At 75.2% G+C, this 54,992-nt stretch carries 44 protein-coding genes and 1 tRNA gene (1 of these 45 only partly in view); 20 read left to right on the top strand and 25 right to left on the bottom strand.

Translation table 11 applies throughout. From position 1 onward, the window contains the following. On the top strand, positions 1-671 hold the 3' portion of the coding sequence (locus ABT160_RS15895; RefSeq protein WP_351647845.1) for an ABC transporter substrate-binding protein. It extends 331 nt beyond the left edge of the window; only the last 671 of its 1,002 coding nucleotides appear in the window; the start codon falls outside the window, past its left edge; its stop codon occupies positions 669-671. A gap of 136 nt (positions 672-807) precedes the next feature. Here ABT160_RS15895 and ABT160_RS15900 read toward each other — a convergent pair whose 3' ends face one another. After that, positions 808-2,043, bottom strand: a complete 1,236-nt coding sequence (locus ABT160_RS15900; protein WP_351647932.1) for a M20 family metallopeptidase — start codon at positions 2,041-2,043, stop codon at positions 808-810. Positions 2,044-2,251: 208 nt separating this feature from the next. Between ABT160_RS15900 and ABT160_RS15905 the strand changes: the two genes are divergently transcribed. From ABT160_RS15905 to ABT160_RS15915, 3 genes are read left to right on the top strand one after another with little or no spacing between them, the layout of a single operon-like run. Beyond that, a complete protein-coding gene (locus tag ABT160_RS15905; protein WP_351647846.1) occupies positions 2,252-9,673 on the top strand; it encodes a non-ribosomal peptide synthetase in 7,422 nt (2,473 codons plus the stop codon). Positions 9,674-9,678: 5 nt separating this feature from the next. After that, complete coding sequence (locus tag ABT160_RS15910; protein ID WP_351647848.1) at positions 9,679-9,882, top strand: MbtH family NRPS accessory protein; 204 nt, start codon at positions 9,679-9,681, stop codon at positions 9,880-9,882. Continuing rightward, the gene (locus ABT160_RS15915) at positions 9,879-11,339 is read left to right on the top strand and encodes a DHA2 family efflux MFS transporter permease subunit (protein WP_351647850.1); all 1,461 of its coding nucleotides are present in this window, start codon (positions 9,879-9,881) and stop codon (positions 11,337-11,339) included. The genes ABT160_RS15910 and ABT160_RS15915 overlap by 4 nt, the downstream gene beginning before the upstream one ends. A gap of 92 nt (positions 11,340-11,431) precedes the next feature. Here the strand turns inward: ABT160_RS15915 and ABT160_RS15920 are convergent, their stop codons facing one another. The 4 genes from ABT160_RS15920 to fhuB form a co-directional block, all read right to left on the bottom strand. After that, on the bottom strand, positions 11,432-11,917 hold the full coding sequence (locus tag ABT160_RS15920; RefSeq protein WP_351647852.1) for a DUF3291 domain-containing protein: 486 nt from the start codon (positions 11,915-11,917) through the stop codon (positions 11,432-11,434). A 41-nt stretch (positions 11,918-11,958) separates the two neighbouring features. Further along, the gene (locus ABT160_RS15925) at positions 11,959-12,630 is read right to left on the bottom strand and encodes a helix-turn-helix transcriptional regulator (RefSeq protein WP_351647854.1); all 672 of its coding nucleotides are present in this window, start codon (positions 12,628-12,630) and stop codon (positions 11,959-11,961) included. Positions 12,631-12,702: 72 nt separating this feature from the next. Next, positions 12,703-13,920: an enterochelin esterase gene (gene fes / locus ABT160_RS15930; protein ID WP_351647856.1), complete on the bottom strand. Its 1,218-nt coding sequence runs from the start codon at positions 13,918-13,920 to the stop codon at positions 12,703-12,705. A gap of 158 nt (positions 13,921-14,078) precedes the next feature. Beyond that, positions 14,079-16,355 carry a Fe(3+)-hydroxamate ABC transporter permease FhuB gene (fhuB, locus tag ABT160_RS15935; RefSeq protein WP_502984235.1) on the bottom strand — a complete coding sequence of 759 codons (2,277 nt, stop codon included), beginning with the start codon at positions 16,353-16,355 and terminating at the stop codon, positions 14,079-14,081. Positions 16,356-16,576: 221 nt separating this feature from the next. On the opposite strand from fhuB, the gene ABT160_RS15940 reads away from it, so the two are divergent. The 7 genes from ABT160_RS15940 to ABT160_RS15970 all read left to right on the top strand — a co-directional run bounded on the left by ABT160_RS15940 (position 16,577) and on the right by ABT160_RS15970 (position 22,942). Next, positions 16,577-17,401, top strand: coding sequence for a 2,3-dihydro-2,3-dihydroxybenzoate dehydrogenase (locus ABT160_RS15940; RefSeq protein ID WP_351647859.1), 825 nt, complete (start codon positions 16,577-16,579; stop codon positions 17,399-17,401). 103 nt (positions 17,402-17,504) lie between these two features. Beyond that, positions 17,505-18,707 carry an isochorismate synthase DhbC gene (gene dhbC, locus ABT160_RS15945; RefSeq protein WP_351647861.1) on the top strand — a complete coding sequence of 401 codons (1,203 nt, stop codon included), beginning with the start codon at positions 17,505-17,507 and terminating at the stop codon, positions 18,705-18,707. A 26-nt stretch (positions 18,708-18,733) separates the two neighbouring features. Next, the gene (locus ABT160_RS15950) at positions 18,734-20,476 is read left to right on the top strand and encodes a (2,3-dihydroxybenzoyl)adenylate synthase (protein ID WP_351647863.1); all 1,743 of its coding nucleotides are present in this window, start codon (positions 18,734-18,736) and stop codon (positions 20,474-20,476) included. A gap of 83 nt (positions 20,477-20,559) precedes the next feature. Further along, positions 20,560-21,210, top strand: a complete 651-nt coding sequence (locus tag ABT160_RS15955) for an isochorismatase family protein (RefSeq protein WP_351647865.1) — start codon at positions 20,560-20,562, stop codon at positions 21,208-21,210. A 5-nt stretch (positions 21,211-21,215) separates the two neighbouring features. Then, positions 21,216-21,446, top strand: coding sequence for a phosphopantetheine-binding protein (locus ABT160_RS15960; protein ID WP_351647867.1), 231 nt, complete (start codon positions 21,216-21,218; stop codon positions 21,444-21,446). 219 nt (positions 21,447-21,665) lie between these two features. Beyond that, on the top strand, positions 21,666-22,295 hold the full coding sequence (locus ABT160_RS15965; protein WP_351647869.1) for an HAD family hydrolase: 630 nt from the start codon (positions 21,666-21,668) through the stop codon (positions 22,293-22,295). Continuing rightward, complete coding sequence (locus ABT160_RS15970; RefSeq protein WP_351647871.1) at positions 22,277-22,942, top strand: hypothetical protein; 666 nt, start codon at positions 22,277-22,279, stop codon at positions 22,940-22,942. The genes ABT160_RS15965 and ABT160_RS15970 overlap by 19 nt, the downstream gene beginning before the upstream one ends. 21 nt (positions 22,943-22,963) lie before the next feature. Here the strand turns inward: ABT160_RS15970 and ABT160_RS15975 are convergent, their stop codons facing one another. Beyond that, positions 22,964-23,572, bottom strand: a complete 609-nt coding sequence (locus ABT160_RS15975) for a dihydrofolate reductase family protein (RefSeq protein ID WP_351647874.1) — start codon at positions 23,570-23,572, stop codon at positions 22,964-22,966. A gap of 202 nt (positions 23,573-23,774) precedes the next feature. On the opposite strand from ABT160_RS15975, the gene ABT160_RS15980 reads away from it, so the two are divergent. Together ABT160_RS15980 and ABT160_RS15985 are read left to right on the top strand one after the other, a co-directional pair. Beyond that, complete coding sequence (locus ABT160_RS15980) at positions 23,775-25,094, top strand: aspartate aminotransferase family protein (protein ID WP_351647876.1); 1,320 nt, start codon at positions 23,775-23,777, stop codon at positions 25,092-25,094. Positions 25,095-25,345: 251 nt separating this feature from the next. Continuing rightward, positions 25,346-26,518, top strand: coding sequence for a winged helix DNA-binding domain-containing protein (locus ABT160_RS15985; RefSeq protein ID WP_351647878.1), 1,173 nt, complete (start codon positions 25,346-25,348; stop codon positions 26,516-26,518). 58 nt (positions 26,519-26,576) lie between these two features. On the opposite strand, the gene ABT160_RS15990 is transcribed toward ABT160_RS15985, so the two are convergent. From ABT160_RS15990 to ABT160_RS16000, 3 genes are all read right to left on the bottom strand, one after another. Further along, the gene (locus tag ABT160_RS15990) at positions 26,577-27,653 is read right to left on the bottom strand and encodes a glycosyl hydrolase family 18 protein (RefSeq protein ID WP_351647880.1); all 1,077 of its coding nucleotides are present in this window, start codon (positions 27,651-27,653) and stop codon (positions 26,577-26,579) included. 156 nt (positions 27,654-27,809) lie between these two features. Continuing rightward, positions 27,810-30,116, bottom strand: coding sequence for a hypothetical protein (locus ABT160_RS15995; protein ID WP_351647882.1), 2,307 nt, complete (start codon positions 30,114-30,116; stop codon positions 27,810-27,812). A 3-nt stretch (positions 30,117-30,119) separates the two neighbouring features. After that, positions 30,120-30,191, bottom strand: a tRNA-Leu gene (locus ABT160_RS16000). A gap of 193 nt (positions 30,192-30,384) precedes the next feature. Here ABT160_RS16000 and ABT160_RS16005 point away from each other — a divergent pair. After that, positions 30,385-30,879, top strand: a complete 495-nt coding sequence (locus tag ABT160_RS16005) for a GyrI-like domain-containing protein (RefSeq protein ID WP_351647883.1) — start codon at positions 30,385-30,387, stop codon at positions 30,877-30,879. A 91-nt stretch (positions 30,880-30,970) separates the two neighbouring features. Here the strand turns inward: ABT160_RS16005 and ABT160_RS16010 are convergent, their stop codons facing one another. The 13 genes from ABT160_RS16010 to ABT160_RS16070 form a co-directional block, all read right to left on the bottom strand. After that, positions 30,971-31,135 (bottom strand): thiocillin family RiPP, encoded by a 165-nt coding sequence (locus ABT160_RS16010; protein WP_351647885.1) that lies wholly within the window; start codon positions 31,133-31,135, stop codon positions 30,971-30,973. Between the two features lie 101 nt (positions 31,136-31,236). Next, the gene (locus ABT160_RS16015; protein ID WP_351647887.1) at positions 31,237-31,413 is read right to left on the bottom strand and encodes a thiocillin family RiPP; all 177 of its coding nucleotides are present in this window, start codon (positions 31,411-31,413) and stop codon (positions 31,237-31,239) included. Positions 31,414-31,526: 113 nt separating this feature from the next. After that, positions 31,527-31,697 (bottom strand): thiocillin family RiPP, encoded by a 171-nt coding sequence (locus tag ABT160_RS16020; protein ID WP_351647889.1) that lies wholly within the window; start codon positions 31,695-31,697, stop codon positions 31,527-31,529. A 52-nt stretch (positions 31,698-31,749) separates the two neighbouring features. Then, on the bottom strand, positions 31,750-31,947 hold the full coding sequence (locus ABT160_RS16025) for a thiocillin family RiPP (protein ID WP_351647891.1): 198 nt from the start codon (positions 31,945-31,947) through the stop codon (positions 31,750-31,752). Positions 31,948-31,994: 47 nt separating this feature from the next. Then, a complete protein-coding gene (locus ABT160_RS16030) occupies positions 31,995-32,930 on the bottom strand; it encodes a lantibiotic dehydratase C-terminal domain-containing protein (RefSeq protein ID WP_351647893.1) in 936 nt (311 codons plus the stop codon). Then, on the bottom strand, positions 32,927-35,347 hold the full coding sequence (locus ABT160_RS16035; protein WP_351647895.1) for a hypothetical protein: 2,421 nt from the start codon (positions 35,345-35,347) through the stop codon (positions 32,927-32,929). Before ABT160_RS16035 ends, ABT160_RS16030 begins: the two co-directional genes overlap by 4 nt. 83 nt (positions 35,348-35,430) lie before the next feature. After that, the gene (locus tag ABT160_RS16040; RefSeq protein ID WP_351647897.1) at positions 35,431-36,579 is read right to left on the bottom strand and encodes a PqqD family peptide modification chaperone; all 1,149 of its coding nucleotides are present in this window, start codon (positions 36,577-36,579) and stop codon (positions 35,431-35,433) included. After that, the gene (locus tag ABT160_RS16045; RefSeq protein ID WP_351647899.1) at positions 36,576-37,250 is read right to left on the bottom strand and encodes a nitroreductase family protein; all 675 of its coding nucleotides are present in this window, start codon (positions 37,248-37,250) and stop codon (positions 36,576-36,578) included. The genes ABT160_RS16040 and ABT160_RS16045 overlap by 4 nt, the downstream gene beginning before the upstream one ends. Then, positions 37,241-39,073: a nitroreductase family protein gene (locus ABT160_RS16050; protein WP_351647901.1), complete on the bottom strand. Its 1,833-nt coding sequence runs from the start codon at positions 39,071-39,073 to the stop codon at positions 37,241-37,243. Before ABT160_RS16050 ends, ABT160_RS16045 begins: the two co-directional genes overlap by 10 nt. Next, positions 39,070-39,774, bottom strand: coding sequence for a TOMM precursor leader peptide-binding protein (locus ABT160_RS16055; protein ID WP_351647903.1), 705 nt, complete (start codon positions 39,772-39,774; stop codon positions 39,070-39,072). The genes ABT160_RS16050 and ABT160_RS16055 overlap by 4 nt, the downstream gene beginning before the upstream one ends. A gap of 21 nt (positions 39,775-39,795) precedes the next feature. After that, complete coding sequence (locus ABT160_RS16060; RefSeq protein ID WP_351647905.1) at positions 39,796-41,115, bottom strand: YcaO-like family protein; 1,320 nt, start codon at positions 41,113-41,115, stop codon at positions 39,796-39,798. A 206-nt stretch (positions 41,116-41,321) separates the two neighbouring features. Beyond that, positions 41,322-42,035, bottom strand: coding sequence for a response regulator (locus tag ABT160_RS16065; protein WP_351647907.1), 714 nt, complete (start codon positions 42,033-42,035; stop codon positions 41,322-41,324). Beyond that, complete coding sequence (locus ABT160_RS16070; RefSeq protein WP_351647909.1) at positions 42,032-43,288, bottom strand: sensor histidine kinase; 1,257 nt, start codon at positions 43,286-43,288, stop codon at positions 42,032-42,034. Before ABT160_RS16070 ends, ABT160_RS16065 begins: the two co-directional genes overlap by 4 nt. A gap of 232 nt (positions 43,289-43,520) precedes the next feature. Between ABT160_RS16070 and ABT160_RS16075 the strand changes: the two genes are divergently transcribed. Next, positions 43,521-44,855 (top strand): helix-turn-helix transcriptional regulator, encoded by a 1,335-nt coding sequence (locus ABT160_RS16075; RefSeq protein WP_351647911.1) that lies wholly within the window; start codon positions 43,521-43,523, stop codon positions 44,853-44,855. Between the two features lie 19 nt (positions 44,856-44,874). Here ABT160_RS16075 and ABT160_RS16080 read toward each other — a convergent pair whose 3' ends face one another. Beyond that, positions 44,875-46,089, bottom strand: coding sequence for a glycosyltransferase (locus ABT160_RS16080; protein ID WP_351647913.1), 1,215 nt, complete (start codon positions 46,087-46,089; stop codon positions 44,875-44,877). Between the two features lie 397 nt (positions 46,090-46,486). On the opposite strand from ABT160_RS16080, the gene ABT160_RS16085 reads away from it, so the two are divergent. Further along, entirely contained in the window at positions 46,487-47,935 is a 1,449-nt protein-coding gene (locus ABT160_RS16085; protein ID WP_351647915.1) for an endonuclease/exonuclease/phosphatase family protein, read from the top strand. A gap of 27 nt (positions 47,936-47,962) precedes the next feature. Continuing rightward, positions 47,963-49,927: a phosphocholine-specific phospholipase C gene (locus ABT160_RS16090; RefSeq protein WP_351647917.1), complete on the top strand. Its 1,965-nt coding sequence runs from the start codon at positions 47,963-47,965 to the stop codon at positions 49,925-49,927. A 13-nt stretch (positions 49,928-49,940) separates the two neighbouring features. On the opposite strand, the gene ABT160_RS16095 is transcribed toward ABT160_RS16090, so the two are convergent. Further along, entirely contained in the window at positions 49,941-51,461 is a 1,521-nt protein-coding gene (locus ABT160_RS16095) for an alpha/beta fold hydrolase (RefSeq protein ID WP_351647919.1), read from the bottom strand. A 300-nt stretch (positions 51,462-51,761) separates the two neighbouring features. On the opposite strand from ABT160_RS16095, the gene ABT160_RS16100 reads away from it, so the two are divergent. The 3 genes from ABT160_RS16100 to ABT160_RS16110 are packed head-to-tail and all read left to right on the top strand — an operon-like array spanning position 51,762 to position 54,278. After that, positions 51,762-52,025 (top strand): FeoA domain-containing protein, encoded by a 264-nt coding sequence (locus ABT160_RS16100; protein ID WP_351647921.1) that lies wholly within the window; start codon positions 51,762-51,764, stop codon positions 52,023-52,025. Continuing rightward, positions 52,018-53,997, top strand: a complete 1,980-nt coding sequence (gene feoB / locus ABT160_RS16105; protein ID WP_351647923.1) for a ferrous iron transport protein B — start codon at positions 52,018-52,020, stop codon at positions 53,995-53,997. The genes ABT160_RS16100 and feoB overlap by 8 nt, the downstream gene beginning before the upstream one ends. Further along, positions 53,994-54,278, top strand: coding sequence for a FeoC-like transcriptional regulator (locus ABT160_RS16110; RefSeq protein ID WP_351647925.1), 285 nt, complete (start codon positions 53,994-53,996; stop codon positions 54,276-54,278). Before feoB ends, ABT160_RS16110 begins: the two co-directional genes overlap by 4 nt. A 165-nt stretch (positions 54,279-54,443) precedes the next feature. On the opposite strand, the gene ABT160_RS16115 is transcribed toward ABT160_RS16110, so the two are convergent. Next, positions 54,444-54,884, bottom strand: coding sequence for a hypothetical protein (locus ABT160_RS16115; RefSeq protein WP_351647926.1), 441 nt, complete (start codon positions 54,882-54,884; stop codon positions 54,444-54,446). Between the last annotated feature and the right edge of the window lie 108 nt (positions 54,885-54,992).

The following is a 54,992-nucleotide window of genomic DNA, read 5'->3' on the forward strand; positions in this document are numbered from 1 at the left end:
ACAAGGTCAAGGACATCGACGTGGTCGGCAACCTGCTGCAGCCCGTCATGGACAAGGTCGTCAAGGCCAAGCCCGACCTGATCCTGGCCGGCGACATGCAGGACGAGCAGGTCCTCAAGCAGCTGCGCGAGATCACCCCGGCGACGCTGGTCACCATGGCGCCCACCGACGACTGGAAGCTCTCCTTCCGGGGCATCGGCAACGCCGTGAACAAGCTCGGCGACGCCAACCGCGTCATCACCGAGCACGAGGCCGCCGCCAAGGCCGCCGGCGAGAAGCTCGGCGCCAACAAGGGCGCCGAGGTCTCCATCGTCCGCTGGAACCCGGACGGTCCCAGCTGGATGGAGAAGAAGCAGTTCGCCAGCGGCGTCGCGCTCGAGATGGGCCTGAAGCGGCCCAAGACGCAGGACAAGGACGGCAACGCGCACACCCCGTCGCTGAGCCTGGAGAAGATCAACGAGATCGACGGCCAGTGGCTGTTCCTCTCCACCCTCACCTCCGACGGCGAGAAGGCCCTCAAGGACGTCCAGGCCAAGCCCGCCTACAAGGAGCTGGGCGCGGTCAAGAACAACCACGTCGTCACGGTCGACGGCTCCGTGTGGTCCACCCGGGGCGGCCCGCTCGCGGCCGACGCCGTCATGAACGACTTCTCCAAGGCGCTCACCAAGTAAGCGCGCCTTGCCCGAGCGCTCGCGCTCGCCGCGTGAGCGTGAGCGCGAGCGTGGCGAAGAGCGGCGAAGACCGCTGGCGGCCGGTCCCGGACACCTCCGGGTCCGGCCGCCGCGGCGCGTCCGAGGGGCCCGGTGCTCAGGCCCCGCCCGTCGCGCCGGACTCGACGCCAGGCATGCCTGACGTGGTGTCGGCCAGCCCCGACTTCGCGTCGGCCACTCCCGACTTGGCGTCGGCGAAGTCCGCCGCCGTCCACGCCATCGCCACCGCGCCGTCCAGGAGCGCCTGTTCGGCCGCCGGGGAGACCGCCGCCTCGGCGAACTCCTCCTCGTGCGGTCCGCACGAGCCGCCGCTGATGTCGAGCACCGGGTGGATGGACGGTACGGCGTGCGAGACGTTGCCCATGTCGGTGCAGGCGAACGGCGGGCGCTCCACCGGCTCGGCGCGTCCCAGGGCGCGGGAGTTGGCGGTCCACAGCGCGATCAGCTCGGGGTCTCCGCGGAAGTCCAGGTAGTCGGGCTCGGGGCGCTCCAGGAGGACCTCGCAGCCGGTCGCGAGCGCCCCGGCACGGAAGCACGCCTCGACGCGCTCGCGGAGCTCCCGCAGGTCCTCGGCGGCCAGCGCCCGGATCTCGTACTCCGCCGTCGCCCGCGCCGGTATCGCGTTGGGCGCGGTCCCGGCCCCGGTGGTGATGCCGTGCACGCGCCACTCGGGCGGGAGCTGCTGGCGCAGCAGCCCCAGGGCGACCTGGGCGACCGTGAGCGCGTCGGCGGCGTTGCGGCCCTCGTGCGGGTTGAGGCTGGGATGTGCGCTGCGCCCGGTGTACGTGACGTTCAGCGTGCCGAGCGCGAACGAGCGGAAGTCCGCCATCTCGAACGGGCACGGGTGCACCATCATCGCCGCGTCCACCCCGTCGAACGCCCCGGCCTCCAGCATCAGCGCCTTGCCCGCCCCGCGCTCCTCGGCGGGCGTGCCCAGCACCCGTACGGTCAGGCCCAGTTCATCGGCGAAGGGCGCCAGGCCCAGCGCCGCGCCCACGCCCGCCGCCGCGATCAGGTTGTGGCCGCAGGCGTGGCCCAGGCCGGGCAGCGCGTCGTACTCGCAGGCGATGGCCACGGTCAGCGGCCCGGAGCCGACGCTGGCGGCGAACGCGGTGTCGAGCCCGTAGGCGGGCGCCTCGACCGCGAACCCGGCCTCGCGCAGCGCCCCGGCGCACCACTCGGCCGCCCGGTGCTCGGTGAACGCGGTCTCGGGGTGGGCGTGGATGCGCCGGCTCAGGCCGGTCAGCTCCGCCGCCCTCCCGGTCACCTGCGCGCGTATCGCGGACTTGAGTTCGCTCAGGGGGCGGCGCTCGCGGCCGAGGGTGGCGGTCATGGTCTCCGGCTTCTCCGTCTTCATCTGCTGCGTCGACTGCTGCGTCGACTGATTGATCGGCACGGGGCTGTTCTTCATCCGCGTGTCGGTCTTCGTCCGTCCGTCGTGGACTTCCGCGACGTGAACATAGCTTAGGCTTACCTAAGTGCTCATGGTGGGTGCCCGCTGTCGGCTGGGTTCCTTTCTTCCCGGAGGAGTTGTCGCACTTATGGATCAGCTGGATCAGCGTCCGGACGCTTTCCGTCTGCTCGCCGCGCAGGCCGGTGTCCACTTCGCCCACCAGCTGGCCGGTGACGGCACGGCGCTCAACACCGCCGACGTGGTGGAGATCGACGGACCGCTGGACCAGGCGCTGTTCCTGCGGGCCCTGAACCGGACCGTCGCCGAAGCAGACACCCTGCGCCTGCTGGTGGACGAGGCCGACGGCGAGCCCGTCCAGAGCGTCCGCCCCGTCCGCGAGGACGAGGTCCTGCTCCTCGACCTGCGCGCCACCACCCCGGATTCCCCCGACTCCCCGGGCTCTCCGGGCCTGGCCACCACCGCCCGCGAGCGCGCCGAGGCGTGGATGCGCGCCGACCTCACCCGGCCCGTCGACCTGACGGCCGACGGCGGCCTGATGACCCAGGCCCTGATACGCGTCGACGACACCACCCACTGGTGGTACCAGCGCGCCCACCACGTCGCCGTCGACGCCTACGCCCTCCAGCTCATCGGCCGCCGCGTCGCCGAGCTCTACGCGGCCGGGGCCACCGGCACCCCCGAAGAGGCGCTGCCGCCCTGCCAGTTCGTCCCCCTCGCCCAGCTCGTCGCCGAGGAGGCCGCCTACCTCGCGGGCGAGGGCCACGCCATCGACCGGGACTTCTGGGCCGAGCGCATGAAGGGCGCCGGGGAACCCGCGACCTACGCCACCGGCAGCGTCCCCGCGCCCGCCCAGGACGCCGGCCACCTCCACAAGGGCCACACCGACCTCCCCGCGGGCACCCTCGACCGCCTCACCAAGGCCGCGAACGCCGCCAAGGCCACCTGGGCCGAACTCGTCATCGCCGCCGTCGCCGGACACCTCCACCGGATCACCGGCGCCGAGGACGTCGTCCTCGGACTCCCGCTGACCAACCGCAGGGGCCCCGCCGCCCTGCGCACCCCCGCCATGACGGTCAACGTCCTGCCGCTCCGCGTCGCCGCCCGCCCCGACGACACCGCCGCCGCCCTCCTGCGCCGCGTCGTCCTGGAGATCCGCGCCGTCCGCCGCCACCAGCGCTACCCCCAGGCCGACCTCCGCCGCGACCTCGGCCTCTCCACCGCCGCGGACCAACTGACCGGCCCCATGGTCAACATCAAGCCCTTCGACGCCGACCTGGACTTCGCCGGACTCCCCGGCACCGTGCGCAACCTGGCCGCCGGTCCCGTCGAGGACGTCGCCATCGGTGCCGCGCCCACCCGCGACGGCGCCCTGCGCCTCACCTTCGACGCCCACCCCCAGCGCTACGCGTACGACGAACTCCTCGGCCACCGCACCACCTTCCTCACCTACCTCGACAACCTCACTGACCTCCTCCTCACCGACCCCGACCGCCCCCTGGGCACCCTCGACCTCCTCGACGCCGACCAGCTGCTGCGGGCCACCGCCGGGCGCACCGAGCCCGCCGCCCCGGCCACCGTCCCGGCGGCCCTCGCCGCCCAGGCCGCCCGCACCCCCGACGAGACCGCCGTCCGCGCCGCCGACGGCACGCTCACCTTCGCCGGGCTCGACGCCGCCGCCAACCGCCTCGCCCACCACCTCGTCGCCCACGGCATCACCCCCGGCACCCCCGTCGCCCTGGCCCTGCCGCGCGGCGCCGACATGCCGGTCGCCTTGCTCGCCGTCCTCAAGGCCCGCGGCGTCTGCCAGCCCCTCGACCTGCACCACCCCCCGGCCCGCACCCTCGCCCTCCTCCAGGACGCGCGGCCCGGCTGCGTCGTCGGCACCGCCGCCACCCTCGCCGCGCTGCCCGAGCACGGACTCCCGGTCCTCGCCCTCGACTCCGGGGCCACCCGCGCCGCCCTCGCCGGGGCCCCCGCCGACGCGCCGCCCGCCGAGGCGACCCCCGAGGATCCGGCGTACGTCATCCACACCTCCGGCTCCACCGGCCGCCCCAAGGGCGTCCTGGTCGCCCACGGCTCGCTGGCCAACCTGCTCGCCGGACACGCCACCGACCACATCGAGCCCGCCGTGGCCCGCACCGGGCGCTCCCGCCTGCGGGTCGCCCACAGCGCCTCGTTCGCCTTCGACGCCTCCTGGGACCCGCTGCTCTGGATGGTCCACGGCCACGAGCTGCACCTGCTCGACGACGCCACCTACCGCGACCCGGCCGCCCTCGCCGCGTACGTGGACACCCACCGCGTCGACTACCTCGACGTCACCCCCTCCTATGCCGAAGCCCTCCTCGCCGAGGGACTCCTCGACGAGCACCGCCACCACCCCGCCGTCATGGTCGTCGGCGGCGAGGCCGTCCCGGCCGCCCTCTGGCAGCGGCTGACCGCCGTCGACGGCCTGCACGCCGTCAACCTCTACGGCCCCACCGAGACCACCGTCGACGCCTACTACTGGACCGGCCCCGACGGCCACGGCTTCCCCGTGCGCGCCTCTCGCGCGTACGTCCTCGACCACAGCCTGCGCCCCGCCCCCGACGACGTCCCCGGCGAGCTGTACGTCGCCGGAGCCTGCCTGGCGCTCGGCTACCTGGGACGCCCCGACCTGACCGCCGAACGGTTCGTCGCCGACCCGTTCGCCGCGCTGCACGGCGAGAGCGGCGGACGCATGTACCGCACCGGCGACCTGGTGCGCCGACGCCCCGACGGCGCGCTGGAGTTCCTCGGCCGCACCGACGACCAGGTCAAGATCCGCGGCTTCCGCATCGAGCCCGGCGAGGTGCACGCCGTCCTGGCCGCCCACCCCGACGTCGCCCAGGCCGCCGTCATCGTCCGCGACACCGCCGTCGGCAAGCGCCTGCTCGCCTACGCCGTCCCGCACCCCGGCACCACCGCCGACCCGGCCGCCCTGCACGCCCACCTCGGGGCAGCCCTGCCCGCGCACATGGTCCCGGCCGCCGTCACCCTGCTCGACGCCCTGCCGCGCACCGCCAACGACAAGCTCGACCAGCGCGCGCTGCCCGACCCCGAGACGGCCCCCACCACACCGGCCGCCCGCGCGGACCTGCCCCCGCACACCGACACGGTCGCCGACCTCTTCGCCGAACTCCTCGGCCTGGACGCCTCACCCGCCCCCGACACCGGCTTCTTCGACCTCGGCGGCCACTCCCTGCTCGCGGCCCGCCTCGCCGCCCGCGTGCGCACCGCGCTCGGCGTCGAACTCGGCATCGCCGACGTCTTCCGTCAGCCCACGCCCGCCGGTATCGCGGCACTGATATCGGCCCAGGAGCCGGACACCTCCGGCACCCCCGCACCACCCCTCGCGCGCGTCCCCCGCACCGAACACCTCCCCCTGTCACCCGCCCAGCAGCGGCTCTGGTTCCTGCACCGTCTCGAAGGCCCCAGCCCCACCTACAACATCCCCCTCATCCTCGACCTCGAAGGGCCCCTGGACACGGACGCGCTGCAGCTCGCCCTGCACGACCTGGCGGCGCGCCACGAGACTCTTCGCACCGTATATCCGACCACTGACAACGCCGCGGACAACGGCCTCGACGCGTCCGCTGCCACCGGCCCCCACCAGCGCATACTCGACGCGGAGGACCCGCTGGCCAAGCCCGTGCTGCACCGCGCCGCCCCCGGCCTCACCCTGCGCGACGCGGTACGCCACAGCTTCGACCTGGCCGCCGAACCACCCCTGCGCGCCACCCTCTTCCGACATGCCTCGGAGCTCCCGCACGCCCCGAAGCCCCCGCACGCCCCGGAGCCGCAGGACGCCGAGCAGCGCCACACGCTCCTCGTCCTCCTGCACCACATCGCCGGCGACGGCGCCTCCACCACCCCCCTCGCCCGCGACCTGGCCACCGCCTACGGCGACCGTGCCGCCGGCCGCGTGCCCGGCTTCGCCCCGCTGCCCGTGCAGTACGTGGACCACGCCGCCCACCAGCAGCGGCTGCTCGGCACCACCAGCGAGCCCACCGACCTCGCCCGCACCCAGCTCGCGTACTGGAAGCAGACCCTCGCCGGCCTGCCCGACCAGCTCGAACTGCCCACCGACCGGCCCCGGCCCGCCCTCACCTCCCACCACGGGGACACCGTCCCCTTCGCCCTGGACGCCGCCGCCCACGACGCGCTGCGCCGCCTCGCCCTCGACCACGGCGCCAGCGTCTACATGGCCGTCCAGGCCGGGCTCGCCACCCTGCTCACCCGGCACGGCTGCGGCACCGACATCCCCCTCGGCACCCCCGTCGCCGGCCGCGACGACGACACCACCGCGGGGCTCGTCGGCTTCTTCACCAACACCGTGGTCCTGCGCAACGACACCTCGGGCGACCCCGCCTTCGCCGAACTCCTGGACCGGGTCAGGGCGGTGACCCTGGGCGCCCACGAGCACGACGCGCTGCCCTTCGACCACCTGGTGGAGCACCTCAACCCGGCGCGCTCGCTCGCCCGCCACCCGCTGTTCCAGACGATGCTGGCCTGGCAGTCGCTGCCCGACGCCCAGTTCGCCCTCGGCCCCGGGGTCAAGGCGCGCATGGGCGCCACCCCCTCCGGCACCGCCAAGTTCGACCTCACCCTCAACGCCGGCGAACTGCCCGGCGGCGGCATCGGCGGATTCATCGAGTTCCGCACGGACCTCTTCGACCGCGCCACCGTCCAGGCCCTCTCCGAGCGCCTCGCCCGGCTCCTCACCGCGGCCGCGCACGCCCCCGCCACCCCGATCGGCCTGCTCCCGCTCCTCGACGAGGACGAGTACCGCACCGCGCTGTCCGCCCCGGCCCAGGCCCCGCTGTCCGAAGCGGACCGCACCCGGCCGACCACCACGGCCCCCACCCCGCCCACCCCGCCCACCGCACCGGACGCACCGGGCGCCGCGCACCAGGTCGCCACCACCCCCCGCACCCTCGCCGAGGTATATGAGGAGGCCGCGGCCCGCCACCCCGGCCGGGTCGCCGTCAGCTACGACGGCACCACTCTCACGTACGCCGAACTCTCCCAGCGCGCCCAGCAGTTGGCGCGGCTGCTCGCCGCGCAGGGCATCGGTCCCGGGCGCATCGTCGCCCTCGCGCTGCCCCGCTCCACGGACCTGGTCACCGGACTCCTCGCGGTGTCCCTCGCGGGCGCCGCCTACCTGCCGCTCGACCCGGACTACCCGGCCGACCGCCTCGCGTACATGCTCCAGGACGCCGCCCCCGCCGCCCTGATCACCGACACGGCCACCGCGCCGCGGCTGCCCGGGCACGACCTGCCCCTGATCACCGTCGACGGCGCCGCGGCCGACGCCCACCCGGCCGGACCGCTGGCCCAGCACGAGCGCACCCGGCCGCTGGACCCGCAGGACCCCGCGTACGTCATCTACACCTCGGGGTCCACCGGCCGTCCCAAGGGCGTCCTGGTCTCCCACCACAACGTCACGCGCCTGTTCACCTCCACCGACCACTGGTTCGGCTTCGGCGCCGACGACGTGTGGACGCTCTTCCACTCGTACGCCTTCGACTTCTCCGTCTGGGAGTTGTGGGGCGCGCTCCTCTACGGCGGCAAGGTCGTCGTCGTACCGCACCTGACCAGCCGCGACCCGCACGCCTTCCGCCGGCTGCTCGCCGAGGAACGGGTCACCGTCCTCAACCAGACGCCCTCGGCCTTCTACCAGCTAGCCGCAGCCGACCGCGAGGACGACACCGAACTCGCCCTGCGGTACGTGGTGTTCGGCGGCGAGGCGCTCGAACTCGGGCGCCTGGACGACTGGTACGACCGGCACGCCGACGACGCGCCCGTCCTCGTCAACATGTACGGCATCACCGAGACCACCGTGCACGTCACCCACTTCGCCCTCGACCGCGACACGGCCGCGGCGTCCACGTCGAGCACCATCGGTGTCCCCATCCCCGACCTGCGCGTCTACGTCCTCGACGCGCACCTCCAGCCCGTGCCGCCCGGCGTCACCGGCGAGATGTACGTCGCCGGAGAAGGCCTCGCCAAGGGCTACCTCGGCCGCCCCGACCTCACCGCCACCCGCTTCGTCGCCGACCCGCACGCCCACCTCTTCGGGGAGTCCGGCGTCCGCATGTACCGCTCCGGCGACCTCGCCCGGCGCCGCGCCGACGGCACCCTGGAGTACTTCGGCCGCGCCGACCAGCAGGTGAAGATACGCGGCTTCCGTATCGAACTCGGCGAGATCGAGGCCGTGTTGGCGGGCCACGAGGCCGTCTCCGACGTCGCCGTCATCGTCCGCGAGGACACCCCCGGCGACCGTCGCCTCGTCGGCTACGCCGTCCCCGCGCCCGGCACCGGCACCACCGGCGCCGACCTGCGCGAGCACGCCGCCCGCGAACTGCCCGTCCACATGGTCCCGTCGGCCGTCGTGCTGGTCGACCGGCTGCCCCTCACCAACAACGGCAAGCTGGACCGCAAGGCCCTGCCCGCCCCCGATCGCCCTGCCGGCACCGGCGCAGGACGGGCCCCGCGCACCCCGCGCGAGGAGCAGCTGTGCGCCCTGTTCGCCGAGGTCCTCGGCGCCGAACGCGTGGGCGTGGACGACAACTTCTTCGACCTGGGCGGCCACTCGCTGCTCGCCGTGCGCCTCGCCGAGCGCGTCAAGGCGGCGCTCGGGGCCGAGGTGTCCATCAGCACCGTCTTCCAGTCGCCCAGCCCGGCGGCGCTCGACGCGGCCCTGGACGCGGTGCGCCACGACGACCCGCTCGACGTGCTGCTGCCGCTGCGCCCGGCCCGCCCCGGCGACCGCTCACCCGTCTTCGCCGTCCACCCGGCGGGCGGACTCGCGTGGTGCTACGCCGGGCTCATCCGCCACCTGCCCGCCGACGTGCCCCTCTACGGCCTCCAGGCCCAGGGCATCGGGCCCGCCACCCAGGGCGAGCCGCTGCCCACCACCCTGGAGGAGCTGGCCGCCCACTACGTCGCCCGCGTCCGCGAGGTGCAGCCCGCCGGGCCGTACCGCCTGCTCGGCTGGTCCACCGGCGGGATCATCGCCCACGCGATGGCCGCCCACCTCGAAGAGGCGGGCCAGCAGGTCGAGTTGCTCGCCGTCCTCGACGCCTACCCGGCCGAGGGGTTCCGCGAGCTGCCCGTCCCCGACGACGCGGAAGCGCTCGAATCCCTGCTCACCATGGGCGGTTACGGCCCCGACACCCTGGACGGCGCCGCACTCACCCTGCCGGGCGTCATCGACGTACTGCGCCGCGAGGGCAGCCCGCTGGCCTCCCTGGAGACGTCCACCTTCGACGCGCTGCGCGAGATCTACCTGCACGTCAACCACCTCGTACGGGCCTACGACCACCGGGTCCTCGACGCAGACGTGCTGTTCTTCCGCGCCACCGTCGACACCATCGACGACGCGCTCACCCCCGACACCTGGACCCCCTACGTCCGCGGGCGCATCGACAACACCGACGTCGCCTGCTCGCACAAGGACATGACCCTGCCCGAGCCGATCACGCACATCGCCCGCGTGGTCGCCGACCGACTGACCGAGCTGGAGAAGTGACACCGATGGCCACCAACAGCGGGGCGCCCGCCAATCCCTTTGACGCGCCGGGGCAGTTCCTCGTCCTGGCCAACGACCGCGCGGACGTGTCCCTGTGGCCGCTGTTCGCCGACGTGCCCGAGGGCTGGCACGCCGTGCACGGTCCGGTCGAGCGCCATGACGCCCTCGACTGGATCACGCGGCGCGCCGCCGAGGCGCCCACCCCGTGAGCGACCTCGTGGTGAAGCCGCGCATCCGGCCCAAGCTCGCCGTCGTCCTCGTCTACACGGCCGCGATGTGCATGAACGGCCTGGACTCGACGATCGTCAACCCGGCCCTGTTCACCATCGCGGGAGACTTCGGCCAGCCCGTCTCGGCGGCCAACACCGTCGAGACGGCCTTCCTGGTCGCGCTCGCCGTCGGCCTGCCGGTGGCCGGCTGGCTCGGCGACCGCTACGGCACCAAGCGGGTCTTCCTCGCTGCCCTGAGCGCGTTCACGGTCGCCTCCGCGGTGTGCGGCCTCGCCCCCGACCTGGTGACGCTGGTCGTCGCCAGGACCCTCCAGGGCCTGGCGGGCGGCCTGCTGACCCCGGTCGGCATGACGCTGCTGTTCCGGGCGTTCGCCCCGCACGAGCGGTCGAAGCTGTCCAAGGTGCTCATCGTGCCGACGGCGCTGATGCCCGCCCTCGGCCCGCCGCTGGGCGGCCTGCTCACCGAACACGCCTCCTGGCACTGGCTGTTCTTCGTGAACGTGCCGGTCGGCGCGGTCGCCGTGGCCATCGGCGCGATCGGGCTGCGCGAGCACGTGGAGGGCGCGGACGTGCCCTTCGACCGCACCGGCTTCTGGCTGGCCACGCCCGCGCTCGGACTGCTCACGTACGCGCTAGGGTTCGGGCCCTCGCGCGGCTGGACCGCGCCCGCCGTCCTGGTCTCGGCGGTCGTCGGCGTGGCACTCCTCGCCTTCGCCGTGACCCACCAACTGCGCGCGCCGCAGCCCTTGTTGCGGATCAGGCTGTTCGCCGACCGCTACTACGGCACCGCCTCGGTACTCGCCGCGCTGACGGCCGCGGGGCTGATGGGCGTGCTGTTCGTGCTGCCGCTGCTGTTCCAGGCGGCCCTGGGCGCCTCGGCCCTGGACGCGGGACTGAGTGTGTTCCCCGAGGCGGTCGGCCTGATGCTGGCCTCGCAGGCGGTCGACCGGCTGCTGCCCCGGCTCGGCCCGCGCCGTCTGACGGCCCTGGCGCTGCCCTTGGCGGCGGTGGTGTTCGGGGCGCTCGCGGTGCCGGGCGTGGCGGAGAACGCGTGGGTGGTCAGGGCGCTGATGTTCGCCATCGGCCTGGTGCTCGGCACGGCGGTCCTCACGGTGCAGCTGGCCGGGTTCGAGACGGTCGCGCCGCCCGACATGGGCCAGGCCATGGGCCTGTTCCAGATCGTACGGACCCTGGGCGGCGCCCTGGGGATCGCACTGTGCGCGGGCGTCGTCGGCGGCGGCGCGCACACCGTGGGGGAGGTGGACCCGGGCCCCTTCCGGACCGCCGTCTGGGTCACGGCCGCGCTGATCGCCCTGGGCACCCTGGTGGCGCTGCGCCTTCCGGCGACGGCGCCGGGGCCGCCGCCCTTCGACGACGAGGGCGACGACGATGACGACGAGGGGGCGGAAGCAGTGGAGGCGAAGCCGGCGGTGTGAGCCGGGTGTTGGGCGAGGGCCCCGTGCGCGTGATGCGTACGGGGCCCTTCGCCGTGCCGTCCTCGGGACACGTCATGCTCAGGCGTGCTTTCTCAGGACGCGGTGACCGCGCTCGCCCACTCGGCCGCGGTGTACGACGAGGAGAAGGTGAAGGCGCGCGGGGACGGCCCGTTGGCCCTCAGGTCGGCCAGCCGCTCCAGCGCCTCCTCGATCGTGGGTACGTGGCCGGCGGGCACCCACCAGAGCACCAGGTGGGGCTGAGTCGGCCTGACGAAGAAGTCCCGCCGCTTGCTCAGGACTTCGAGGTGGCCGCTGCGGTAGGTGAAGTCCCACAGCGCCTCCTGCGACTCCCACGTCGACAGGTTGACCATGAAGTCCTCGCCCGCCGGGCGCAGCCCCGTCGCGTCCGTCGCCCCCTCCTCCACGAGTCGCCAGACGAACCCGGGGGTCGCGTCTGCCGCCGCGTTGACGGCCGCGAGGTTGTCGACGAACGGGGCGAGGCGTGGGTGGTCGAGGGGGTGCAGGAGGGTCGCGACGTTCAGCTGGGCCAGGTGGGCGGCAGGCGTGAGCGAGGTCATGCCGCCATCCCAGCACGACCCGCTTTTCTATGTCAATGAAGTTAGTTTTTAGAAACCTCGACCGGCTCGACCACCACGCAGCACTCGCCCGGCCGCGCGTCCATCCGGGCGCGCACCGGCCCGTCCGTGCCCAACAGGCCCTCCAGGAGTGCCAGGTTCATGCCGCAGACCAGGGGCGGGTGGCTCTCGGCCACGGCGTGGAAGGGGCAGTTGCGCAGCCGGACGGCGGGCATCCCGGTGTCCGCGGACTCCTCGCGGTGGGGCTCGTAGCCCCGCGCGGCCAGGAGTTCCGCGGCGCGGTCCAGATCGGCGCAGGGCGCCGCCGAGGCGCGCAGGGCCTCGCCCCGGCGGCGGGCGGCGGCGCGGAGTTCGGCGTCGAGGCCCGCGGCCTCGGCCGTCTCGGCGAGCAGCTCGGCGGCCGTGCGGTAGTCGCGCGCGGGCAGCGAGAAGGACCGCTCGTCCCGCGACCGCGTGTACACCTTGGCCGGCCGGCCCGCGCCGGGGCCCGAGCGGCCGGTCAGGCGGCGGCTGCCGCTCTCCAGCAGACCGGCGTCGGTCAGCTTGTCCAGGTGGTGCGCGGCCAGGGTCCGGGCCACCCCGGCCGCCTCGGCGGCCTCGTTCCGGCCGACCTCGCGGCCCTGGGCGGCCACGTACTCGTACAGGCGGCGCCGGACCGGGTCCTGGAGCGCCGCGATCGCGTCGATGTCCTTCACGCGGCCATTCTAGGAACAACGCGGATTGGCGATAGAGCGGGCGGACCCGCCCCCTCCGCGCCCCGCCTCCCCTCAAGCCCCCAGTAGCCGCACCAGCCCCGACGCGAGGCCGCCGCGCCAGCAGGCGTAGTCGTGGCCGCCGTTGAACTCCTCGTACGAGAAGTCGTAGCCCCTGGTCCGCAGCACGTCGCGCAGGCGGCGGTTCTCGCCGAGGAGCATCCACTCCTGGAGGCCGACCTCCAGGTGCAGCCGGACCGGGCGGCGCTCGGACTCCGCGTACTGCCGCGTCAGCCACTCCGCGCCCAGCTCCGGGTCGTCCGGCCACCAGAAGGAGCCCGACTGCGACAGGGCGAGGCCGAAGCGGTCGGGGCGGCGGTGGGCGGCGAAGGCGGCGGTGAGGCCGCCCGCGCTCTGCCCGGCGACGACCGTGCGCGCCGGCTCGCGCGAGGCCCCGAACTCCGTGGCCGCCCAGGGCAGCAGGGTGTCCGCGAGCCAGTCGACGAAGCCGCCGTTGCAGCTGAGGTCCACCATCCGGTTGCCCATGGTGTCCACGAGCAGGGTCACGGCCGGTGCCAGCGCGCCGTCGGCGTACAGCCCGTCCAGCATGTCGCCCACGCCGAGCACCGGACCCCACATCTCGCCGTCGAGCAGCACCGCGACCGGGTAGGGGCCGCCCGCCGGGTCGTGGCCCGGCGGCAGGTGCACCTGGAGGGTGCGGCCGTCGACGCTCGCCGTGCGCAGGGCGCCGCGCGCGATGCCGGGTCGGCGCGCCGCGTGCGGCTGGGCGGGGGAGTCGGGCAGCGACACCACGGAGGCGGGGGAGCGGCCGTCGCGCGAGGGCAGCGCGGGCTCCCGGTTGAGCGGGTCGGGCAGCGCCCGGTCGAGCACGCCCAGCCAGGCGTCCCGGTCGGTGCGCAGGATCTCCTCGCGCCCGCCGTGGCCGGGGTGGAACTGGTACGAGGCCCGGTGGTCGGCCCGCAGCCGGTGCTCGATCGCCCACACCGAGGTGTCCGGGAGCCGCCGCATCAGGTGCGGGGCCAGGTCCCCCGCGTGGCGGTCGCGGTCGGTGACCGTGTGGACCAGGGCGAGCACGTCGGTGGCGGGGTGCGCGGGGTCGTCCCGCCACAGGAAGGTGACCAGCCGGTGGTCGGCCGCGCCCTCGGGATCGGGCTCGACGAGCGGGGTGCCCAGCGCCTCGACGCGGAGCCAGAACTGCTCCTCGGCGCCCGGCACCCCGCCGCTCACGCCGTCGGCGAGGGCCCTGAGGAGGGGGCTGCGGAGTGCGGTCATGGGGTTCGTACCTCTCGGATCGGTGCGGTGCCAGGGGGAGGGGGCCGGCGGGGCGGGCGGTGATGCGGGGCCCAGGGGCCCGTACGGGTCTGATGGGGACTCAGGGCGGCCGTACGGGTCTCATGGGGCCTCAGACCCGAACTTGGTCTCAGGAGGACTCAGACCCGCGTCGCCGCCGAGCGCCCCAGCAGCACCCACAGCAGGAAGGGGCCGCCCAGGACGGTGGTGACGATGCCGACGGGGAGTTCGGTGCCGGAGAAGACGATCCGGCCCACCGTGTCCGCGGCCACCACGAGCAGCGCCCCGGTCAGCATCGAGCCGAGCAGCGGCACCCGCTGGGGCCCGGCCAGGCGCGAGGCGATGACCGGGGAGGCCAGGGCCACGAACCCGACGGGCCCGCAGATGCCGACGGCCAGGCCCGCGAGCGCCACCGCGAGCAGCATGCACAGGACCCGGGTGCGGCCGGGGACCGCGCCGAGGGAGGAGGCGCTGGCGTCGTCGAAGCGGAGGACGGCGAGGTGGCGGGCGGCGGCCAGGGCGAGCGGTACGAGGACGGCGAGGCCGACCAGGACGGGGACGGCGACGTCGTAGCCCCGGCCGTTGAGGCTGCCCGAGGTCCACACGTACAGCGAACTGGCGGAGTTGAGGGACCGCCGCGACAGGACGACCTGGGTGGCGGCGGAGGCCAGCGCGGACATGGCGAGGCCGACGACGAGCACCCGGTAGCCGCGCTGGCCGAGCCCGCCGGAGACGGCGGTGACGACCAGCACCGCGACGAGCGCGCCGATCGGGCCCGCCCACCAGGCGCCGAAGGTGCCGCTCGCGCTGAGCGAGACGGAGAGCAGGACGGCCGCGGTGGCGCCGTCGTTGACGCCGAGGAGTTCGGGGGTGGCGAGCCGGTTGCGGGCCAGCGTCTGGGTCAGGCACCCGGCCAGGCCGAGCGCCGCGCCCGCGGCCAGCCCGGCCACTATCCGGCCGAGGCGGAACTTCTGCACCAGGAGCACGTCGAAGCGGTCGCCCTGCCCGAACACCGCCTGGAAGGTGCGCTCCACGCTCATCTCGCTCTGGCCCGCGTACGCGGAGAGCGTGACGGCGACGAGCAGTGCGGCGGCCAGGCCGAGCGAGGCGATCGCGGCCCGCCGGTTGACCAGGAAGGACAGCGGGCCGCCACGCACCACCAGTGGTTCGCCGGAGCGCGGGCGGCGTGGCGCGCGGCGGGGGAGCGGCAGCAGGCGGCGGCCGGGGCCCGCGGGGCGCTCGGCGGTGGCCGGGTCGGTCATGCCCATGGCCGCGAGGTGGCGGGAGCGGACGATGCCGATGAGGACGGGGGCGCCGATCAGGGCCACGATCACGGAGACGGGCGCCTCGAAGGGGCGGGAGACCACGCGGGCCGCGACGTCGGAGACGGTCAGGACGCAGCCGCCGATCAGCCCGGCGAGCAGCAGCCGGGCGCCCAGGCGGGTGCCGGTCAGCGAGCGGGCGAGGAAGCCGGCGAGCAGCCCGAGGAAGGAGATGGGGCCAGCGAGGGCGACGGCGGCGGCGGTGAGCAGGGTGACGCCCGCGGCGACGACGGTACGGATCAGGGGCGGGCGGTGGCCGAGGCTGCGGGCCAGGTCGTCGCCGAGCGCGAGCGCGGACAGCGGGCGGACGACCAGCAGGGCGACGAGGAAGCCGACGGCCAGGACGGGGGCGAGGCGGGCCAGTTCGCCGAAGCCCTCGACGCCCGCGAGGGAGCCGAGCACCCAGAACCGGAAGCGGTCGTACGTCTCCGCCGAGTTGACCACGATGACGCTGGTCAGACCGCCGAAGGTGGCGCCGAGCGCGGATCCGGCGAGGACCAGGCGCATCGGTGAACCGCCGCCCCTGCGGCCGGAGACCAGCAGCACCAGGCCGCTGGCCACGACCGCGCCGGTGAAGGCGCAGACCAGGTAGGCGAAGCCGGAGTCGAGGCCGAGCAGCGCGATGCCCGCGACGACGCCGAGCGAGGCACCCGCGTTGACGCCGAGGAGTCCGGTCTCGGCCAGCGGGTTGCGGGTGACGGCCTGCAGGAGGCAGCCCGCCACGCCCAGCGCGGCGCCCACCAGGAGCGCGGTGAAGGTGCGCGGCAGGCGCAGGTCCCCGACGACGAGGGAGAGCCGGGCGTCGGCGCGGGCGCCGTGCCGGTCGAGGAGGTAGTCCAGGACGCCGGAGGGGCCGACTTCGCCCGCGCCGACGCTCAAGGAGAGGACGAACAGCGCGAGTACGGCGAGCGAGAAGCCGAGGACCGCGAGGGTCACGGTGCGGCGCGAGCCGTCGGCCGGCGCGGCCTCCGGGGACCCCGGGTACGGCTCGGGTACGGCCGCGTTCTCGTACGCCTCGGGTTCGTTCGTCAACACCCCCGAAGAGAGGGGTCGTTGGGACGAAGGTCCCGGCGTGTCCTCGCGCTGGATCTGCATAAGGTGAGGCTAGCCTAACCTTTTGTGCGTGCGGCGCGCTCCCCGGATCGCTCCCCGGATGACTTCCGGATCGCCTCCGGTGCGCGCCCGGATCGCCCCTCGGGTCGCCCGGTCGCTCACCGGAACGCTCGCCGGGTGTTCGCCCCGTGGTCGCCGGAGCGTGCGGACTGGGCATCGTCTGTGCATTAGGTTAGGCTCACCTAACAACAGGGAGGTCGCTCATGCCTGAGCACATACCGGCCGGCGACGCCGAGTTCGCCGGTCGCACCGCGCTCGTGACCGGAGCCGGACAGGGCATAGGCGGCGCCGTCGCGGAGGCCCTCGCGGCCCGGGGCGCCCACGTCGTCGCCACCGACCGGGACGCCCGCGGCATCGACGCGCTCGCCGCCGACTGGGCCGAACGGCGCGCCAAGGACGGCGGCTCGGCGCCCGGCGCCATCACCGCCAGGGTCATGGACGTCGCCGACGCGGCGGCCGTGGAGGACACCGTCGGCTGGGTCGAGGACACCCACGGCCCGCTCGCCGTCCTCGTCAACGTCGCGGGCGTGCTGCGCCCCGGCCACGCCGCCGAAGTCACCGACCGGGACTGGGCCGACACCTTCGCGGTGAACGCCACCGGCGTCATGAACACCTCGCGCGCGGCCGCCGCCCGGATGCGCCCGCGCGGCAGCGGGTCCATCGTCACCGTCGGCTCCAACGCCGCCGGGATCCCCCGCACCGGCATGGCCGCCTACGCCGCCTCCAAGGCCGCGGCCCACGCCTACACCAAGTGCCTCGGCCTCGAACTCGCCCGCACCGGCGTGCGCTGCAACGTCATCGCCCCCGGATCCACCGACACGGCGATGCAGCGCGCCCTGTGGGCCGACGACGAGGCCCCGCGCCGCGTGATCGACGGCGACCCCGCCACGTACCGCACCGGCATCCCCCTCGGGCGCATCGCCGACCCGGGGGACATCGCGGAAGCGGTCGTCTTCCTCGCCTCCGACCGCGCCCGCCACATCACGATGCAGGAGCTGTACGTCGACGGCGGCGCCACCCTGCGCTGACCCCGCGCGCCTCCCCGCGAGCACCAACCAGCCCCGCCAGCACCCCGCACCACCCCGCGCGCACCCCTCCGGGCGCGGGTCCACCCGAGAATTGGAGCCCCCGGTGTCGACGGCACCCGATGTCGCCACGCACGTCCCCCTCGCCGAACCGGCCCACCCGGCCGTAGGCGCCGCCACCACCCTCATGGCGGACTACCGTCCCGGCGCGCGCTTCCTCGGCACGCCCACCCGCACCCTCGTCGGGCACGGCGTGCACAGCGAAGTCCCGCACGACGAGCGCCCGTTGGGCGAGCGCGTCGCCGACACCCTGGCCCGCGCCAAGGCCCAGGGCCACCACGCCCCGGTCATGGGCGCCATCGCCTTCGACCACACGGCCCCGGCCGCCCTGGCGATACCCGACCGGGTGCGCACCGCCCCGCCGCTGGCCGCGGACCCGCTCATCGCGCTGCCCGCCGACGCGCCCGAGGACGTCGACTGGCAGCTGCGCCAGGTCCCGGCGCCCGAGGAGTACGGAGCCGGGGTCGCCGCCGCCGTCGAGCGCATGTGGCGCGGCGAGTTCAGCAAGGTCGTGCTCGCCCGCACCCTCGAACTGACCGCGCCCGAGCCGCTGGACCTGCCCGCCATGCTCCAGCGCCTGGCCCGCCGCGACCCCAACGGCTACACCTTCGCGCTGCCCACGGCCCCCGGCCGCACCCTGATCGGCGCCAGCCCCGAACTCCTGGTCTCCCGCCACGGCACCCGGGTCGTCGCCAACCCGCTGGCCGGCTCCACCCCGCGCAGCGACGACCTCGCCGAGGACGTCCGGCGCGCCGCCGCTCTCCTGGAGTCCGCCAAGGACCTGCACGAGCACGCCGTCGTCGTCGACGCCGTCCACCAGGCCCTCGCCCCGTACTGCGCCGAACTCGTCGTCCCCGCCGGGCCCACCCTGATCCGCACCGCCACCATGTGGCACCTCTCCACCACCGTCACCGGCACCCTCGCCTCCCCTGCCACCTCGGCGCTCGACCTCGGACTCGCCCTGCACCCCACCCCGGCGGTGTGCGGCACGCCCACCCCACTGGCCCGCGAGGTCATCCGCGAGACCGAGCCCTTCGACCGGGGCTTCTTCACCGGCATGATCGGCTGGGGCGACGCGAGCGGCGACGGCGAGTGGGTCGTCACCATCCGCTGCGCCGAGGCCGAGGAGCGCTCCCTGCGGCTCTACGCGGGCGCGGGCGTCGTCGCCGCCTCCGAGCCGGAGGCCGAGACCCGCGAGACGGCCGCCAAGTTCCGCACGTTCCTCGCGGCCGTGGGGGCCCGGCTGTGACGAACGACGCCGTGGCGTCCGCTTTGGTGACGCAGGATCAGAACCCCACCTGGCCAGCGGAGTTCGCGGAACGCTACCGCGCGGCGGGCTGGTGGCGCGGGGAGACCTTCGGCGGGATGCTGCGCGAGCGCGCCACCGCCCACCCGGACCGGACCGCGATCGTCGACCCGGCCACCGGACGCCGCTGGAGCTACGCCGAACTCGACGCGCGCGCCGACCGGCTGGCCGCCGGGCTGCTCGCGCGCGGGGTGGCCAAGGGCGACCGCGTCGTCGTCCAGCTGCCCAACACCGCGGAGTTCTTCGAGGTGGTCTTCGCGCTGTTCCGGATCGGCGCGCTGCCGGTCTTCGCGCTGCCCGCGCACCGCGACACCGAGATCCGCTACTTCTGCGCGTTCACCGAGGCCGTCGCGTACGTCATCGCGCCCGTGCACGGCGGCTACGACTACCGCGACCTCGCCGCCAGGACCAAGGCCGAAGTACCCACCCTGCGCCACGTGTTCGTGGCCGACCAGGGTGCCGGGGAGTACGGGGAGTACCCGGACGGCTTCGAGTCGCTGACGGGCGTCGCTGCCGACGCGACCGGCGTCGTCGCCTCTGAGGCCATCGGTCTCGCCGCCACCGGTGCGACCGGTCTCGTCGCCGGCGCCGCCACCGGCCCCGTCATCGCTGATGCCGTCGACGCCGACGGCCCGGCCCCCGGCGACCTGGCCTTCCTCCAGCTGTCCGGCGGCAGCACCGGCGTCCCGAAGCTGATCCCGCGGACCCACGACGACTACATCTACTCGCTGTGGGGGTCCAACGAGCTGTGCGGCGTGGACGAGGACAGCGTGTACCTCGTCGCGCTGCCCGCCGCGCACAACTTCCCGCTGTCCTCGCCCGGTTCGCTCGGCGCGCTGTACGCCGGGGCCCGCGTCGTGCTGTGCCCCGACCCGTCGCCCGAGACCGCGTTCCCGCTCATCGAGGCCGAACGGGTCACGATCACCGGCCTGGTTCCGCCGCTGGCGATCCTGTGGACCGAGGCGGCGGCGAAGACGCCCCACGACCTCGGCAGCCTGGACGTCCTCCTGGTCGGCGGCGCCAAGTTCAGCGAGGAGGCGGCCCGCCGGGTGCGCCCCGCGCTCGGCTGCACCCTCCAGCAGGTCTTTGGGATGGCCGAGGGCCTGGTCAACTACACGCGCCTGGACGACCCCGAAGAGGTCATCGTCACCACCCAGGGCCGGCCCATCTCGCCCGACGACGAGATCCGCGTCGTCGACGACGAGGACCGGGACCTGCCCGCCGGCGCCACCGGGCACCTGCTCACCCGGGGCCCGTACACCATCCGCGGCTACTGGCGCGCCCCGGAGCACAACCAGCGGGCCTTCACCCCCGACGGCTTCTACCGCACCGGTGACGTCGTCCGGGTCACCGGCACCGGGCACATCGTCGTCGAGGGCCGCGCCAAGGACCAGATCAACCGCGGCGGCGAGAAGATCGCGGCCGAGGAGGTGGAGAACCACATCCTGGCCCACCCGGGCGTCCACGACGCCAACGTGGTCGGCGAGCCCGACGACTACCTCGGCGAGCGCACCTGCGCGTACGTGATCCTCAAGCGGGACGCCGAGCCCCTGAAGCCGGTGGCGATCAAGCGGTTCGTACGCGAACGGGGCCTGGCCGCCTACAAGGTGCCCGACCGGGTGGTCTTCGTGGAGGCGTTCCCGCAGACCGGCGTCGGGAAGATCTCCAAGAAGGACCTGCGGGCGGACGCCGCCCGCACCACCACCCCGTAACGCGCCCCCGTTCCCTCCGCCCGTCCCGTAACGCACCTCCGCCCCCGACCACCCGCCCAGCCGAAACGGAAACCCCCCGCACCATGGCACTCCCCGCCGTCACGCCGTACCCGATGCCCGCCGCGGCCGACCTGCCCGCCAACCGGGTCGACTGGAAGATCGACCCGTCCCGGGCGGTCCTGCTCGTGCACGACCTGCAGAACCACTTCCTCACCGCGTACGACACCGGGGCCGAGCCGGTCCCGCAACTCCTGTCCCACACCGCGCAGTTGCGTGACCAGGCGCACGCAGCGGGCGTCCCCGTCCTCTACACCGCGCAGCCCGGCGGCCAGAGCCCCGAGGAGCGCGGCCTCCAGCAGGACTTCTGGGGACCCGGCCTGCCCGCCGACGCCCACCGCGCCGCCATCGCGGACCAGGTCGCGCCCGGCCCCGACGACACGGTCGTCACCAAGTGGAAGTACAGCGGCTTCGTCCGCACCGACCTCGCCGAGCGGATGGCCGCCCAGGGTCGCGACCAGCTGGTCATCACCGGCGTGTACGCCCACATCGGCGTCCTGATGACCGCCGCCGACGCCTGGATGCGCGACATCAAGGCCTTCGTCGTCGCCGACGCCGTCGCCGACTTCTCGGCCGACGACCACGCCATGGCGCTGCGGTACGCGGCCGGGCGCTGCGCGGTCGTCACCACCACCGAGGACGTCCTGTCCGCCCTGGCCACCGAAGGGGAGCGCTGACCACCATGGCCCTCACGCTGGAACGACTGCGCGCCGACGTCGCCGACCTGCTCGGCGAGGAGCCCGAGGACATCCCCGTCGACGAGAACCTGGTCGACTACGGCCTCGACTCGGTGCGGCTGATGGCGCTGGTGGCCCGCTGGCGCGAGGAGCACGGCATCACCACCGCCTACACGGACCTGGCCGAGCGCCCGGCCCTGGAGGAGTGGGTGAAGCTCCTGGGGCTCCCGGCCTGATCGGGGCGACGGGCCGCGGGGCCGGGCCGATCCGAGGACGGTCGCGGGCCCGGCAGCGGTCGCGGGGCCCGGGGGCGGGCGCGAGTCTGATCCGGGCGACGGGCCTGGGGGCCGCCGGCCCGATCCGGGCGACGGGCCCTGTCCGGCGGGGTGCCGGTGCTACGGTGAACTGATCGTTCGCCGAGCGCCTGGCGCGCCGAAACGGGAACGGAGTCGACGATGTCCGCCGCCGACGTGATCCTGTTCGACCTCGGGGGAGTGCTCTTCTGCGACCCCTGGGAGACCCTGCTGCTCACGCCCGGACGCGGACTCGCCGACCGGCTCGGCGTCCCGCGCGCGGACGCGGCGGCGGCCGGAACACTCCTGTGGCCCGAGTACTCCGTGACGCGACGTCAGGAAGCTGACTACTGGGCGGAGTTGTCCAAGGAGCTCGGTACGGCCCTGCCGGCGCCCCTGGTCGAGGAGGTCGAGCGCGAGCTGCTGCGGCCCAGCCCGTGGGCGCCGCGCCTGCTCGCGACGGCCGCCGCGACCGGGGCCGTCCTCGGCATCGCCTCCAACAACACCAGCTTCTGGTACGCCAAGCAGTTCGCCCGGCTCGGCCTGGGCGAGTGGATCGACCCCGGGCTCGTCTTCGTCTCCCAGGACCTCGGCGTCGGCAAGGGCGACCCGGGGCGCGGCCTGTTGGAGATCGCCGCCGAGGCCCTCACCGGGCGGCGCACCGCACTGGTCGAGGACCGGGAGCCCAACCTGCGCCGGGCGGCCTCGCTCGGGCTCGCCGCGCTCCCGTACGCGTACGAGCACGACCGGGACCGCTTCCCCGGCCTCCTCGCGTGCGGGACCGCACGGTGACGGCGGGGGAGGGCGGCCCACCGGTGGTGCCGGGGCAGGGCGCCCCGGAGTCCGGAGCCGCGGCGCAGGCCCGGTCGGCGGCGCTGCAGGCCCTGCTCACCGAGTACAACTCGCTGCGCCAGGAGAGCCTCCAGGCGATCACCAACCGCATCCAGATCATGAACTTCGCCTTCACCTCGCTGGCGGTGGTGCTGGCCGCGGTGCTCGGCTCCTCGATCTCGCGCGGCCTCGCGGTGCCGATCTGCCTGGTCTTCATCCCGGTGAGCGCGAAGGCGAGCCTGCTGATCTGGCTGGGGGAGTACCACCGCTCCCAGCGGGCCGGGCGCGGCGTCGCCGCGATCGAGCAGCGCGTCAACCAGCAGCTGGGCAGGCCCGGCCTGCTGAGCTGGGAGTCCGGCCTCATCTCCACGCGCACGCACATGAGTTACCCCTACGCGGCGACCGTGGCGTACATGCTCTCCGCCGGGGTCCTCGGCCACGTGGTGGGCATCTACTTCCTGGGCACCCTGGCCGCCGGGCACGGCACCCGCGTCACGGTCCTCGCCGTGGCGGGCGCCGTGCTCTACGCGGTGGTCCTGGAAGTGCTGTTCTTCCGCTTCTTCCGCCACCGCTGGCGCACCATCCGCGCGTTCTCGCACAACCAGTAGGCCCGCGCTCGCCGCTGTGACCTACTCCTGCGGCAGGTGCGTCCGCGCCTCCTCGTAACCCGCCTCCGCCGGGGTGTCGGCCGGCGCGTACACCAGGTTCAGGACGCCCGTGGTGAAGGTCTGCGAGGAGACCAGGCGCAGCGGGACCTTCGGGCCGTCCTCCGGGAACAGGCGCATGCCGGTGCCCACGACGACCGGGTGGACCAGCAGGTGCAGCTCGTCGAGCAGCCCGGCGGTGAGCAGCTGGCGCACCACCGAGACCGACCCGCTCAGCGAGATCAGGCCGCCCGGGTCCCGCTTCAGGGCCCTGACGCACTCGACGAGGTCGCCCTCGCCCTGCTCCGAGTTGCGCCACCGCAGGTCGAGCGCCCGGTGGGAGAAGACGATCTTGCGCACGTCGCCGAGCTGCTTGGCGAACCCGGCGTCCTCGCCCCCGGCCGCCTCGCGCTCCGGCCAGGCCCCGGCGAAGCTGTCGTAGGTGGTGCGGCCGAACAGCATGGTGTCGGCCGTGCCCAGGGTCGCGCCCACGGCCGCGCCCATCTCGTCGTTGAAGTACGGGAAGTGCCACTGGTCCGGTGCCTCGACCACGCCGTCGAGCGAGACGAACATTCCGGCGACGATCCTGCGCATGGGGTCCTCCACGGGGAGCGGGTCGGGAGCGGGACGCTCGCGGGGTACGACGCTCACGGGGGTACAGACCGCGCGGCGCCCCCGGACTCATCGCACTCCGCGTTCGAGTCTCGCACCGGGCCGCCCCGCCCGCCCCCGGGCCGCGAGCTCGGGACTTCCGGCACATGGACGCCCCGCGCGTGCGCCGCCTACCGTCGGGGCCATGACCTTCGCGAGCCCTGATCCGTTCTGGTCCCAGGCCGACAAGCACCTCGTCCGCTACGGCCCCGCCTTCACGCGCGAGATCGTCGAACGCGCCGAAGGCAGTTTCCTGTACACCGCCGGGGGCCGGAAGGTCCTGGACTTCACCTCCGGCCAGATGAGCTCCATCCTCGGCCACTCCCACCCGCGCATCGTGGAGACCGTCCAGCGCCAGGTGGCGAGCCTGGACCACCTCTACAGCGGCATGCTGAGCCGCCCGGTCGTCGACCTCGCGCGGCGCCTCGCCGAGACCCTGCCCGAGCCCCTGGAGAAGGTGCTCCTGCTCACCACCGGCGCCGAGTCCAACGAGGCCGCCATCCGGATGGCCAAGCTGGTCACCGGCAAGCACGAGATCGTGTCCTTCGCCCGGTCCTGGCACGGCATGACGCAGGCCGCCGCCTCCGCCACGTACAGCACCGGACGTAAGGGGTACGGCCCCGCCGCGCCCGGCAACCTCGCCATACCCGCCCCGCACCCCTTCCGTCCCGACTTCACCACCCCCGACGGCGGCCTCGACTGGCGGCGCCAGCTCGACTTCGGCTTCGACATGGTCGACGCCCAGTCCACCGGCAGCCTGGCCGCCTGCATCGTCGAGCCGATCCTCAGCTCCGGCGGGGTCATCGAACCGCCCGAGGGCTACTTCGCGGCACTGCGCGACAAGTGCCACGAGCGCGGCATGCTGCTGATCCTGGACGAGGCCCAGACGGGACTGTGCCGTACGGGCACGTGGTACGCGTTCGAGCGCGACGGCGTCGTGCCCGACGTCCTGACCCTCTCCAAGACCCTGGGCGGGGGACTGCCCCTCGCCGCCGTGGTGACCAGCGCCGCGATCGAGGAGGAGGCCCACGCGCGCGGCTTCCTGTTCTTCACCACGCACGTCTCGGACCCGCTGGTCGCCGCCGTCGGCAACACCGTCCTCGACGTGCTGGCCGAGGAACGGCTCGACGAGCGGGCGCGGGCACTCGGCGAGCACCTCCGGCGGGGCCTGCTCGACCTGGCCGACCGGCACGAGGCCGTCGTCGACGTCCGGGGCCGCGGCCTGCTCGTCGGCCTGGAGCTGGAGGCCGGCGGCGGTGCGGACGCCCGGGGCACCGACGAGCTCGGCGCCCGGGTCACCGCCCGCTGCCTGGAGCTGGGCCTGCACATGAACATCGTGCAGCTGCCCGGCATGGGCGGCGTCTTCCGGATCGCACCGCCGCTCACCGCCACGGAGGACGAGCTGGATCTCGGCCTGACGATCCTGGACAAGGCGATCGGGGACGCGACGGCCGCCGGAGGGTGACACGCCACCGGGGCGCCCGGGGGGCCGGTGACGCGGGGGCGGTGACACCAGGGCGCCGGAGGCCTCCGCCGGGGGCCGGTGACGGGGCCGTGCGCACGCGGCGACACCGAGGCGCCCGGCGCTGATGACGGCGCCGTGCGCACGCGCGTGCGCCGCCACCGTGCCTACACTGACGCGGCAGCCCTGCCAGGCCCACCCGACCTCCGAAGGGACGTGTACGGCGGTCCGGTCCCGGGTCCGCCGGCCCCGCCATGAACCACGCCCGTCCGCAGATCAGCGACGCACAGCGGCGCGCCGCACTCGTCACCCGGCACCTGCTCACCCCGCCCGCCCGCGCGGCCACCGCCGAACAGGTCGCCGACGCCCTGCTCGCGCTGCACGCCACCGACCCGTCCAGCGTCTACCTCAGCGTCGCCGCCCGCACCGCCGCGCCCTCGCCCGCCGACCTCGAACGCGCCCTGTACGACGAGCGCACCCTGCTGCGCATGCTCAGCATGCGGCGCACCATGTTCGTCGTCCCGCGCGCCCTCGCCCCCGTCGTCGACGCCTCCACCGCCCGCGCCGTCGCCGCCCGCGAGCGCAAGAACCTCCAGAAGGTCCTCGACGAGCAACTCGGCCACGACGCACGGTGGTTCGCGGCCACCGAACGGGACGTGCTGGCCGCGCTCACCGCACTCGGCGAGGCCACCGCCGCGCAGATCGCGGACGCCGTCCCCGCCCTGAAGGGCCAGATCACCATGGCCCCGGGCAAGCCGTACGAGACCAGGCCGCGCATCACCAGCCGCTTCCTGGGCGTCATGGCCGCCGAGGGCCGGATCCGGCGCGGCCGGCCCCTGGGCACCTGGGCCTCGTCCCAGTTCCGCTGGACCGTCGCCGAACCCCACCCCGAGCTCCCCGCCGACGACGCCAAGGCCGACCTCGCGGCCCGCTACCTGGGCGCCTTCGGGCCCGCCACCACCGAGGACCTGAAGTGGTGGACCGGCTGGACGGTCACCGACACCCGCAAGGCCCTGGCCCGCACCCCGGCCGTCGCCGTCGACCTCGCCTCGGGCCCCGGCCACGCCCTGCCGGACGACCTGGACCTCCCCGACGACGCCGCACCCGGCGCCGCGCTGCTCCCCGGGCTCGACCCCACGCCGATGGGCTGGCGCGGGCGCGACTGGTACCTCGACCCCGCCCACACCCCCGAACTCTTCGACACCAACGGCAACGTCGGGCCCACGGTGTGGTGGAGCGGCCGGGTCGTCGGCGGCTGGGCGCAACGCCCGGACGGGGAAGTCGTCGTGAGCCTGCTGACGGACCCCGGGCGCGAGGCCCGCGCCGCCGTCGACGCCGAAGTCGCCCGCCTGACCGACTACTTCGACGACATCCGGGTCCGCCCGAGCTTCCGCACCCCACTGGAGCGCAGGCTGTACGAGGGGTAGGCGCGCCGCGCAGGGCACCGCCCCCTTCGGCGTCAACGGCCGTCATCGACTACGGAGTTCATCGCTTGAGGGCGTCCCACATCGCGGGGTCCGAGCGGCCGTCCAGCGCCCACAGGGTCAGCTTGCGCACCCCGGCCCGGTCCGTCTCGCGCACCAGCGCGGCCAGGCTGCCCGCGTCCTCGTACCACACGACGCGCCGCGCACCCTTGTCGTCCCGGTAGCGCAGGTACGGGGTGCGGGACGCCGGGTCGACCCGGCGGGGCAGACCGAGGGCGCGGCGCCGCGCGTCCGCCCCGGCCCAGTCGGTGCTCCCCGCCCGCTTGTCCGGCGCGTCCAGGTTCCAGTCCCAGCCGTGCAGCGGCAGGGACATCTCCAGCTTGGCGAGCGGGACGCGGGCCGTCGCGTACCGCAGGATCGAGCGGTACCAGCCGGGCGTGGTCAGCGGACCGGGCGCGTCCAGCGGCCCGTGCAACTGGTAGCCCATGATCCGCAGCCGGTCCACGGACCGGCCGAGGCGGGCGTAGTCGAAGACCCGGTGCCACTCGCCGAGGGCCGTGGCTTGTTCGTCGTCGGCCGTGCGGTACATCACGGTGACCGTGCAGGTCTTGCGCACCGCGTGCAGCCGCTCGCACAACTCGGCGACGAACGTGGCGTACCCGGCGGCGAGCCGGTCGGCCTGGGCCGCGTCGGCCGCGGCGCTGAACCGCTCGTAGTCCAGGTCGAGTCCGTCGTACCCGGGACGGGACGCGATCCGCACCAGCGCGTCGACGTGCCGCCCGCGCGCGGCCGGATCGGCGAGCATCGCGTCCATCCCGGCGGCCTTCATGGTCTCGGTCACGGTCGGCACGACGCGCAGCCCGGCCTTCCGCAGCGCACGCACCACGGCCGGGTCCTCCGCGCCCTCGTGCGCCACGACCGTCGAGGGGCCGCTCGCGTCGTACCAGAACGGGCTGATCACCTCCATGTCCCGGGCGTGCCGCACCGCGTCGGCGAGCCCGGGCCCGGTCGTCCAGTACGGCAACCAGGCGGACACGGAGCGGTGCGGCGCCTCCGGCGGCGCCACCGACGCGCCGAGGAGGAGGGGGAGTGCCGCGCAGGCGAGGAGCGCGCGGAGCGGGCGGGATCCGGTTCTCATCCGGGCACCGTGCCACGTCCACCCTCGGGGCCCGCGGCGACGCGCCTCGGACCGGGTCCGGGATGCCTCGTACGAGGAACGCCGGGCCCGGCCAACGCAACCGGTGGGGCTCGTGTTCCCCGGCTACCGCATCCGGTGCCGCTCTGTGTGCCCCGGTCACCGCATCCAGTGGCGTTCCGTGGTCCATCCCGTCAGCCGCCGGGCCCGGCCGTCGTCGGCCGTGCCGTCAGGACCGAAGCGGCCCCCGGCCGCCACGAGCCGCAGCCCGTCCACCGCGGGCTCAAGGCGCACCCCCACGTGCCACGGATGGCGCGACACCTCTCCGTCCAGCCAGGACAGCACCCGATCCCGGGTGTCGTCCGGGCACAGTGACAGGTGGAACAGCATCTGCCGCCAGGCGTACGCCGCGTCCTTGATGGTCGCCAGCGGGCGCGGCTGGTGGTGCGCCTGGTCCGCGAGCCGGCACACTGCCGTGAAGCTGCGGCGCGCCAGCTCCTCCCAGCCCGGCTCCGGGGCGATCCCGACCCGGGACACCAGCAGCGCCAGGTTGTGCGTGGTGAGGATCTGCGACTGCTCGATCACCTTGCCGTTGGCCGCCACGGACCACGACGACGTGCGCCCGCCCGCCCGCTCGGCGCACAGGCGCGCGAACCCGGGCGAGGTCCGCACCCCGGGAGCGCCCCGGCCGGACGCCTCCGCCTCCGCGAGGGCGCGCACCGCCGCGTAGTCGATCCCGTAGTAGCGCTCGTAGAGCGAGCCGCCCAGCAACTCGGCTGCGACCACGGCGGCTTCGAGGAACTTCGGGGTGAAGGCCCCCTCGAAGATGTCCGCGGCCAGCTCCTCCACCAGTGGCGCGCGCAGACCCGCCTGCCGGGCCAGCGCGGACAGCTCCCGCACCAGCGGATTCGGCAGGATCGTCGCGGGGAACGCCCGCACGGCCAGCTCCCCGAGGTCGCGCAGCGCCACCAGCGAAGGGTCCGCCGCGCCCCGGCCGTCACCCGCCGGCGCGCGGTGCCCCGACACGGCGCGCACCCAGGGCAGTTCATCGACGCGCACCTGGTGCCGCAGGTCGAGCAGCAGCAGCGAACGGCGGTTGCGGAAGGCCCGGTAGTTCGCCGCCGCCAGCGTGCGCAGCGCCGGATCGGCGTACGACTCCGCGGTCGTCGCCGCGACCAGCTGGGGCACCAGCTCGGCGAGCACCTCCGCCGACGGGACGACCCCCCGCTCGACCAGCGTCGCCAGCGGAGCGCTCAGGGCGCCCTCCACCACCCGCCGCAGCACGTCCGGCACGACCGCCCCCGAGGCGACGCCCGTCTCGGCCTGCTCCCGGGCGGTCACCGGTCCGAGGACCGCGTCGACGTCGGACACGCCCACGTCCTGGCGGAGGTCCGCCAGGCGCCGCACCAGGACCCCCGCCAGCGCGTGGTGCGAGGGCAGGGCGGCCTGGCGGGCCTGGACGGCCCGCAGTGCGGTGTGCCCGGGCGAACCCGGCAGCCCCCGCTTGCGGACCATCGCCGACACGGCCGTCCTCAGCAGCCCGTACCGGCGCGCGTCGAGCTCGCGCCCGGACACGACCTCGTCCAGGCAGGAACGCAGGATGCCGAGGTTGCCCTTCGGGCCGCGCCGCCGCGCACAGCGCGTGTGTCGCGCGTCCAACTCGGCGTACGTGGCAAGGAGTTCACGCCCGCGCTCGCGCCAGGCCGCGTCCGGTGCCCGGCGCAGCGGCTCGCCGTCCTCGGCCGTCAGCAGCCAGTGGACCAGCAGTTCGTCCTCGAACGGCCGCCACACCGCCAGGGCCTCGCGCTGCGCCTCCACCGCCCCGTTCGGCTGCCGCGCGGCGAGCGCGGAGCCCGCGTCGGCGGCGGTGGCCCGGTGCACGGCCGTGCGGTCGGGGGCGGGCGCCTGCGCCGGGCGCGGCGTGAACCGCAGCCGGTCCGCGAACGGGGCCAGCTCCTCCACCAGTTCCGCCGCCGCCCCCACGTCCCCGGCCCGCACCAGCCAGGCCACGGTCAACAGCGCCGCCTCCTCCGGCAGCGCGGCCTCGTAGCGACCGCTGTCCAGCAGCCGCCACAGCCGCTCAAGGCCCGGACCGGTCAGGTGGTGCGCGAACAGCGCCGCCCGCGTCGCGGGCACACCGGCCTCGCGCGCGGCCGCGCTCTCGTACGGCAGCATCGGACCCTCCGCCTGCGCCCGCCCGGTCGCGAAGCCGCCGTGGACGACCTCGGGCGTGACCCAGGCGGGGAGACCGGCGACCGGGGTGCGCGACCCCACGGAGACGCGGCCCGACGTCATCCCGGCGAGCACGTCCCGCCAGCGCCGTGCCTTGTCCTCGGCGCGGCGTCGGGTGTCCGCGTCCTGGTGGCCGCGCGCGGTGGCGCACGCCTTGGCCAGCATGCCGAGCGCGTAGGAGGAGGCGGCGGGGGAAGTGGCCGTCGAGAGCTGCTGGTCAGCGTTGTTGTCCATAAGCCGACGTGGCAGGTTCCGCCCCTGCGCCCTCCGGGACCTGAGCCCGGCGCTCTGCTGCTGAGCTACACGTCGTCGCACGCCGACTGTAGGAACACGGCGGGGTCGCGCTCAAACGGTTTTGACGCCGGGACGCGTCCGTCACCGTGTCGCCCGCACGCCAATGTCCCGCACGCGAATGCCACGTACTCCGCCAGGCAGGGGGCATCGTGTGGGGGAGCGGTCCGCACCCGGGGCCGCCGTGACCCGTACCTCTGATGGGAGTGGCATGAGCAACCAGGGACCCGACCCCACGGGCGGCGCCGAGGAACCGCGACTGGTGCGGCTGGCACCGGCCACCACGGCGGTCGTCCGCGACGTCGTCGCCCCGGCCGAGCTGCGCGCCTTCTTCGACACGTCGTTCGGCGCCCTCGCCCGCACGCTCGCGTCCCAGCAACTCGCCGTCGCCGGACCGGCCTTCGGGCTCTACCACGGGGTGCCCGGCGAGAGCGTGGACCTGGAGGTCGGCTTCGTCACCGACCGGCCCGTCGCGGCCGAGGGCAGCGTCGTGCCCGGCTCGCTGCCCGGCGGCCGGGTCGCCCGCCTGACGCACCACGGCTCGTTCGACACCCTGGGCGCCTCCTGGGAGCGGCTGCGCGGGTGGATGCGCGAGCAGGGGCTGACAGCGGGGGAGGACCTCTGGGAGGTGTACGTCACCCAGCCCACCCCGGACATGGACCCGGCCGACCTGCGCACCGAGCTCAACTGGCCGGTCGCGGACTGAGATCCCGGCGGGCCGGGTCGCCCGCCGTCCCGTGACAGGCCGGGGCCCGGGAGCACGCGCGCGCTCCCGGGCCCCGGTGTCATGAGGTGCGTCAGCCGGCGCTTCCGGCCGTGCTGGTGCTGCTCAGCGAGCTCGCCGGGCAGGACGCGCTGCTGAACGTGCCCGCGCTGCCGACGCAGCCCGCGGCCGACTGGCTGTCGGGCAGGGCCTCCAGCTCGGGGGCCTCCAGCTCCAGGTTGAGGTCGAGGAAGTCCATGGGGTGCTCCGTTTCCCGGTAGTGGGGTTGCTCAGGGGTTTCTCGGTGATGGGGTGAGGAAGTGCGAGTCGGGTCAGTGGGGCCGGGTCAGGGCCGCCGGGTCAGTGCGAGCTGACCGAGGCGGCGCAGCCGTACGTCATCGCCGGGCAGGACGCCGAACCGATGCAGCTGGCGCTGCCCGCCGTGCCGCTCGCGGAGTGCGCGTCGGGGAGCGCCTCCAGCTCGGGAAGCTCCTGCTCCAGGCTGAGGTCCAGGTCCAGCTCGTGAAGGGTGTTCACGGTCGTCCTCCTGCACGTCGTGCGGATCGTGGTGTCGTACGGGTCTTGTTCCGTAGGGGTCGTGCTTCGTACGGGTCGTGTCGCGGGGCGGTGGGGTGTCGCCGCCGTCCGCGTCAGGCGGAGCTGGCCGAGCCCGCGGAGCCGAAGGTGCCCGCCGGGGTGGAGATGCTGCTCCCGGTGGACAGGCTCGCGGCCGTGGAACCCGCGGCGGAGTGCGCGTCGGGCAGCGGCTCCAGCTCGGGCAGCTCGTGCTCCAGGCGCAGGTCGAGGTCGGACGTGTTCATTGCGTTCCTCCGAGTCGTCGGGTGGGCGGGGTGGGGAAGGGTGACGGAACGGTCAGGCGGAGCTGGCCGAGCCCGCCGTGCCGAACGAGCCGGCCGGGGTGGAGAAGGAGCCGGCGCAGCCCACACAGCCGGCGCACGAGCCCGCGGACATGGCCTCGGGCAGCGGCTCCAGTTCGGGCGCCTCGGCGGACAGGTCGAGGTCCAGGACCTCGGGAAGGCCGTGCGCGGCGCTGAGCGCGGTCGGAGTCATGGGGGACTTCCTCTCTCGTCGTGTTGCGTCGTCGTGCGGGTGGGTGTTCACCGGCCCCGGGCCGGGGCCGGTCGCGGCGCCCCTTGCGGACACCGGGTCATGAGGGCCGCCACCGCTTCCTCCAGCGGCAGCAGGCCGAGTCGGTTGAAGGTCATGTGGACCTGCATCAGGAGCAGCCGGGAGGCGTTCGCCGACGGGTCCGCGTCCAGGGCGCGGCGCACCCCGGCGGCCATGTCCTCGCCCAGGCCGCGGGCCGCCGCACGCACGTCCGCGTCCGGGCCCGCCCCGAGGGCCGCCGCGCAGTCGGCGGCGAGGCCCAGCAGGCGCGGGTCCGGCGGCCCGTCCGGCGCCCGCCCGCTCCAGTAGGCGGTGTGCAGGGCGCGGAACCGCTCCTGGCGCGCGGCGTCGAGCAGCAGGTCCAGGCAGCGGTCCATCGCGTCCCGGGCGAGCACGGCCCGGTGGGGGTGGGCCAGGGCCGGGTCGGCGGCGGTCGCGGCGACGGCCCGGAGCGCGAAGTCGCTGCCGCGATCGAAGACCTGCTCCGCGACGCGCACGGCTGCGGGCGCCCCGTAGTAGTGGTGCTCGCGCCCGTACACCCCGAAGCCGAGCCGGCGGTGGCCGCCGACGGCCATCCAGGAGTCCGCCTCCGGGTGCAGCCGGCGCGGGCCGCCCGCGGGGACCGGTACGTCGGCCGTACGCGACCACAGGTCGCGGCCCACCGCGAACACGTCGTCGAGCACCTCCGGCGTGCCCCGGAAGCGCACCCGCAGGTGCGGGCCGCCCGCGTCGGCGTACCGGATGAAGAACCAGCCCGTCGCGCCCGCCCGCAGCGCGGCATCCCGCCAGGCGGGCACGAAGGAACACAGCAGTCGCTCGCCGTCGGAGTTCCCGGCGTGGTGCACGCGCGCGTACAGCCAGTCGTCGCCGGAGGAGGCGGGGGAGCCGGAGGAACCGGAGGAGACCGGAGAGTTCGGGTGCGTCATGAGTGGGTCCGGGAGGTGTCGGTCAGCGCGTAGTGCAGCAGGTGCTCGACGGCGCGGGGCGCCTCGCCGGGGCGTGGTTCCGGCAGGTCGGCCCGGGCCGGGAGGCACTCGGCGAACAGCAGGGGCGCGCCGTCGGCGGCCCCGGCCAGGCCCGCGAGGACCGCGAGTCCCTCCGGCGAGGCGAAGGCCAGCCACTGCGGCTTGCGCAGCCGGGCCCCGGCGCCGTGCACCTGGTGCGTGTCGGCCTTCACGAACACCTCGGCGGGCAGGCCAAGGGCGCGCCGCCACCGGTCGACGTGCTCGACGAAGGCGGCCACGGGCTCGTCCGGGCGGCGCCGCGGTACGTCGCCGGGGACCACCCGCCACGAGGCGCGGGCGGTCACCGTGCCGTCCTCGGTCCTGCGCGGCCCCGCACCGGGTAGCCGACCGGCCGCGGGGAGCGGCGGCAGGGTCCACGGGTCGGCCAGGACGGTGAGCACCCTGGGCGGCCCGGTGATCAGGTGCTGGGGCACCGTCCCGAGATAGGGAGCCGCCACCGGTACGCCGTCACCGTCGCGCAGTTCGAGGGCGTTGCGGGCCGGGTCGTGCACCAGGCGCAGCTCGTCGACGTCCAGGTGGGGCCCGGGGCGGCGGGGCCCCAGTGGCCAGCCGAGCGCGGGCAGCACCCCGGTGCTCGCCTCCTGGAGCGGATGGCAGTCCCAGGCGGGCACGAACGCGGCCAGCCGCCCGGCCTCGGGATACAACGCGCGCAGCCAGTCACGCAGTTCGCCGTCGAAGCCGTCGAAGTCCCGGTGGTTGCGGGCGACCAGCGAGCCCGTACCGCTCCCGACGCCGTTGACGACCACCAGTGGCCGGTCGGCGCCGGGCGCGTCCGACGGTCCCGTCGCCTGGCACAGCAGGCCCAGGCTCGGGCGGGCGCTGGAGCGCCCGGCGCCGACGGGGGGCCCGTCGGGCGCGCCGCGGAAGTCCAGCGGCCAGGCGCCCGAGGCCACGTCACGGCAGAACCCGTACACGTCGTCGCAGACCCCGCCGCGCCCGAAGCGCTCGACGAAGGCCGCCACCAGCGACTCGTACGCGGGCGAGAGCCGGGCCCGCGCGAGCGTCCGCTCCGCGTACCGGTCCAGCGCGGCCCTGTGCACAGGTTCCAACGGCCGTACGGGAGCGGTCGTCCGGTCCTCGTACACCGTCGGGACGACGGGCAGCGGCCAGCGGTCCGCGACGCCCAGCGCGCGCAGCGACGCGTCGAGTTCCGCGTCCAGGGCGTCCAGCAGCGCCGTGCGTTCCGCGGCGTCCGCGTCCGCGAGCGCCCGCAGGTGCCGTGCCGCCCGCGCCAGCGGGGCGGCGGCCGACCGGGCGGGCTCGGGCGCTCCGGCCAGTGCGTCGGCCAGCCAGTCGGGCAACTCCCGTTGCGGACAAGGGTCGACGAGGTCGGCCAAGCCGCTCTCCAGGAGCCGCGCCAGCCGTACGGAGGACAGCGTCCCCGGGTCGGGCAGTGGCCTTGTGAGGTCCGGCCGCTCCCGGGCGTCCGCCGCCTCCTCGAAGCTCCACACGTAGCCGTCGCCGGTCAGCAGGTGCGGGCTGCTGACGGTTCCCGAACGCAGGGAGCGGTTGGGCAGCCAGGCCAGCCGCTCGCGCACGCCCTCGTGCGGCGCGGCGGCGCGCAGCAGGGCCCGGGTGAGCAGGGGGTGGAGGGTGACACGGGCACCGGGTGCGCCGGGGTGGTGCGGGAGGGTGCGCGCCGGTTCGGCCAGGGACGACATGGGGGTGGGCTTGAGGGCGGCCCGCACGGCGTAGCGGTAGGCCGTCGCCGTCCGCTTGCGGCCCAGCGGGGCGTCACTCGGCGGGACGTGGCGCAGGAAGCCGGGGGAGACCACGGCGAGCGCGTCGGCGAGGGCGGGCTCGTCGAGCAGCGCGCGCAGGGCCGCCGCCTCGCGCAGCCGTGCCGCCTCCGCCTCCCGCGCGATCCGGGCGCGTGCCTCCCGTGCCTCGTGGGCGACCCGCAGCCACTGGTCGAGGAGCGCCAGCGCCTCGGGGCCGGCCACCCGGGCCGCCGCGTCCCGGGCCCGGTCGGGAACCTCGGCGGGATCCCCGGCGTGGGCGGCGCGCCGCCAGGCGAGGACCGCGCGACGGGTGCCCGCGTCGGCGAGGTGCGGCACGACCGCGTGCAGGGCGTCGCTCACCGGTGCTCCCAGCGCCGCGAGCCGGGACGCGAGGTCGTGGAGGGCGCCGAGGGCGTCGGCCACCGGGGTGGCGGCGAGCGGCTCCACCCGCGCGGCGGGGAGCCCGGCGACCCGGGCGAGGGTGGGGCCGTGCAGCAGGTGGAGCGGCCGAACGGGCTTGTCAGGGAGGGGAGTTGGGGTGATCGCCGGGGAGGGTGCTGCCGGGGCGGCGGTATGGGGGTCCGTCTTGTTCGGCACGGCGGTACGGGGGTCCGTCGTGCTCGCGACAGCGGAACGGGCGTCTACCGTGCTCGGCACAGCGGTACGGGAGTCCATCACGCTCACCCCACCGCCAGGCCGACGGTGTGCACCAGCATGACGGCGACCATGGCCGCGTAGCCCAGGCAGACGAGCCCGAACACCTGGTACCCGGCCCGCTGGGCGCGGGTGCGCGCGGTGAGCCAGCTGGGCCGGGGGCCGCGGCGCACCGTGCAGCGCAGCGCGGTGAAGGCGCGGGCCCGCAGGTTCACCACGCCCAGGCCGGCCTCCAGGGCCTGGTAGCCGTCCGTCGGCAGCAGCGGGTTGAGGTTGCCGATCAGGAGCACGACCTGGAGGAGCAGCACCAGCGAGGCCGCCTGCGCGAGCTGGCCGTCCGCTCGGGTGGCCAGGAGCGCGTAGCCGCCCGCCCACAACAGGTCCACGGCCACCCCGGCGAGGGCGATCACCACGCGCGGGCGGCGGGCGCTCAGCCGGTAGGCGTCGGTGCGGTCCACGTAGGCGGCGGGCACGACGTAGAACAGCAGCCCGACGCCCATCTCCCGTATCCGCACCCCGTAGTGGCGGCACGCGACGGCGTGGCTCAGCTCGTGCACCGGCGTCTGCACCAGGAACAGCAGGAGCAGGGCCCAGCCCCAGGTCAGCCCAGCGGGGCTGAACCGCGCGACGGCGTCAGGCGCGGTGAACGCCCGCCCGATCTGCCACAGCGTGGCGAGCGCCGCCAGGCACCACAGGGCGGCCACGACGCGCGGCGCGCGCCCGACCAGCGCGGCGATCGGCCGGATCACCGTGTCCAGGGACTCGCGGGCCAGGGCGCGGCGCGGCATGTGGCTGCGCCGGGCGAAGCGCACCGCGTCGCTGCGCGCGCCCGGCTCGGGCGGCACGGTCAGCAGCCCGGCGGCCCGCAGCTCCTCCAGGAACGCCAGCACGATCCCCTCGGCGTCCTTGCCGTGCCCGCCGGAGCGCACCGCGGCGGCGGCGAACTGCCGTCCGGTGTGCGTGCCGTCGAGGGCGCGCAGGATCGCGGCGCCGCTGCGGGACAGCCGGGTGTAGTGCCCGGACACCGGGTCGAAGGCCACCAGCTGGTGGTCGATGCCCTCGACGATCTCGATGTCGGGGCGCGCGGCCGGGGTCTCGGTGTCCATCCACGACACCACGGGCGCGGGCGCGGGCGCGGGGTCCGTGGCGTCCGCGACGGTACGGTTCCGGGTCATCGGCCCTCCTCCCGCGTCGGGTTGCCCAGGGCCAGGGCGATCAGCTGGGCCCGCCGGGCCCCGTCGAAGCCGAGGGTGGTGCGGCCCGCGGCCCCGAGCACCCCGGCGAAGACCGTTCCCGCGGCCCCTTCGGACAGCGCGGACAACCAGGCGGAGTGCGCGAACGCGGCGCCCCTGGTGAGGAGTTGGCGGTGTCCCGCCGCCCCGGCGCGCTCGGTGGCCGCGACCAGGTCGCCGAGCACCACGACGATGGCCGGTGCCCGGGCGAACTCCAGCTGGAGGACGAGGTCCCGGAGGTCAGGCAACGGGCCGGGCTCGGCGACGAGTTCACCGGAGCCGGGGTCGTAGGCGTGGACGCCCGGGCGGGTGCCGCCGACGTCGCGCACCAGGACGAGGGCGGTGGGCGCGGCCGTCGCGGGCGCCCCGCCGGAGGCCCACAGGCAGGCGTCGGTCAGGCTCGCGTGGGCCAGGGCCCGGCACAGCACCCGCCGGTCCAGCGGCTCGGGGGCCCAGTGGCGCACCGCGGTGCGCGAGTCGAGGGCGCGCACCGGGCTGCCGGGCAGGGGAGGCGGGGCGGTGGCGGTCGTGGCGGGGGTCGTGGGCGCGGGCGCGCCGGGCGCGGTGTCGAGGAGCAGGTCCTCGGTGAGGCGGGTGACGTCGATCAGCGGCACGGGGTGCTCCCTTCCGGGGTGATGCGGACGGCGGCGGTGATCGCGGCGGGGCCGCTGACCCCGACGACCCGTTCGCGCCGCTGCTGCCAGGGCGCCGGGTCCAGGGGCAGGAAGCCCAGGCCGAGTTCCTGCGCGATCAGGGCCAGTTGGGCCAGGGCGCAGCCCGCGTCGAGGTGGGCGACGCGGTACGAGAACGGTCCGTACTTGCGGGCCACCCGGTGCAGCTCGCCGGCGAGTACCAGGAGGAGCAGGGGCTCGTCCGGGGCGCCCGTGGGCAGGTCGCGGGTGAGTTCGGCCAGGTGCCGGGTGTGGGGGTGCATGGCGGTCAGCGCGTGGGCGCCCGCGTCGTAGTAGTGCACGCCGTCGGGCAGCCCCGGCACGCCGGAGGCCAGCAGGTACGCGTGCGGGGAGCCCAGGTTCCCGCCGGTGGGGGCCCAGCGGGAGAGCCGGCGCGGGCGCGGCTCCTCGGCGTCCCGCAGCCCGGTGCCGAAGCGCAGCAGGGCCGCGATCCGCAGTGCCCAGGCGGCGGGGCCGGAGTCGGCGGGCGGCGCGTCGAGCACGCCCGGCGCGACCGGGGGCAGCGGCAGCGAGGGGTTGTTGGGGTAGCGCAGGCGGTCGAACTGCAGGCCCACGTTCTCCGGCCGGAAGTGGTGCTGGTGCGCCTTGGGGTTCACCAGGTGCCGGGGCGGGAAGGCGACGGCCGCCTCGTAGTGCAGCGGAGCGGCAGCCCGCTCCGTCAACTCCCGCCCCGCCCCCGTCGGGTAGCAGCGCGGGCAGTCCGGCTCGGGTGTCAGCTTGGCCACGCTCGTGCTCCCGGCGGCCGGGTCGACCACGAGCCGGGCCCCCAGCGTGGCGGCGGGCTCGTTGCGCACCAGCAGCGCCCTCAGCTCCTCGGCCACCAGCGCCGCCGCCAGTAGGTCGTCCGGCGAGGGCCGTGCGGCGTCGACGGAGGCGGGCCAGCCCTCGCTCGTCACCGGCAGGGCCCGCCGCGCGCACTCCAGGCACGCGGTCGCGCCCGGCTCCACGTACGGCCCGACGCCCAGGGCGGTCCCGCTCCCGGCGCGCGGCCCGTCCCCGTCCCGCACCGGCCCCGCGCCGGAGGCCCCGTCCCGTACCCCGGTCTCCCGGGCCGCTTCCCACGACGGTTCGTCGGACACGAGCAGCACGCGCAGGCCCCGCTCGGCGCACTCGGCGAGCAGTGGTCCGGCCAGCTCCGCGGGGGCGCCCAGGTCCACCACCACGACCGCGTCGTCCGGCAGCGGGCCCGCGTCGTCGGTGGCCAGGCAGGCCACGTCCGTGGTGCCCAGGTCGCGCAGGGCGTCCCGCAGCGGTGCCCGGCGGGCGGGTGGCAGCAGGTGGCGCACCACGGCCTGCCCGGCGGCGAGTGCCGCGTGGCTGGAGTGCGGGTGCACCCGGCTGCAGTCCAGGGTCCGCGAGAACCACAGCGCGGCCTGCTCCGACGGCGGCTGCCCTTCGGGCTCCACCTCGGCGGCGGCGTCCTCCAGGACGCCCGCGAAGTACAGCACGGCCAGCGCGTCCCCGACCGCCCTGGGCGACCAGCCGGTCTCCCGGGCGAGGGCCGCGGCGTCCCGGGTGCCGTCCAGGAGCGGCAGCAGCCTGCTCCGTACGAGGGCGGCCGAGGCCCCGCGCAGCTGCTGGCGCTCGGCCGCGCCGTCGATCAGCAGGCCTTCGGGGGTGTCCACCAGGTGCAGTCCCCGGCACAGCGAGGGGCGCACGGGGAGGCGGAACTGGGGGTCGGTGCGCACGGCGTCGCTCATCGCGGCGACGGGGATGCCGCCACGCGCGGCGGTCGCGGAGTTCATCGCACGGTCTCCTCTCGGAAGCTGGTGGCGGGCAGGACGCGACGGCGGGGCAGGGCCGGTTTCACGCGCGCGGGGGCGGCCAGGTCGTCGGCGAGGTGGCGCCAGCCGTCGTCGGGGTGGGGAGGGGTGCCGCACTCGGCGCAGCCGTGGACGCCGAGCACGGTGTCGGCCAGCAGGCCGCGGGTGAGCACGTCGTAGACGAGGACCGTCCCCGCGTGGGCGCCCCGGTCGTCCACCGAGTCGGCGATCAGCCGGCCGGCCAGGCCCGCGGCGACCATCGCCTGCGCGGCGGTGAAGCCGCGCACCCCGGCCCCCGCGTCCCGCTCGGCCGACGCCCGCAGCGCGGTCCTGGTGCCCGGGGAGCGGTCGTGCTGCGCCCGGCGCCGCACGTAGCAACCGTGGCAGGGGCCGCGGCCCGGCACCACCAGCGGGCCCACCCGGATCGCCGGGAACTCGTGGACGACCGGCAGCCAGGGCACGCCGAGCGCCGCCTGGTACGCGGCCAGTTCCTCGAACAGGGCCGGGTCGCCGCGCCACGCGGCCACCACCCGCAGACCGGCGTGCGGCCAGCGGGCCCGGCCGGTGGCGGGCGGGTCGGTTCGGTCGTGCGGCGCGCCGGTCAGCGACGCGAGGCGGACGGCGACCTCGCGGCCGAAGTCGCCGGTCCACACGGTGTGCAGGGGGGTGCGGGAGACGGTCATGGTGCGCTGCTCCAGTGCGGCTCAGGCGAACGGCTGCGGGTCGGGGTTGAGTGCGCTCTCCGGGCGGCTCTCCAGGCCCATCGCGAGCGGTGCCCGGTAGAGCCGGGGGTGGGCCAGGTAGCGGCTGCGGTGGACGAACGACAGGGGCATCAGCTGCGGGACGAGGACGCGTACGGAACGGAAGCCGACCGCGCGGCACTCGGAGGTCGTCAGGTCCACCGCGATCGCCTCCGCCCCGGCCCGCCGCAGTCGCTCCACCAGCTGGTCGAGGCGCTCGCGCGGCCCGTTGCCGGTCAGCGTCGGAAGGTCGGCGGGGCGGCGCACCGGGCGCGGACCGGCCAGCAGGAAGTCGAAGGCGCCGCGCCGGTCGGCCCGTCCCATGTGCACGGCGCCGTGCATCACGTCGGTGAAGTCCCTTGGGTCGTCCGGGGCTTCGCGCCCGGACTGGAGGGCGATCCGCGAGGAGGCCGCCTCCCGGTAGATCTTGCGGATCACGTCCACCGGGTCGGGCCCGCTGGCGCACATCACCAGCTGGCCCAGCTCCGGGTTGTGGTCGCTGAGCACGACCGCGTACACCACCGGCACGCCCAGGTCGCTGGTCGCGTCGTAGAAGCGGTAGCGCACGAACCCGTCCTCCAGGCGGGCCCGTTGCTCGGCGAGCGCGGGCGCCGCGGAGACGTCGATCTCGGGGAGGCGCAGCCGCTGGAGCCAGGTGAGCGCGATGGCGTCCCGCTCGACGACCTCGCAGATGCCGTTCACCAGGGCCTGGTGGACGTCGGAGTGGACGGCGCAGCCGGTGGAGATCGGGTGGGTGGTGCGCTCGCCGAGCGCCTGCGGGGTGGTGAACAGCCACACGTACGCGACCGGCACCCACACCGGGCGCGACCGCGTCAGCGACCAGCCGCGCACCCAGCGCTGCGGCAGGGACTTGTCCGGAGGCAGCAACCAGGCTTCGTCCTGGGCGAGTTCGGTGTCCGAACAGCGCGGCAGCGCGTCCAGGTCGACCGCCTCGTCGCCCAGCTCCTCCGCCGTGGCCCAGCGCACCAGCTCGGGCTGGAACAGGGAGTTGGTGTACCGCTCCAGAGCCTCGGCCAGGCTGATGAGCCGGGCCCGCTCCGGATCCGTACCGCCGCCCGCGCCGTCCAGGCCGTCGATCCGGCCCTGGCCGCGCGAGCGGAACACGGTCGGGTCGCCGATCGCGGAGACGTACACCGAGTAGTCGGGCTCACCGGGCAGCGGGGGCAGCCGCACGGTGGCGCGGACGGGTCGGGCGACGGGCCCGGAGAGGGCTTCCAGACGCCGCAGGGCGCCGAGTCCTTCGAAGGGGGTGCCTGCTGCCATGCCGGGCTCCGTGTCGTTCGCTCGGGGATCTTGCTCGATCCCAATGAACTCCTCGGAGCGCGGGCTTTCATCACGCGTCGCGGGTGATCTGCGCGGCGGGTGACGCAGGTGAGCGGTGTGAGAACGGGTGACGCGGGTGAGGGAACGGGTGATGCGCGGGGGTCGACACCGGGCGCGGGGCGGGAACCGGGCGCCGTACGACCGCGTCAGCGCAGCGGCGTGCCCGGCTCCGCGAGCCCCGTGCGCCAGGCCCACGCCGCCAGCTCCACCCGGTTGCGCACGCCCAGCTTCGTGTGGACCTTCGTCAGGTGCGACTTGACCGTCGGCACGGCGATGAGCAGCCGGTCGGCGATCTCCTTGTTGGTGAGGCCGTGCGCCACCAGCCGCACCAGCGCCAGCTCCCGCTCCGACAGCGCACCGTCGAGCGCGGACGGCGGCGGCGCGCCCTCCAGGACCATCCGGCGCAGCAGCGGCAGCGTCATCGCCGGGGACACCAGCGCGTCCCCGCACGCGGCCGCCCGCACGGCCTCGACGAGCAGCGCCGAACTCCCGGTCTTCAGGACGAAGCCGTGCGCCCCGGACCGCAGCGCCTGGCACAGGTAGTCCTCGTCGTGGAACGTCGTCACCACCACGACCCGCAGCGGCTCCCCGCCGTCGCCCCCGGTCAGCCGCCGGGTGACGGCCAGGCCGTCGAGCCGGGGCATCTGCACGTCCACCAGGCACACGTCGGGGCGCAGCCGGCGCGCCGCCTCCACGCACGCGACGCCGTCGACGGCCTCGCCGACCACGACGATGTCCTGCCGCGCCTCCAGGATCATCCGGAAGCCGGTGCGGACCATCTCCTCGTCGTCGGCGACCAGGACGCGTATCGGACGGCCGGCGGGGTGGGTCACGACCGGCCGTCCCTCGTGCTCGCTCACGGCCGGACGTCCCCGGTGCCGTACGGGTGGGAGCGCCCCGGGTCCGGGCGCGGGGGTACGGGTCCCGGCGCGCCGGACCGGCCGGGCAGCGGCACGTCGGCCCTCACCAGCCAGCCGCCGCACGCCGTGGGCCCCGCCCGCAGCGTGCCGCCCGCCGCCTCGACCCGCTCGCGCACCCCGAGCAGCCCGAAGCCGCCGCGCGCGAGCGGCGGTAGGAGGGGGTCCGGCGCCGGGCCGTTGCCGACCCGCACGCGGAGCCGGTCGCCGCGCAGGGTGACGCGGACGAGGACGTCCTCGGCGCCCAGGGCGTGCCGGTCCACGTTCGTCAGGGCCTCCTGCACGACGCACAGGACGGCCGCCGCGGTCCCGGGGTCCGGCGCGGCGCCCCGTACCGCCTCGTCGGCCTCCAGGTGCGCGCCCCGCGCCCCGGCGAGCCGCTCCAGCTCGGGGACCAGGGCGCCGGGCGGCAGCGGGCGCACCCCGCCGTCCTCGCGCAGGCTGCGCACCGCGCGGTGCATGGCCTCCACCGTCTCGACGCCGGCCGCCTCGATGCGGCGCAGCGCCTCCCTGGCCCCCTCCGGGTCGTCCCGCAGCACCGCCTGCGCGGCCTGCGCCTGCACGACGATGCCCGTGACGTGGTGGGCCACGAAGTCGTGCAGGTCCCGCGACAGGTCCAGGCGCTCGTGCTGCCGCACCGCGGTCACCGCCCGGCGCCGCCGCTCGTCCAGCGCCCGCAGCTTCAGCCCCAGCAGTACGGCTCCGCCCGCCGCCCCGGCCAGCACGGCGGACCAGCGCAGGTCCTCGACGCCCGGGGTGACCCGCAGCGGCGAGGCGAGGACCGACAGGGACAGGGCCCAGGCGAGCCACCCGATGCCCCGGCCCCGGTCCCGGCGCACCAGCGGCACCAGCAGGAGCAGCAGCGCCCCCGACTCCAGCGCGCCCCACGGCCCCGCCGGCGCCCCCGCGAGCAGCATCCCGGCCGTCACGCACAGGGACAGCACCACGCCCGCGCCCGCCCGCGCGGCCTCCTGGCGCGCCACGTCGGGCCACGGCAGCGGCACCACGTTCAGCCCGACCGCGAGCAGGCCGGACACCAGCGGGAGCCACGAGCCGTGCGGGAAGCCGGCCACGAAGTCCAGGCATTCGAGGGCGACCGCGCCGGCGACGACCAGGGCGACGGCGGCGGCCCGCGCCCGGCGCATCCCGTCCGGCGAGGGCACGGGGGACTCCGGGGTGCGGGACGACACGTGCATGAAGGGTGGATTTCCCCGGAGGGCTCTTCTACTCGGGACCAATTGACGCGTCACACGGGGCCGAAAGACCTTTTCCCGCCGGGCCATTGGTCCCGGCGGGAATCCGAAGGGACCACGCGGAAGGGCCCGCTCATACCTAAGGATCATTGACAAAGGTCCCGGACGAAAGGGAATCCTTGAGTAACCGAAACGAAAGCGGCGCGTACCGAAAAGAAAGCGGCCGGGGGAAGGCATGCACGGCATATTCCGCACGAAATTCAGCCCGCGGCCGCCCGACGCGCTCGTCGCCCGCCCCCGGCTCGACCAGCGCCTCGACGCGGGGATCGCGGGCCACCTCACCGCGGTGGTGGGACCGCCCGGCACCGGCAAGAGCTGCCAGCTCGCCTCCTGGATCCGCACCTCCACGGTGCTGCCCCGGGCCCGCGCCTGGCTCACTCTGGACGAGGAGGACAACGACCTCACCTCGCTCGCCGAGCACCTGGCCGCCACGATCGCCGGGAGCGGGGCCGTGGACCGCGCCGCGCTGGCCGGGGCCGCCGCCCCCGACCGCATCGCCTCCGGGCTCGTCGACGCCCTGGCCACCCTCCCCGAACCGCTCCTCCTCGTCCTCGACGACTTCCACGAGCTGTCCGGACCCGCGCGCAGCACCGTCCTCGGCCTGATCCGCCACGCGCCGCCCCGGCTCAAGGTGGTGCTGGGCGCCCGCCGCGAACCGGAGCTCGGCCTGCACCGGCTGCGCGCCACCGGCGCGGTCACCGAGATCCGGGCCGAGGACCTCGCCTTCACCCGCGAGGAGGCCCGTGAGCTCTTCCTGCTCTCCGGCATCGACCACGACGACGGGACGCTCGACGCGATCCTGGAGTGCTCCGGCGGCTGGGCGGTCGGCCTGCGCTGCGCCGCCCTCGCCCGCGAGGACGCCGAGCCCTGGACGGACTGCCTGGAGGTGAGGGCCAGGGCGGGCGGCCTGTGCTCGGACTTCTTCGTACGGGAGCTCCTGGAGCGGCTGCCCGAGGACGAGGTCGACCTGCTGGTGCGGACCAGCGCCAGCGAGCACCTCGACCCCGCCCTGGCCCGGGCCCTCACCGGCCGCCCCGACGCGGGCCGCGCCCTGCGCCGCCTGGCCACGGAGCGCGACCTGCTGGTCCCGTGCGGGGCGAGCCGCTACCGGCACCACCCGCTGCTCCTGCGCGTCCTCCACCGCGAGCTCACCGAGCGCAGCACACCGGCCGAACTGGCCGCCCTGGAGGGCACGGTGCGGGCCTGGCGGGCCGGGACGGCGGCGCCCGTACGGCAGGACGCCCCCGGGCCGTCCGCGCGGCCGACCCCCGTGCGACCCGCCGACCGGCGGGCGCCCGTCGGCAGGCCCGAGCGGCTGACCAGCTGCGAACTGGAGGTCCTGCGGCTGCTGCGCGGCCAGCGGACGCTGGAGGAGATCGCGGCCGGCCGCCACGTCTCGGTGAACACCGTCAAGACGCAGGTCAAGGGCGTCTACCGGAAGTTCGGCGTCACGCGCAGGCGGGACGCGGTGGCGCTGGCCGAGCAGTGGGGCCTGCTCGACGGGCAGTGAGACCCCGGGGAGGGCCCGGTCAGCCGGCCGCCTTCTCGAGGAGCAGCTTCGCCGCCACCCGGGCCCCGTCCGCGCGCACGCCGTCCGCGACCTCGGCGGCCCGCGCACGGGTCCCCGCGTCCAGGACCGCGCCGAGCGCGGCGGTCAGCGAGGCGGCCGTCGGCAGCGGCTCACGGTGCGCCGTGCCGATCCCCAGGGCGGTCACGCGCTCGGCCCAGTAGGGCTGGTCGGCGATCCGCGGGACCACCACCTGCGGCGCCCCCGCCCGCGCGGCCGTCGTCGTGGTGCCGGCGCCGCCGTGGTGCACGACGGCCGCGACCCGCCGGAACAGCGCCTGCTGGTTCACCTCGCCGACCGAGAAGCAGTCCTCGGCGCCGTCGGCCGGGGCGAGACCGGCCCACCCCTGGGCCAGCACCACCCGGCGGCCGACCGCCCGGCAGGCGTCGAGCGCCGCGCGGGCGATCCCCTCGGGGGCGTGCGCGGCCATGCTGCCGAACCCGACGTACACGGGCGGCTCGCCCGCCGCCAGGAACGCCTCCAGGCCGTCCGGGAGCGGGCGGTGGTCCGGCAGGATCCAGGCGCCCGTCTGCACCACGTCGAAGTACGTCATCCCCTGCGACGGGCACAGCAGCGGGTCCGCCGCCACCCACGGCCGGTCGGTGAGCACCCGGGCCCGCACGTCGTCCACCGGCGGCAGGCCGAGCCCCGCGCGCCCGCGGTTCTGCGCGTCCAGGTACAGGTCGTTCACCCGCTGGGCGTCGTGCCGCCACAGGACCCGGTGGTCGCTCTCGCCCTCCGGGAGCGGGGCGCCGGGGCGCGACCCGGGCCGGAAGCGCGGCGAGGGCAGGCCGAAGACGTGGAAGCAGGCGAAGACGTACGGGATGCCCAGCGCCTCGGCCACGTCCGGCGCCCCGGCCGGCATCAGGCCCGTCGCGAGCAGCGCGTCGCAGTCCCGCGCGTGCGCCGCGAGCGTCTCGAAGCGGGCCGCCACCAGCTCGGGCGCGAGCTTGAAGGCGTCCTGTCCGGTCGGCGGCTTGGGCCGGGCGACGACCGACTTCACGCTGGGCCCGAGCGGCACCAGGGGCACGCCGACCCGGTCCAGGAGGGCGGTGAAGTCCTCGTCCGGCGGCGCGCACACCCGTACCTCCGCGCCCTCCTCGATCAGCGCCGCCGCCAGCGCGGCCAGCGGCTCCACGTCTCCGCGCGATCCCCAACTCGTCAGCATGACGCGCATGCGAAGCCCCATTTCCCTCTGGTGTTTCCCGCCGTTCCCCGGTCACCGTCGACCGGTCACGGCATTCGGCCGCTGATTGTGCGGCACGAAGGGGGCCTTGCCGCAAGCCCCCCGGTGCGCTATAGGTTGATAGTGGCAGGGAGATGTTTTTCTCCCTGCCTTTCGCGTGTGCCGTGGCGACGTTCCTCCGGAGCGAGGCCCCACCCGCTCCGGCCGGCACGACCACGGGTCCTGAGCCAGATCTCCGCCTGCTCCCCGGCCCCCGGCCATCCCTCGTTCACGGTGCCGTCGCCGACGGACGGCTTCCTTGGGGCGACGTCAGCGAAGTTATGTAGACAACTTTGGTCCCCCGGGCGGGCACCTGCCGCCGCGCCCGGGGCGGAGAGGACCCACCACCGTGACATCGGACTCCGTCACGCTCACCACCGCCAGCCCGCACGAGGGCGACCGGCTGTCCTTCCACTGGACGACCACCGCCCCGCACGCCAAGAACTGGATCGGCGTCTACGACGGCGACCGCAAGCCCGGCACCGGCTCCTCGCTCGCCTGGCAGTACGTCACCACCGCCGCCGGCGACGCCACCCTCGACACCTCCGGCCTCAGCGGCGGCCCGTTCACCGCCTACCTGCTCGCCAAGGACGGCTACGGGGTGCTGGCGAAGACCGCGCCGTTCACCCTGGTCCCGCGCCCCGTCGTGCCGCGCCCGCACGCCGCCGTCGACGCCCTCACCACCGCCGCGCAGACCGCGGGCGACACCTTCTCCGTACGGCTCGGCGGCCTGTGGATCCGGCCCGAGGGCAACCCCGCGGGCAGCGCCGTCTTCCGCCGGGCGGGCGGGGACCCCTGGCTCTCGGTCGCCGAGGACGGCACGGTCACCGGGCGCGCCCCGCTGCCCGCGCCCCGCAGGCCCGGGCGCGTCGTCGTCTCGGTCGCCGACACCGCCACGGGCAGCGACACCGTCACCGTCCAGGTGCCGGTGCGCAGTACGCGGGAGCGGCTGCGGCTGAAGGTCGCCACGCTGAACCTGTGGGACGCGGGCGGCCACGTCGAGGGCTTCCTGGAGAAGCAGGTGCGCCTCGTCCTCACCCAGGGCCTGGACGCGGTGGCCCTGCAGGAGTGCGGTGACCACGGCGCCCGGGACCTGGCGGACGCGCTCGGCTGGTACGCGTACCAGGCCGGCGGCCTCGGCGTGGTGAGCCGCCACCCGCTGGCGGACACCGTCGCCCCGACCGCCGCCGTGCCCGCCCTCGCCGCCACGCTCCGGCTGCCGGGCGGCGTCGGCGTACGGCTCTGGTCGGTCCAGCTCGACGAGGCCGCGTACGGGCCCTACGCCCTGCTCGCCGGGCGCACCCCCGCCCAGGTCGTCGCGGCCGAGAAGACCACCGTCCGCCACCGCCAGGCCCGCGCCCTGCTCGCCGCGCTCAAGCCCGAACTGGCCGCCCACGGGCCCCTGGTGGTGGCCGGCGGCCTCGCCTCCCCGTCCCACCGCGACTGGACCTCGCGCACCGCCGGCGCCCACGGGGGAGTGGGCCGGCTGCGCTGGCCGGTCACCGAACTCCTGGAGGGCGCGGGCCTGGAGGACGCGTTCCGCGACGAGCACGCCAACCCCGCCAAGGCCCCGGGCACCACCTGGTCGCCCGTGCGCACCCGGCGCGAGGACGGCGGCGACGAGCCGCAGGACCGCATCGACCAGGTGCAGTACGCGGGCCGCCTCAAGGTCGTCGAGGCGCACACGCTGTGCACCGGCTGGCCCCGCCCGGTCCCGGACGCGGCGGCCAACGGCTGGCCCTCCGACCACGCCGCCGCCGTCGTCACCTTCTCCCTCTCCCCGTCCCCCCGCGGCTGACCGCGCACCCCGAAGGAACACCCGCACATGACCGAGATCAGCCGCCGCTCCTTCATCGGCACCGCCGCCGCGGGCGCCGCCCTCGCCGCGGTACCCGGCACGGCCGAGGCCGCGGGGAACGGCCCGCGCGGCAGCATCGCCGACGTCCGGCACGTCGTCGTCCTGATGCAGGAGAACCGCAGCTTCGACCACTACTTCGGCACGCTGAGCGGCGTGCGCGGCTTCGGCGACCGGCAGGCCAGTGTGCTGCCGGGCGGCGACTCCGTGTTCCGCCAGCCCTCGCGCGGCCGCGCGGAGGGGCACGTCCTGCCCTTCCGGATGGACACCACCAAGTACAACGCCCAGAACGCGGGCGGGCTGCCGCACGACTGGGACACCGGCCACACCGCCGTCAACGGCGGCGCCATGAACAAGTGGGTCGCCGCCAAGAGCGAGCGCACCATGGGCTACTTCACCCGCGAGGACATCCCCTACCAGTACGCCCTCGCCGACGCGTTCACCCTCTGCGACGGCTACTTCTGCTCGCTCAACGGCCCCACCGACCCCAACCGGCTCTACCTGTGGACCGGCACGGCCGGCCCCGGGGTCGACGGCACCACGGGGCCGTGGACCGACAACACCCCGGTCACCGACAACCCGGTGGCCGACTGGACGACGTACGCCGAGCGCCTCGAAGAGGCCGGTGTCAGCTGGCGCGTCTACCACAACCCGGACGGCAAGGACGACCGGTACGGCGACTACGACGACAACGCCCTCTCCTACTTCCGCCAGTTCCACGAGTTCCCGAAGGACGACCCGCGCTACGTCAACGCCATGACGAAGTGGGACCTCACGGCGTTCGACCAGCACTGCAAGGACGGCACCCTGCCCACCGTCTCCTGGCTGGTGGCGCCCTACCTGTTCTGCGAACACCCCGCCGCCAGCCCCGACTACGGCGCCCACTGGGTCGACACCGCGCTGCAGTCCCTGATGTCCAACCCCGACGTCTGGAAGCACACCGTCTTCCTCGTCATGTACGACGAGAACGACGGCTACTTCGACCACGTCATCCCGCCCATGCCGGAGCCGGGCACCAAGGACGAGTTCGCCGACGGCAAGCCCATCGGCCTGGGCAGCCGGGTGCCGCTGTGGGTGATCTCGCCCTGGTCGCGCGGTGGTTGGGTGAACTCCCAGGTCTTCGACCACACGTCGGTGGTGCAGTTCCTGGAGCGCGTCACCGGGGTGCGCGAGCCCAACGTCTCCGACTGGCGGCGCACCGTCTGCGGCGACCTCACCAGCTGCTTCGACTTCACCAGGCCCGACTACAGCGTGCCCCGGCTGCCGGACACGGTCGCCCTGATGGCCAGGGCCGACGCGGGCAACTCGCTGCCCGCCGTGAAGATCCCGGACCGGCAGTCCATGCCCGCGCAGGAGCCGGGGGAGCGCCCGCACCGCCCGCTGCCGTACCGCCCGTGGGCCGACGTCACGGTCGACCGGAGCACCGGAAAGGTCCGCTGCACGCTCACCAACGGCGGCAGCGTCGGCTACCACTTCACCGTGCTGCCCAACGCCGAACTCCCCTTCGCCGGAACGCCGTTCACGGTCCCGGCGCGCTCCTCGCGCACGTACGAGTGGGACGCCTCAGGCACCGACGGGCGCTACGACTTCTCGGTGCACGGCGCCGACGGCTTCGTACGCCGCTTCTCCGGCACCGTCGTCCGCACCGGCCAGGACGACGTCGCCGTGCCGTCGGTCACCGCGACCCTCCAGCACCACGGCAGGCCCGAGAAGGCCACCGTCGAGATCGAGCTGCGCAACGCGGGCGGCACCGACGTGTCGTTCACCGTCACGCCGAACGACTTCGCGGGCGCGGAGCGCACGGTGTGGGTCGGCGCGGGCGACCGCACCCGCCTGACCTGGCGCACCGACAAGGGCCGCTACGACTTCACGGTCAGCGCCGCCACCGGGACGCGCTTCGCGCAGCGGTACGCGGGTACGGTGCACGCGCTCTGACCGGCCCCGGCCGTCAGCAGCCGGGCAGGTCCTTCGTGCTGCCCGAGACGAGGTAGGCGACGGCAGCCTTCTGCGCGCACTCGATGCCGCTGGTGGTGCCGATGTGGCTGCGACCGGGGTAGTGCACCAGGGCGCCGCCGAGGCGCTCGGCGACGGCGCGCGCCCCGGCGAGGCCGGTGCGCGGGTCGTCGTCGGCGTTGAGCACCAGCGGCTTGGGGGCCTTGCCGGAGTGCGCGGCGCCGAGGGGTTGCTGCGGGCGGGGCCAGGCGCCGCAGGACACGTAGGAGGAGGCGTTGGGGCCCGACGCCGCGTCCGCGCGGGCGAAGTCGTCGAGGACCCCGGCCGGGCTGCTCGCCCAGGCGAAGTCCGCGCAGTACACGCCCAGGTTGTAGCCGAGGTCCAGGGTGGAGGGGTAGGGGTTGCCGATCTCCTTCGGCGGCCCCTGCTCGCCCAGCTTCCGCACCGCGGCGAGGTCGTCCTGAGGTGCGCTCTGGAAGGCCTTGGCCAGGGCCGGCCAGCGGTCCGGGACCAGGGCGGCGGCCTGGGCGGCCGCGGTGACGGCCTTGACGCGGGCGTCGTCGGGCGCGCCGGTGCCGGTGTCGAGTCCGGCGGCGGCCAGCGCGGGTGCCAGCGGGTCGGCGGCGGACGGGCAGGCGGCCTGGTCGGACCGGCACCACGGTACGTATCCCGAGAGCAGGCCGCGCAGTTGGTCGCGGGCGGCCGTGCGCGGGTCGCGACCGCCCACGGCCACGTCCTCGTCGGTGCCGGAGGAGTCCAGGGCGGCCCGTACGCCGCTGATCGACGGGTCGAGGGTGCTGTCCAGGACGGCGGCGCGCACCCGGTCGGGGTGGGCGGCCAGGTAGGCCTGCGCGTACACCGTCCCGTACGAGCCCATCAGCAGGCTGATCCGGTCCTCGCCGAGCGCGGCGCGGATCGCGTCCATGTCGCGGGCGGTGTCGCGGCTGCCGAGGTGACCGGCCCGGGTGTCGCCGCCGAGCTTGCCCGCGCACGTCTTCACGTAGGCGCGCGCGTCCCGGTCCACGGCCGCCTTGTCGACGCCCTTGCCCAGGTCCTCGGCCTCCGCGAGCCGGCCCACGGCCCCCTCCGCCTCCCCGCACTCGGCAAGCACGCCGGAGTCGAGGGTGCCCCGGGTGTCGAAGCCGATCAGGTCGAAGCGTGCGGCGAGCTCCGGCGGCAGGAGCGCGGCGGGCACGTACCGCCCGCCGATGCCCGGGCCGCCCGGGTTCCACATCAGCGCCCCGATCCTGCGGGCCGTGTCCGAGGCGGGCAGCCGGGTCACCGCGAGCGACACCTTGGGCCCGTCCGGCCGCTCCGCGTCCCAGGGGACCTCGACGGTGCCGCACTGGCGTGCGGGCTGTCCGGGCAGCCCGCAGGCCCGCCAGTCGACGCCCGCCCGCGCCTCCGCGGCCGGGGCGGCGTCCCCGCCCTTGCCGCAGCCGCCGAGACCTGCGGTGAGCGCGGCGGCGGTGAGCGCGGCGAGGGCGACGCGACGGGCGCGGGAGGTGATGATCATGCGGCCACGCTATGAGGGGGGCCGGAGGGGCGCAATGTCCGGAAGTACACCTTTGGGCCGTTGGTGTCGCGCCGGCCGGGGTGGTCGCGAGGCTTCCCGGCGGCCCGGGCCCACCCGTACGGCCCGCCCCTGACCAGGCACTTCGGCACGGACGAAAGGCCCGGATCGATCAACTCCCTGCCGTTTTGACCTCTCCTATGCCATTCCATGACCTTCCTGGTGATCAGTGAATTTAGGCTCGCCTAAGTTGCCCGTCGAACGGTTCCCGCGAACCGTTCGCCAACGTGCCCAGGAGGTCGCGTGTCACTGCGGAGCCAAGGGCCCGGCGCCCACGTCAGGGTCGTACGGGTCGGGGTGGGGGCCCACGACCGGTTGCGGCTGGCCGAGCTCGGGTTCGTGCGCGGGGCCCGGATCACCGTCCTCGGGCGCGGCGCCACCGGCGGGCTGCGCATCGCGCTCGGCGACGCCCGCCTGGCCATCGACGACGACACCGCGGACGCGGTCGACGTCGTCCCCCTCGCGCCCGGCTGCGCCCACGTCTCCAACGGCGGCGCCCATGCCTGACCTGCTGCGCAAGCCCTGCTGCGGCACTGACGGCGCCACCCCCGACGCCCCCGCGCCGGAAGGCCGCACCGTCGCGCTCGTCGGCAACCCCAACGTTGGCAAGTCGACCCTCTTCAACGCCCTCACCGGCGCCCGCCAGCACGTCGGCAACTGGCCCGGCAAGACCGTCCAGGTCGCCCGCGGCCCATGGAACGGCGGCCCGGACGGGCGCCCGTGGGACCTCGTCGACCTGCCCGGCACCTACAGCCTGGTGCCCCGCTCACCCGACGAGGAGCTGACCCGGGCCCTGCTCACCGACCCCCGCGCCGAAGGCCGCCCGGCCCTCGTCGTCCTCACCGTCGACGCCTCCAACCTCGCCCGCAACCTGTACCTGGTAGCCGAGGTCCTGGAAGCCGGGGTGCGCTGCGTGGTCGCCCTGACGATGACGGACGTCGCCGGGGCGCGCGGCATACGCGTCGACGCGGACGCCCTGGCCGAACGGCTCGGCGCCCCGGTCGTCCCCGTCGTGCCCCGCGGACGCCGGGGCCTGGACGCGCTGGCCTGCGCGGTGGCCGGGGAACTGGCCCGCACGGACGCCCCCACCCCCCTGCGACTGCCCGAGCCCCCTCCCGCCACCGAGCCCGACGCCGAGGACGACCCCGACCTGCTCGCCGCCGAGGCCCGCTACGCCTGGGCCCACCAGGTCCTCGCCGAGGTCCGCACCGGCCACGGCCCCGCCCGCCGCACCGCGTCCGACCGCGTCGACCGGGTCCTGACCTCCCGGCTGTTCGGCATCCCCGTCTTCCTGGCCGCCATGTGGCTGGTGTTCACCGCCACCACCACGCTCGCCAAGCCGCTCCAGGACGCCCTCGGCGCGTTCGTCTCCGGCCCCGTCACCGACGGCGCCGACGGGCTGCTCTCCGGCGCTCCCGGCTGGTTGCGCGGCCTGCTCGTGGACGGCGTCATCGGCGGCGTGGGCCAACTGCTGACCTTCGTACCCCTGATGGTCATCATGTTCGTGCTGCTCGCGCTGCTGGAGGACTCCGGGTACATGGCGCGGGCCGCCTTCGTCGTCGACCGGCTGATGCGCCGGCTCGGGCTGCCCGGGCGGGCGTTCCTGCCGATCATCGTGGGCTTCGGCTGCAACGTCCCCGCCCTGGCCGGGCTGCGCATCCTCGGCAACCGCCGCCAGCGGCTGCTCGTCGGCATGATCATCCCGTACGTGTCGTGCAGCGCGCGGCTGACCGTGTACGTCCTGCTGGCCTCGGTCTTCTTCCCGCACGCGGCCGGCACCGTCGTCTTCGCGATGTACGTGGTCTCCGTCCTGCTGGTCGTCTGCGTCGGCCTGCTGCTGCGCAAGACGCTCTTCCGCGGCCTGGCCGCCGAGTCCCTGGTGCTCGAACTGCCGCCGTACCGGCTGCCCACGGTGCGCGTCGTCGGCGCGCAGTGCCGGCAGAAGCTCGGCGCGTTCCTGCGCACCGCGGGCGGCATCATCGTGGCCACGGTCACCGCGGTGTGGCTGCTCGCGGCGATACCGGCGGGGGCCGCGCCCGGCACCGCGTTCGGCGACACCCCGGTGGAGCACAGCGTCCTGGGCGCGGTGTCGCGCACCATCGCGCCCGTCTTCGCCCCGGCGGGCTTCGACGACTGGCACACCACCGCGGCCCTCGCGACGGGTTTCGTGGCCAAGGAGGCCGTGGTCGCCACGACGGCCCAGACCTACCGTGCGGACGAGCCCGAAAGCCCGGACCGGGCGGGTGAGTTGGGCACCCGGCTCCAGGAGACGTTCGACCACGCGTCCGGCGGTCACCCGCTGCCCGCCGTCCTCGCCTTCATGATCTTCCTGCTCGCCTACACGCCCTGCATGGCCACGATCGCCGCCCAGCGCCAGGAGATGGGCACCCGCCACACGCTCCTGGCCACCGGACTGCAGCTGGCGGTCGCCTGGCTGCTGGCCGTGGGCGTGTTCCAGGTTGGGGCGGTGTGGTGGTGAACGTCAGCCCCCTGCGGCACGTCCTGGTGGCGGTCCGCCGGGCGCGGGGCAGCGTACGCGTCGAGGACATCGCCGCGGAGGCGGGGGTGGCGCCGGACGAGGCGGCCTCGATGATCGAGTACTGGGTGCGGAGGGGGGTGCTGACGCGCGAGGAGGTCAACGGGGGGTGCCCGCCGGCGGGGTGCGGCGGCTGCCCGGCCCGCACCTCCTGCGGCACGCCGGCCCTCGGCGGGACGCCCTTGCTGCACACGATCCGGGTGACGGAGCCGGGCGGGTCCTGAGGCTGGACGCCCCGGGCCCGACTTCTCGCCGCCCTCGCTGCTGGAGGCTTTCGGGAAGCCCCGAAGTTCAGAAGTAGGGATTGAGAGCTTAGGGGCTGGTCAGAGCACAAGGAAGCCCCGCCCGGCACTGTGGCTGGACGGGGCTGTTCCCTGTCTGATCTTGGGCTACGAGCAGAACGACGACTTCACAGCGGTCACGATGTCCGCCGCTTGCTTGTCGCTGAGGCTCGGCACCGTGCCCCCCTCGTACCGGAGCTTGGCGTTCTTCTGGACCGTGGCAGGGTCCTTCTTGGCCTTGATGTCAGAGCAGACGTTCTCGGCACGGCGGACCGCACGGTCCTCCTTCGCCGTAAGCCCCGGGTCCACGGCTGTGAGAGCCCGTACGAGGGCCGCTGTCTGCCCCGCGTCCGGCGACGGGACGTCGTTCGCCGCGGGCGCCTTAGGCGGGGCCTCGCTCGGCTTTGCGGCGGGCTTGGCCGCTTCCGTCGTCGGCTTGGGCTTCGCATCCGTGCTGGTGGCCTTGTCGCCGTCACAGGCAGACAGGATGCCGCCGAACGCGAGCACCGCCGCCCCCACGGCGAACCACGTCTTCTTCTTCCGCTCCACAGCGGTCCCTCCCCTAGGGCGTGTCTGATGGCTCTTTGGCGAGGTCCCGGAGCCAGATGATGAGGGCTGCGGTGGCCAGGGTGCCGTGGAATATGTAGTCGCGTTTGT

The sequence above is a fragment of the Streptomyces sp. NPDC001941 genome (genome assembly GCF_040296945.1).
Lineage (GTDB): Bacteria > Actinomycetota > Actinomycetes > Streptomycetales > Streptomycetaceae > Streptomyces.

Excerpts from the sequence above, each read along its gene's own strand:
- ABT160_RS15900 (WP_351647932.1), bottom strand. The coding sequence starts at position 2,043 with ATGACCGCCACCCTCGGCCGCGAGCGCCGCCCCCTGAGCGAACTCAAG.
- ABT160_RS15905 (WP_351647846.1), top strand. The coding sequence starts at position 2,252 with ATGGATCAGCTGGATCAGCGTCCGGACGCTTTCCGTCTGCTCGCCGCG.
- ABT160_RS15910 (WP_351647848.1), top strand. The coding sequence starts at position 9,679 with ATGGCCACCAACAGCGGGGCGCCCGCCAATCCCTTTGACGCGCCGGGG.
- ABT160_RS15920 (WP_351647852.1), bottom strand. The coding sequence starts at position 11,917 with ATGACCTCGCTCACGCCTGCCGCCCACCTGGCCCAGCTGAACGTCGCG.
- fes (WP_351647856.1), bottom strand. The coding sequence starts at position 13,920 with ATGACCGCACTCCGCAGCCCCCTCCTCAGGGCCCTCGCCGACGGCGTG.
- fhuB (WP_502984235.1), bottom strand. The coding sequence starts at position 16,355 with ATGCAGATCCAGCGCGAGGACACGCCGGGACCTTCGTCCCAACGACCC.
- ABT160_RS15940 (WP_351647859.1), top strand. The coding sequence starts at position 16,577 with ATGCCTGAGCACATACCGGCCGGCGACGCCGAGTTCGCCGGTCGCACC.
- ABT160_RS15955 (WP_351647865.1), top strand. The coding sequence starts at position 20,560 with ATGGCACTCCCCGCCGTCACGCCGTACCCGATGCCCGCCGCGGCCGAC.
- ABT160_RS15960 (WP_351647867.1), top strand. The coding sequence starts at position 21,216 with ATGGCCCTCACGCTGGAACGACTGCGCGCCGACGTCGCCGACCTGCTC.
- ABT160_RS15965 (WP_351647869.1), top strand. The coding sequence starts at position 21,666 with ATGTCCGCCGCCGACGTGATCCTGTTCGACCTCGGGGGAGTGCTCTTC.
- ABT160_RS15975 (WP_351647874.1), bottom strand. The coding sequence starts at position 23,572 with ATGCGCAGGATCGTCGCCGGAATGTTCGTCTCGCTCGACGGCGTGGTC.
- ABT160_RS15980 (WP_351647876.1), top strand. The coding sequence starts at position 23,775 with ATGACCTTCGCGAGCCCTGATCCGTTCTGGTCCCAGGCCGACAAGCAC.
- ABT160_RS15985 (WP_351647878.1), top strand. The coding sequence starts at position 25,346 with ATGAACCACGCCCGTCCGCAGATCAGCGACGCACAGCGGCGCGCCGCA.
- ABT160_RS15990 (WP_351647880.1), bottom strand. The coding sequence starts at position 27,653 with ATGAGAACCGGATCCCGCCCGCTCCGCGCGCTCCTCGCCTGCGCGGCA.
- ABT160_RS15995 (WP_351647882.1), bottom strand. The coding sequence starts at position 30,116 with ATGGACAACAACGCTGACCAGCAGCTCTCGACGGCCACTTCCCCCGCC.
- ABT160_RS16005 (WP_351647883.1), top strand. The coding sequence starts at position 30,385 with ATGAGCAACCAGGGACCCGACCCCACGGGCGGCGCCGAGGAACCGCGA.
- ABT160_RS16010 (WP_351647885.1), bottom strand. The coding sequence starts at position 31,135 with ATGGACTTCCTCGACCTCAACCTGGAGCTGGAGGCCCCCGAGCTGGAG.
- ABT160_RS16020 (WP_351647889.1), bottom strand. The coding sequence starts at position 31,697 with ATGAACACGTCCGACCTCGACCTGCGCCTGGAGCACGAGCTGCCCGAG.
- ABT160_RS16025 (WP_351647891.1), bottom strand. The coding sequence starts at position 31,947 with ATGACTCCGACCGCGCTCAGCGCCGCGCACGGCCTTCCCGAGGTCCTG.
- ABT160_RS16030 (WP_351647893.1), bottom strand. The coding sequence starts at position 32,930 with ATGACGCACCCGAACTCTCCGGTCTCCTCCGGTTCCTCCGGCTCCCCC.
- ABT160_RS16040 (WP_351647897.1), bottom strand. The coding sequence starts at position 36,579 with ATGACCCGGAACCGTACCGTCGCGGACGCCACGGACCCCGCGCCCGCG.
- ABT160_RS16050 (WP_351647901.1), bottom strand. The coding sequence starts at position 39,073 with ATGAACTCCGCGACCGCCGCGCGTGGCGGCATCCCCGTCGCCGCGATG.
- ABT160_RS16055 (WP_351647903.1), bottom strand. The coding sequence starts at position 39,774 with ATGACCGTCTCCCGCACCCCCCTGCACACCGTGTGGACCGGCGACTTC.
- ABT160_RS16060 (WP_351647905.1), bottom strand. The coding sequence starts at position 41,115 with ATGGCAGCAGGCACCCCCTTCGAAGGACTCGGCGCCCTGCGGCGTCTG.
- ABT160_RS16070 (WP_351647909.1), bottom strand. The coding sequence starts at position 43,288 with ATGCACGTGTCGTCCCGCACCCCGGAGTCCCCCGTGCCCTCGCCGGAC.
- ABT160_RS16075 (WP_351647911.1), top strand. The coding sequence starts at position 43,521 with ATGCACGGCATATTCCGCACGAAATTCAGCCCGCGGCCGCCCGACGCG.
- ABT160_RS16080 (WP_351647913.1), bottom strand. The coding sequence starts at position 46,089 with ATGCGCGTCATGCTGACGAGTTGGGGATCGCGCGGAGACGTGGAGCCG.
- ABT160_RS16090 (WP_351647917.1), top strand. The coding sequence starts at position 47,963 with ATGACCGAGATCAGCCGCCGCTCCTTCATCGGCACCGCCGCCGCGGGC.
- ABT160_RS16095 (WP_351647919.1), bottom strand. The coding sequence starts at position 51,461 with ATGATCATCACCTCCCGCGCCCGTCGCGTCGCCCTCGCCGCGCTCACC.
- feoB (WP_351647923.1), top strand. The coding sequence starts at position 52,018 with ATGCCTGACCTGCTGCGCAAGCCCTGCTGCGGCACTGACGGCGCCACC.